The sequence below is a fragment of the Mesorhizobium sp. WSM3879 genome, assembly GCF_002294915.1.
Taxonomy (GTDB): Bacteria; Pseudomonadota; Alphaproteobacteria; order Rhizobiales; family Rhizobiaceae; genus Mesorhizobium.
Window position 1 is genome coordinate 497,053 of the sequence record NZ_NSFZ01000003.1, and the last position, 56,355, is coordinate 553,407.

At 64.3% G+C, this 56,355-nt stretch carries 53 protein-coding genes and 1 tRNA gene (1 of these 54 only partly in view); 27 read left to right on the plus strand and 27 right to left on the minus strand.

The features are described from left to right. Window positions 1–73 precede the first annotated feature (73 nt). Window positions 74–568: a hypothetical protein gene (locus tag CK218_RS09115; RefSeq protein WP_095827473.1), complete on the plus strand. Its 495-nt coding sequence runs from the start codon at window positions 74–76 to the stop codon at window positions 566–568. 54 nt (window positions 569–622) lie between these two features. Here CK218_RS09115 and CK218_RS09120 read toward each other — a convergent pair whose 3' ends face one another. Then, window positions 623–802: a hypothetical protein gene (locus CK218_RS09120; protein ID WP_095827474.1), complete on the minus strand. Its 180-nt coding sequence runs from the start codon at window positions 800–802 to the stop codon at window positions 623–625. Between the two features lie 275 nt (window positions 803–1,077). On the opposite strand from CK218_RS09120, the gene CK218_RS09125 reads away from it, so the two are divergent. Further along, on the plus strand, window positions 1,078–1,413 hold the full coding sequence (locus CK218_RS09125; RefSeq protein WP_143749611.1) for a hypothetical protein: 336 nt from the start codon (window positions 1,078–1,080) through the stop codon (window positions 1,411–1,413). Between the two features lie 37 nt (window positions 1,414–1,450). On the opposite strand, the gene CK218_RS09130 is transcribed toward CK218_RS09125, so the two are convergent. Further along, window positions 1,451–1,526 (minus strand) — tRNA-Ala (locus tag CK218_RS09130). 139 nt (window positions 1,527–1,665) lie between these two features. Between CK218_RS09130 and CK218_RS09135 the strand changes: the two genes are divergently transcribed. Next, on the plus strand, window positions 1,666–1,956 hold the full coding sequence (locus CK218_RS09135) for a YggT family protein (protein WP_067002157.1): 291 nt from the start codon (window positions 1,666–1,668) through the stop codon (window positions 1,954–1,956). A gap of 9 nt (window positions 1,957–1,965) precedes the next feature. Further along, on the plus strand, window positions 1,966–2,277 hold the full coding sequence (locus CK218_RS09140) for a DUF167 family protein (RefSeq protein WP_095827476.1): 312 nt from the start codon (window positions 1,966–1,968) through the stop codon (window positions 2,275–2,277). A 107-nt stretch (window positions 2,278–2,384) separates the two neighbouring features. On the opposite strand, the gene CK218_RS09145 is transcribed toward CK218_RS09140, so the two are convergent. From CK218_RS09145 to CK218_RS09155, 3 genes are read right to left on the minus strand one after another with little or no spacing between them, the layout of a single operon-like run. Further along, the gene (locus CK218_RS09145) at window positions 2,385–3,266 is read right to left on the minus strand and encodes a MurR/RpiR family transcriptional regulator (RefSeq protein WP_067001412.1); all 882 of its coding nucleotides are present in this window, start codon (window positions 3,264–3,266) and stop codon (window positions 2,385–2,387) included. A 9-nt stretch (window positions 3,267–3,275) separates the two neighbouring features. Further along, a complete protein-coding gene (gene ugpC / locus CK218_RS09150) occupies window positions 3,276–4,343 on the minus strand; it encodes a sn-glycerol-3-phosphate ABC transporter ATP-binding protein UgpC (protein ID WP_095782651.1) in 1,068 nt (355 codons plus the stop codon). Between the two features lie 2 nt (window positions 4,344–4,345). Continuing rightward, window positions 4,346–5,116, minus strand: coding sequence for an SDR family oxidoreductase (locus tag CK218_RS09155; protein ID WP_095827477.1), 771 nt, complete (start codon window positions 5,114–5,116; stop codon window positions 4,346–4,348). A 171-nt stretch (window positions 5,117–5,287) separates the two neighbouring features. On the opposite strand from CK218_RS09155, the gene CK218_RS09160 reads away from it, so the two are divergent. The 4 genes from CK218_RS09160 to CK218_RS09175 all read left to right on the plus strand — a co-directional run bounded on the left by CK218_RS09160 (window position 5,288) and on the right by CK218_RS09175 (window position 10,052). After that, complete coding sequence (locus CK218_RS09160) at window positions 5,288–6,517, plus strand: sugar ABC transporter substrate-binding protein (protein WP_095827478.1); 1,230 nt, start codon at window positions 5,288–5,290, stop codon at window positions 6,515–6,517. A gap of 286 nt (window positions 6,518–6,803) precedes the next feature. Continuing rightward, a complete protein-coding gene (locus CK218_RS09165; protein WP_095827572.1) occupies window positions 6,804–7,673 on the plus strand; it encodes a sugar ABC transporter permease in 870 nt (289 codons plus the stop codon). Further along, on the plus strand, window positions 7,670–8,497 hold the full coding sequence (locus CK218_RS09170; RefSeq protein WP_067001418.1) for a carbohydrate ABC transporter permease: 828 nt from the start codon (window positions 7,670–7,672) through the stop codon (window positions 8,495–8,497). Before CK218_RS09165 ends, CK218_RS09170 begins: the two co-directional genes overlap by 4 nt. Before the next feature lie 79 nt (window positions 8,498–8,576). Continuing rightward, window positions 8,577–10,052 (plus strand): M81 family metallopeptidase, encoded by a 1,476-nt coding sequence (locus tag CK218_RS09175; RefSeq protein ID WP_095827479.1) that lies wholly within the window; start codon window positions 8,577–8,579, stop codon window positions 10,050–10,052. 157 nt (window positions 10,053–10,209) lie between these two features. Here CK218_RS09175 and CK218_RS09185 read toward each other — a convergent pair whose 3' ends face one another. From CK218_RS09185 to CK218_RS09210, 6 genes are all read right to left on the minus strand, one after another. Then, window positions 10,210–12,264, minus strand: coding sequence for a M3 family metallopeptidase (locus CK218_RS09185; protein ID WP_095827573.1), 2,055 nt, complete (start codon window positions 12,262–12,264; stop codon window positions 10,210–10,212). 82 nt (window positions 12,265–12,346) lie between these two features. Then, window positions 12,347–12,763, minus strand: a complete 417-nt coding sequence (locus tag CK218_RS09190; RefSeq protein WP_067323116.1) for a hypothetical protein — start codon at window positions 12,761–12,763, stop codon at window positions 12,347–12,349. 10 nt (window positions 12,764–12,773) lie between these two features. Continuing rightward, the gene (locus CK218_RS09195) at window positions 12,774–13,415 is read right to left on the minus strand and encodes a carbonic anhydrase (RefSeq protein WP_067001427.1); all 642 of its coding nucleotides are present in this window, start codon (window positions 13,413–13,415) and stop codon (window positions 12,774–12,776) included. Window positions 13,416–13,544: 129 nt separating this feature from the next. After that, window positions 13,545–14,312 carry a DUF429 domain-containing protein gene (locus tag CK218_RS09200; RefSeq protein WP_095827481.1) on the minus strand — a complete coding sequence of 256 codons (768 nt, stop codon included), beginning with the start codon at window positions 14,310–14,312 and terminating at the stop codon, window positions 13,545–13,547. Continuing rightward, on the minus strand, window positions 14,309–15,193 hold the full coding sequence (gene pdxY, locus CK218_RS09205) for a pyridoxal kinase PdxY (protein ID WP_095827482.1): 885 nt from the start codon (window positions 15,191–15,193) through the stop codon (window positions 14,309–14,311). The genes CK218_RS09200 and pdxY overlap by 4 nt, the downstream gene beginning before the upstream one ends. A 12-nt stretch (window positions 15,194–15,205) precedes the next feature. Next, window positions 15,206–15,457, minus strand: a complete 252-nt coding sequence (locus CK218_RS09210) for a hypothetical protein (RefSeq protein ID WP_067001435.1) — start codon at window positions 15,455–15,457, stop codon at window positions 15,206–15,208. A 155-nt stretch (window positions 15,458–15,612) separates the two neighbouring features. Between CK218_RS09210 and CK218_RS09215 the strand changes: the two genes are divergently transcribed. The 5 genes from CK218_RS09215 to ppa all read left to right on the plus strand — a co-directional run bounded on the left by CK218_RS09215 (window position 15,613) and on the right by ppa (window position 19,335). Then, the gene (locus CK218_RS09215) at window positions 15,613–16,257 is read left to right on the plus strand and encodes a LemA family protein (RefSeq protein ID WP_095779831.1); all 645 of its coding nucleotides are present in this window, start codon (window positions 15,613–15,615) and stop codon (window positions 16,255–16,257) included. 155 nt (window positions 16,258–16,412) lie between these two features. After that, a complete protein-coding gene (locus CK218_RS09225; protein WP_095782803.1) occupies window positions 16,413–17,285 on the plus strand; it encodes a YgcG family protein in 873 nt (290 codons plus the stop codon). Window positions 17,286–17,291: 6 nt separating this feature from the next. Then, entirely contained in the window at window positions 17,292–17,930 is a 639-nt protein-coding gene (locus tag CK218_RS09230) for a TPM domain-containing protein (protein WP_095782645.1), read from the plus strand. Window positions 17,931–18,079: 149 nt separating this feature from the next. After that, window positions 18,080–18,586 (plus strand): GNAT family N-acetyltransferase, encoded by a 507-nt coding sequence (locus CK218_RS09235; protein ID WP_067324917.1) that lies wholly within the window; start codon window positions 18,080–18,082, stop codon window positions 18,584–18,586. 215 nt (window positions 18,587–18,801) lie between these two features. Continuing rightward, entirely contained in the window at window positions 18,802–19,335 is a 534-nt protein-coding gene (gene ppa, locus CK218_RS09240) for an inorganic diphosphatase (protein WP_067001447.1), read from the plus strand. A 282-nt stretch (window positions 19,336–19,617) separates the two neighbouring features. Here ppa and CK218_RS09245 read toward each other — a convergent pair whose 3' ends face one another. The 3 genes from CK218_RS09245 to CK218_RS09255 form a co-directional block, all read right to left on the minus strand. Further along, complete coding sequence (locus tag CK218_RS09245) at window positions 19,618–20,208, minus strand: hypothetical protein (protein WP_095827483.1); 591 nt, start codon at window positions 20,206–20,208, stop codon at window positions 19,618–19,620. A 27-nt stretch (window positions 20,209–20,235) separates the two neighbouring features. Further along, the gene (locus CK218_RS09250) at window positions 20,236–20,646 is read right to left on the minus strand and encodes a hypothetical protein (RefSeq protein ID WP_141245822.1); all 411 of its coding nucleotides are present in this window, start codon (window positions 20,644–20,646) and stop codon (window positions 20,236–20,238) included. 96 nt (window positions 20,647–20,742) lie between these two features. Continuing rightward, a complete protein-coding gene (locus CK218_RS09255) occupies window positions 20,743–21,360 on the minus strand; it encodes a TetR/AcrR family transcriptional regulator (RefSeq protein WP_095827484.1) in 618 nt (205 codons plus the stop codon). 78 nt (window positions 21,361–21,438) lie between these two features. Here CK218_RS09255 and CK218_RS09260 point away from each other — a divergent pair, with 78 nt between their 5' ends. Continuing rightward, window positions 21,439–22,722, plus strand: coding sequence for an MFS transporter (locus CK218_RS09260; RefSeq protein ID WP_095827485.1), 1,284 nt, complete (start codon window positions 21,439–21,441; stop codon window positions 22,720–22,722). A gap of 136 nt (window positions 22,723–22,858) precedes the next feature. Next, window positions 22,859–24,433, plus strand: coding sequence for an alkaline phosphatase (locus CK218_RS09265; protein WP_095827486.1), 1,575 nt, complete (start codon window positions 22,859–22,861; stop codon window positions 24,431–24,433). Window positions 24,434–24,530: 97 nt separating this feature from the next. On the opposite strand, the gene CK218_RS09270 is transcribed toward CK218_RS09265, so the two are convergent. Further along, complete coding sequence (locus CK218_RS09270; protein ID WP_245434953.1) at window positions 24,531–24,815, minus strand: hypothetical protein; 285 nt, start codon at window positions 24,813–24,815, stop codon at window positions 24,531–24,533. 194 nt (window positions 24,816–25,009) lie between these two features. Between CK218_RS09270 and typA the strand changes: the two genes are divergently transcribed. Further along, complete coding sequence (gene typA, locus CK218_RS09275; protein WP_067001463.1) at window positions 25,010–26,839, plus strand: translational GTPase TypA; 1,830 nt, start codon at window positions 25,010–25,012, stop codon at window positions 26,837–26,839. A gap of 55 nt (window positions 26,840–26,894) precedes the next feature. Here typA and CK218_RS09280 read toward each other — a convergent pair whose 3' ends face one another. From CK218_RS09280 to CK218_RS09290, 3 genes are all read right to left on the minus strand, one after another. After that, a complete protein-coding gene (locus CK218_RS09280) occupies window positions 26,895–27,521 on the minus strand; it encodes a DUF1062 domain-containing protein (protein WP_095827575.1) in 627 nt (208 codons plus the stop codon). Between the two features lie 358 nt (window positions 27,522–27,879). Then, complete coding sequence (locus CK218_RS09285; RefSeq protein WP_067324996.1) at window positions 27,880–28,203, minus strand: YciI family protein; 324 nt, start codon at window positions 28,201–28,203, stop codon at window positions 27,880–27,882. Window positions 28,204–28,420: 217 nt separating this feature from the next. Continuing rightward, the gene (locus tag CK218_RS09290) at window positions 28,421–28,984 is read right to left on the minus strand and encodes a peroxidase-related enzyme (RefSeq protein WP_067001468.1); all 564 of its coding nucleotides are present in this window, start codon (window positions 28,982–28,984) and stop codon (window positions 28,421–28,423) included. Window positions 28,985–29,109: 125 nt separating this feature from the next. Here CK218_RS09290 and CK218_RS09295 point away from each other — a divergent pair, with 125 nt between their 5' ends. Together CK218_RS09295 and CK218_RS09300 are read left to right on the plus strand one after the other, a co-directional pair. Further along, complete coding sequence (locus CK218_RS09295) at window positions 29,110–33,906, plus strand: NAD-glutamate dehydrogenase (RefSeq protein ID WP_095827487.1); 4,797 nt, start codon at window positions 29,110–29,112, stop codon at window positions 33,904–33,906. 251 nt (window positions 33,907–34,157) lie between these two features. Further along, complete coding sequence (locus CK218_RS09300) at window positions 34,158–35,534, plus strand: MFS transporter (protein WP_067001474.1); 1,377 nt, start codon at window positions 34,158–34,160, stop codon at window positions 35,532–35,534. Between the two features lie 130 nt (window positions 35,535–35,664). Here the strand turns inward: CK218_RS09300 and purH are convergent, their stop codons facing one another. From purH to htpX, 4 genes are all read right to left on the minus strand, one after another. Beyond that, entirely contained in the window at window positions 35,665–37,281 is a 1,617-nt protein-coding gene (gene purH, locus CK218_RS09305) for a bifunctional phosphoribosylaminoimidazolecarboxamide formyltransferase/IMP cyclohydrolase (protein ID WP_095827488.1), read from the minus strand. Window positions 37,282–37,377: 96 nt separating this feature from the next. Beyond that, the gene (locus CK218_RS09310; protein ID WP_095827489.1) at window positions 37,378–39,102 is read right to left on the minus strand and encodes a heparinase II/III family protein; all 1,725 of its coding nucleotides are present in this window, start codon (window positions 39,100–39,102) and stop codon (window positions 37,378–37,380) included. 148 nt (window positions 39,103–39,250) lie between these two features. Beyond that, complete coding sequence (locus CK218_RS09315; RefSeq protein WP_245434954.1) at window positions 39,251–40,636, minus strand: RsmB/NOP family class I SAM-dependent RNA methyltransferase; 1,386 nt, start codon at window positions 40,634–40,636, stop codon at window positions 39,251–39,253. Then, window positions 40,627–41,640: a zinc metalloprotease HtpX gene (gene htpX, locus CK218_RS09320; RefSeq protein ID WP_095827491.1), complete on the minus strand. Its 1,014-nt coding sequence runs from the start codon at window positions 41,638–41,640 to the stop codon at window positions 40,627–40,629. Before htpX ends, CK218_RS09315 begins: the two co-directional genes overlap by 10 nt. A gap of 105 nt (window positions 41,641–41,745) precedes the next feature. Between htpX and CK218_RS09325 the strand changes: the two genes are divergently transcribed. Beyond that, a complete protein-coding gene (locus tag CK218_RS09325) occupies window positions 41,746–41,964 on the plus strand; it encodes a DUF1674 domain-containing protein (protein WP_067001484.1) in 219 nt (72 codons plus the stop codon). A gap of 102 nt (window positions 41,965–42,066) precedes the next feature. Here the strand turns inward: CK218_RS09325 and CK218_RS09330 are convergent, their stop codons facing one another. After that, window positions 42,067–42,732, minus strand: coding sequence for an HAD family hydrolase (locus CK218_RS09330; RefSeq protein WP_095827492.1), 666 nt, complete (start codon window positions 42,730–42,732; stop codon window positions 42,067–42,069). A gap of 81 nt (window positions 42,733–42,813) precedes the next feature. Between CK218_RS09330 and CK218_RS31375 the strand changes: the two genes are divergently transcribed. From CK218_RS31375 to CK218_RS09345, 4 genes are all read left to right on the plus strand, one after another. Next, complete coding sequence (locus CK218_RS31375) at window positions 42,814–42,939, plus strand: hypothetical protein (RefSeq protein ID WP_278057108.1); 126 nt, start codon at window positions 42,814–42,816, stop codon at window positions 42,937–42,939. Next, a complete protein-coding gene (locus CK218_RS09335; protein WP_095827493.1) occupies window positions 42,939–43,808 on the plus strand; it encodes a transglutaminase family protein in 870 nt (289 codons plus the stop codon). Before CK218_RS31375 ends, CK218_RS09335 begins: the two co-directional genes overlap by 1 nt. Before the next feature lie 302 nt (window positions 43,809–44,110). After that, window positions 44,111–45,529, plus strand: a complete 1,419-nt coding sequence (locus CK218_RS09340) for a pilus assembly protein (RefSeq protein ID WP_095827494.1) — start codon at window positions 44,111–44,113, stop codon at window positions 45,527–45,529. 408 nt (window positions 45,530–45,937) lie between these two features. Continuing rightward, window positions 45,938–47,206, plus strand: coding sequence for a cyclopropane-fatty-acyl-phospholipid synthase family protein (locus tag CK218_RS09345; protein WP_067001498.1), 1,269 nt, complete (start codon window positions 45,938–45,940; stop codon window positions 47,204–47,206). Window positions 47,207–47,217: 11 nt separating this feature from the next. On the opposite strand, the gene CK218_RS09350 is transcribed toward CK218_RS09345, so the two are convergent. Then, entirely contained in the window at window positions 47,218–47,964 is a 747-nt protein-coding gene (locus tag CK218_RS09350) for an MOSC N-terminal beta barrel domain-containing protein (protein ID WP_067324949.1), read from the minus strand. Further along, entirely contained in the window at window positions 47,964–49,919 is a 1,956-nt protein-coding gene (gene acs / locus CK218_RS09355; RefSeq protein ID WP_095827495.1) for an acetate--CoA ligase, read from the minus strand. Before acs ends, CK218_RS09350 begins: the two co-directional genes overlap by 1 nt. 304 nt (window positions 49,920–50,223) lie before the next feature. Between acs and CK218_RS09360 the strand changes: the two genes are divergently transcribed. Continuing rightward, window positions 50,224–50,496, plus strand: coding sequence for an aspartate-semialdehyde dehydrogenase (locus tag CK218_RS09360; protein ID WP_067001506.1), 273 nt, complete (start codon window positions 50,224–50,226; stop codon window positions 50,494–50,496). Between the two features lie 164 nt (window positions 50,497–50,660). On the opposite strand, the gene CK218_RS09365 is transcribed toward CK218_RS09360, so the two are convergent. After that, the gene (locus CK218_RS09365) at window positions 50,661–51,323 is read right to left on the minus strand and encodes a YggS family pyridoxal phosphate-dependent enzyme (RefSeq protein WP_095827576.1); all 663 of its coding nucleotides are present in this window, start codon (window positions 51,321–51,323) and stop codon (window positions 50,661–50,663) included. A 147-nt stretch (window positions 51,324–51,470) separates the two neighbouring features. On the opposite strand from CK218_RS09365, the gene leuS reads away from it, so the two are divergent. Next, window positions 51,471–54,098, plus strand: a complete 2,628-nt coding sequence (gene leuS, locus CK218_RS09370) for a leucine--tRNA ligase (RefSeq protein ID WP_095827496.1) — start codon at window positions 51,471–51,473, stop codon at window positions 54,096–54,098. Continuing rightward, the gene (lptE, locus tag CK218_RS09375; protein ID WP_067001511.1) at window positions 54,085–54,666 is read left to right on the plus strand and encodes an LPS assembly lipoprotein LptE; all 582 of its coding nucleotides are present in this window, start codon (window positions 54,085–54,087) and stop codon (window positions 54,664–54,666) included. Before leuS ends, lptE begins: the two co-directional genes overlap by 14 nt. A gap of 92 nt (window positions 54,667–54,758) precedes the next feature. Here the strand turns inward: lptE and fsa are convergent, their stop codons facing one another. Then, window positions 54,759–55,415, minus strand: coding sequence for a fructose-6-phosphate aldolase (fsa, locus tag CK218_RS09380; RefSeq protein ID WP_095799713.1), 657 nt, complete (start codon window positions 55,413–55,415; stop codon window positions 54,759–54,761). 90 nt (window positions 55,416–55,505) lie between these two features. Between fsa and CK218_RS09385 the strand changes: the two genes are divergently transcribed. Then, window positions 55,506–56,355, plus strand: partial view of a primosomal protein N' gene (locus tag CK218_RS09385; RefSeq protein WP_095827497.1) — the 5' portion only. The gene runs 1,334 nt beyond the window's last position; only the first 850 of its 2,184 coding nucleotides appear in the window; the start codon lies at window positions 55,506–55,508; its stop codon lies off the right edge, out of view.

The window sequence follows — 56,355 nt, forward strand, 5'->3', positions numbered from 1 at the left end:
CGGGTTGACGCCCTTGCCCGCTTGCCTAGGTAGGCAAGAGGCGCTGGGGCGGCACGCAACTCCGACCGACGGCATGACATCTTTGCGCATTCGAAAACTTGCCCTTGTTGCGGCAGGCATCTCTATCCTGTCGTCCTGCGTCATCCCCGACGATACGTCGCGGGTCGCGAAAGAGGATGCCACCACGGCGGCCGCCCGCAGGGAAATGGTCGGCCTCAGCGAGGCCGATGTCCGCATGTGCGCCGGCTTTCCGACCGCGACCGCCGATGTGGGACCGTCCGGCCAGATCTGGACCTATCAGCGCAGCGTGCAGCGCGGCAATCTCAACATCGCGGTGCCGACCATGGCCCTGGGCGCTATCCCCACGGTTGGAGGGTCCGTCAACGTCGCGCCCGGCGGCTATTGCAACACGCAGATTCGCATGCTCGGCGGCCGTGTCGCGGAAGTGACCTATGCCGGCGACAACAATTTGCCCAACAGCATCGATGCGCTCTGCGTCAGCACGGTGGACGCCTGCGTGGCCTATGCGCGACAGCGCAATCGCAAAGCGACGGCGGTCTCCAGATGATCGGGCAATACCGGCCACGCGGAGCCTCCAATTCGCACTTGTCCTGGAAGTGCCTTAGCGTCCGCCGGGATGAATGGCGCCGGGCTCTTTTTCGGAGGCGCCGGGTGAAACTTGCCGGCCCATGTTTGTGCGGGTTTCGGGCGGCGAGGCGTCCATCAAGTTCCTGACCTTGGCGTTGTTGTGCGCATGGATGATGGCTCGGCCGAGATGGAGCAGGATTCCCACCACTGACATTGGTATTTCTCCCTTGAGATGGCGGATATGTCGGCGGCGGGACGCCCAACCCAATGCGCCCCGTCTGTTTCGTGGGAATGACGCGGAAGATGGCTTCTCGTTGCCAATTCGTGACCTGGAAACAGAGCAGGCCGGCGTCCAGGACGCAGGATGCAAGTGGAAACATGATCTGACGCCCATATGTGCGGCGGGAAAGAAAAGTGATGCTGGTCGCCGCAAATCGTCCCGAATCCGAAGGTCTTTCGGCCGCCCAATTCGAGACGATGGAGAGGTCGATGAAATTGTCCGTCCTTACTCTTGCCGGCACCATGCTGGCGCTGGCGCCCGCGGTTCAGGCGGCGCCGATGATCGGTATCCCGGCTGGAGACGGCCTCGTGCAGCAGGCGCATGTGACATGCGCGTACCTGACCGAAGACGGCTATTGCGTGCGCCCGCACAAGAAGCACAAGCATTGGAAGCGCGAGCGGCACTACCGGCCGATCTATCGCACCTACGAGCCGCAGCCGTCGGACGAGTATTACTGGCGCTACGAGCGCCAGCGGCCGATTGTCCGCGTCATCCCCGGCTATCCGCGGCAGGATGAAGACAATTGGGACGATTGGGATGACTGAGCGAATGGCGGGCCCAGAGCCCGCCCCTGCTTTCGGCTGGTGGAGCTGAGGGGGATCGAACCCCTGACCTCATCATTGCGAACGATGCGCTCTCCCAGCTGAGCTACAGCCCCGTTCCAGCGGATCGGCTTGTATCGGTCGCGGCGGTTTGATGTCAAGGCGAAACGGTGCCCGGCATCGAGCGCCGAAACGGCCGGGCCTTGCCGGTTCCGCGCGCAATGGCTACATGTCGGCGACAATTTGGAGACCGGCATGATCGCCCTTATTCAAACCATCGTCATGGCGCTTGATATCTACTGGTGGATCATCATCGCCTCGGCGATCTTTTCCTGGCTCTATGCCTTCAACGTCGTCAACTCGCGCAACCAGTTTGTCGGCACCGTCGGCAATATGCTTTACCGTCTGACCGAGCCGGCGCTGCGGCCGATCCGTCGCTACATGCCCGATCTTGGCGGCATCGACATCTCGCCGATCATTCTTCTTTTGATCATCTTCTTCATCCGCCAGTTTTTGATCACCACCGTCTTCTCCTGGGTCGCTTAAGGCCGATCCATGGACTCGCCGTTCCGTCCGCGCGACGACGGCATCGACCTTTTCGTGCGGCTGACGCCGAAGGCGGCGGTGGATCGGATCGAAGGCATTGAGACGGCCGCCGACGGGCGCAGCCATCTCAAGGCGCGTGTGCGCGCGGTGCCGGAGAACGGCGCCGCCAATACGGCGCTGGAGCGGATGGTGGCGAAGGCGCTTGGCGTGCCGGGATCGGCGGTTTCGGTGGTGGCCGGAGGCACGTCCCGGCTGAAGACGCTGCGGATCTGGGGTGATGCGGCTGAGCTGGCGAAGCGCGTCGAGGCGCTTTCCGGGTAATCCAAACTTGAGAGGCGAGGCGGGCCAGCGCCCGCCTCTGTCCTGCCGGACATTCCCCCCCGCTTGGGTTCCTACTCGGGGGAGATCGGCAGTTCAGCGCCGGCGCTTCAGTCTCCCAGCGGCAGCTTCGGATCGTCGACCTTCAGCGTGTTCACGCTCTGCTTGATGCGGCGCAGGTTCTCCAGCACCTTCGGCCCGCGCGATTCCGCCACCGTGGTGGCGATCATGTCGAGAATGGCAAGCAGCGCGTAGCGCGACGAGGTCGGCTTGTAGATATTGCCGTCCTCGAAAGACTGCAGCTGGATGACCGTGTCGGCGACCTTGGCCAAAGCCGAATCGGGCGCGGTGATGGCGACGGTGGCTGCGCCATATTGCTGCGCGACCTCGACCGCCTCGATGACCGAGCGGGCATAGCCCGAGACCGAGAAGGCGACCAGCGTCGTCTCCGGTGTCGCGACCGCCGCATACATGCGCTGTAACTGGCCGTCGACCTGGGCGAGCGCCGAGAGGCCCAGCCGGAACAGCCGATTTTGCATCTCCGTCGCCATCATCGAGGAGATGCCGCCGGAGCCGATGCACAGCACATTGCCGGAACCGGCGATGCGGGCGCCGACAGCCATCAGCGTCGTCATGTCGAGATTTTCGCTGGCGCGCTGGATGGCGGCGACCGCTGCCTCGGTAATGGCGGAAGCGATGCGCTGCTCGCGCGCGTCGCGGCTGAGCGGTTCCGGCGACAGGTACTGACCGCCGATGGCGATCGCCTGCGCCAAATAGAATTTGAAATCGCGCAGGCCCTCGCAGCCGAGATTGCGGCAGAAGCGGGTGACGGTCGGCTCGCTGACGCCGACACGCGCGGCAATCTCCGAAATCGCTGCCTTGGAGGCGAAATCGAGATCGGAAAGCACCAAGCCGGCCAGCCGGCGGTCCGATTTGGTGCCGTCCTGCGACATCAGTTGCAGGCGGGTGATAATGTCGGCCGGGGTCTTCATCCTTTCATCTCACAGCGGCAGGCCCGTCGCCTTGTCGAAGAGATGGATGTTGCGCGGGTCGACGCTCACCGGCAGCCGGTCACCCGGCTTCACCTGCAGCCGGTCGCGGAACACGGCGCGCACCGTGTCGTCGCCGATCGAGCCATAGACATGGGTCTCTGAGCCGGTCGGCTCGACCACGTCGACGTCGATGGCGATGGCATCGTCACGCGCGCCGATGATGAAATGCTCGGGGCGGATGCCCGCCTCGACCGTGTCGCCGCCGGACGCTGTTTTGCCGGCAAGCGCCAGCCGGCCGCCGCCTTTGGTCTCGAACCAGGACTTGGCGTCGGCGGTCTTCAGCGCGCCGGAAACAAAACTCATCGACGGCGAGCCGATGAAGCCGGCGACGAACTTGTTGGCCGGCCGGTCGTAGAGTTCGAGCGGCTGTCCGACCTGTTGGATGCGGCCACGATCCATCACGACGATGCGGTCGGCCATGGTCATGGCCTCGATCTGGTCGTGGGTGACGTAGACGATGGTCGATTTCAGCCGCTGGTGCAGCGCCTTGATCTCGGTGCGCATCTGCACGCGCAACTGCGCGTCGAGATTGGAGAGCGGCTCATCGAACAGAAAGACGGAGGGCTCACGCACGATGGCGCGGCCCATGGCGACGCGCTGACGCTGGCCGCCGGACAACTGCCTGGGATAGCGGTCGAGATAGGAGAAGAGGTTGAGCACGCCGGACGCTTTCTTCACCTTGTCGTCGATCGCGGCACGCGTCTCGCCGCGGATCTTCGGGCCGAAGCCGATATTGTCGGCGGCCCTCAGATGCGGGAACAGGGCATAGGACTGGAAGACCATGGCGATGTTGCGCTTCTGCGGCGGCAGGTCGTTGGCACGGGTGCCGCCGATCACGAGATCACCGGAGGAGATCGTCTCCAGCCCGGCCAGCATGCGCAGGAGCGTGGACTTACCGCAGCCGGACGGACCAACCAGCACGACGAACTCGCCGCTCTTGATCTCGAGGTTGATGTCCTCGAGGATTTTATGCTGGCCGAAGGATTTCGACAGGTTGCGAAACTGGACATCGGTCATGGTCACGCTCCCAAAATGTCATCGATGAAAGGCAGGTAGCCGGCTGTCAGTCCGGCGTCCACCGGCACCACGGCGCCCGTTATGCCGGATGCGCGGTCGGAAGCAAGGAAAGCCACGGCCTCGGCCACTTCCGACGCATTCACGATGCGGCCGAGCGGATAGAGCCGCTTCAGCCGGCCGAGGATCTCGGGATCCTTAGCCAGGCGATGATCCCAGGCGGCGGTGCGGATCGAGCCAGGGCAGACGACGTTGGCGCGCACGCCGCTGCGGCCAAGTTCGACGGCGATCGACTTGGCGTAAGCGTTGATGCCGGCTTTGGCGGCGGCATAGGCCGGATTGCCGAAATGCGCGATGGCGTTGACCGAGGAGATGAAGACGACGCTGCCCGAGCCGCGCACGGCCATCCCCTTGACCAGCGGATCGGCGAAACTCATCACGCCGGCGAGGTTGAGGTCGAGCTCCTGTTCTATTCTGTCCGGCGTCAACGCTTTCAGCGTCTCGGCGCGCGTCCAGCCGGCATTGTTGACAAGGATATCCGGCACGCCGTCTTTGTCGAGCAGGCTTGAGATCGCCGCTTCGATCGAGGTGCGGTCGAGCAGGTTGAAAACGTGGCACGAGGCGATGTACGGGCTGGTCAGCGCCTCGGCCGACTGGTCGCAGCCGACGATGCGGCCGCCGCGCTCGGCCATCAGCGCCACGATCGCCGAGCCAAGACCGCCGCCGGCGCCGGTGACGACAATTGTCTTGCCCTCGAAATCGCCCTGCGACACCACGATCAGTGCTCCTCGCCTCTTCAGACAGGGAGAGAACGCTACTCAAGGAAATGTAATTAAGCAACATGATAAACTGCTTGCTTCCCCGAAAACCATCGATAATGTAGGAAAGTAACATAAATCCTGTGCCCACCGGGCCAGGCGCGAATGCGCATCATGGGAGGAGATCAGATGAGCCTTGCGAAATGGACTGTCGGCCTGTTGGCCGGAATGAGCATGCTGGCGCTTGCCGCGCCGGCCGATGCGGGCGAGGTGCGCGTCACCGTCGCCGAATACAGCGCCAAGACCGGCCCCTATTTCGAAGAGGTGAAGAAGGAGTTCGAGGCGGCCAATCCCGGCATCACCATCAAATATGAAGTGGTGCCGTGGGACGTGCTCCTGCAGAAGCTGACCACCGACATCACTGCCGGCACCAATGCCGATCTGTCGATCATCGGCACGCGCTGGCTGATCGACTTCGTGCAGCAAGACGTCGCCGAGCCGCTCGACAGCTACATCAAGCCCGAGTTCAAGGACCGCTTCATAGATACCTTCCTGCAGCCCTCGATCATGAACGGCCATACCTATGGCCTGCCGATCGCCGCCTCGGCGCGTGCCATGTATTACAACAAGGAGCTGTTCGAGAAGGCCGGCATAGCCAAGCCGCCGGCAACCTGGACCGAGTTGCAGGAGGACGCGCGCAAGATCAAGGCGGTCGGCGCCTTCGGCTACGGCCTGCAAGGCAAGGAGATCGAGACGGACGTCTATTACTACTACGCGATGTGGTCATTCGGCACGGAGATCCTCAACAAGGACGGCACGTCGGGCCTGAGCACGCCGGGGGCGCTTGAGGCGGCCAAGCTTTACAAGTCGATGATCGACGAGGGCCTGACCGAGCCCGGCGTGACCTCCAACAACCGCGAGGACGTGCAGAACCTGTTCAAGCAGGGCAAGGTCGGCATGATGATCACCGCGCCATTCCTCTCCAACCAGATCAAGGAAGAGGCACCCAGCCTGAAATACGGCGTCGCCGCCATTCCGGCCGGGCCGACCGGCGCGCGCGGCACCTATGGCGTCACCGATTCCATAATCATGTTCAAGAACTCCAAGAACAAGGACGAGGCCTGGAAACTGCTCGACTTCCTGTTCACCAAGGAGCAGCGCGCCAAGTTCACGCAAGGCGAAGGCTTCCTGCCCGTGAACAAGGAAGAGGCGAAGATGGAGTATTACGTCAACAACGCCGACCTCGCCGCCTTCACCGCGCTGTTGCCCGACGCTCGCTTCGCGCCGGTCATCCCGGGCTGGGAAGAAATCGCCCAGATCACTTCCGACGCCATGCAGAAGATCTATCTCGGCAGCGCCGAGCCGGAGGCCGCTTTGAAGGAGGCGGCAGACAAGGCCAACGGCGTGCTGAAGAAATAGGGCGTATCTCCCTGCGCCCGTGGCGCGCCCCACCCGTCGGGGCGCGCCACATCTGTCCGGTGTGGCAATCCCAGGAGAACGGGCGCGGTTTAAGAACGACCGGGCAATCGGTTCAGACAAGGACAATCATCGATGTCGGCGCAAACGCCGGCGAGGAATGCAAATCCTGACGCAATTGCCCAGGAAGAACGACAGCCAAGCCGGCAGGCCAGCGAAATTCGAATGGGGACGTGCCTTGAGCACCAATGCCACTGCCATCTACCCGCAACGCGGTGCAAGCCAGCCGATGCAAAGCCGTATCGTGCCCTATCTGCTGACGCTTCCCAGCCTTTTGCTGGCGGCGGTGGTGATCTTCTGGCCCGTCTGGGATCTCGTGCAGATCTCGACGCATGACGTGAATCGCTTTGGCCAGCTGCGCGACTTCAGCGGCCTGGCCAATTTCCGGGCGCTTGCTGCCGATCCCGATTTTGTCGCCGCCCTGTGGCGCACCGGCCTATGGACCGTGCTGGTGGTCGGCGGGGCGCTGCTCTTGTCGATCCCGGTGGCGATCATCCTCAATACCGACTTCTACGGCCGTGGGCTGGCCCGCGTCATCATCATGCTGCCCTGGGCGGTGTCACTGACCATGACGGCGGTGGTATGGCGCTGGGCGCTCAACGGCGAAAGCGGCATGCTGAACTCGGGGCTGATGAAGCTCGGCCTGATCAGCCAGAACATCCAGTGGCTGGCGAGCGCCGAGACCGCCTTCCCGATGCAGGTGCTGATCGGCATACTGGTGACGGTGCCGTTCACTACCACGATCTTCCTCGGCGGCCTGTCGTCGATCCCCGACGATCTCTACGAAGCCGCGGCGCTGGAGGGCGCGACCCCCTTACAGCAGTTCCGCGAGATCACCTTTCCGCTCCTAAAACCGTTCGTCAACATCGCGATCGTGCTCAACACGATCTACGTCTTCAACTCCTTCCCGATCATCTGGGTGATGACTCAAGGGGGACCGGCGAACTCCACCGACATATTGGTCACCCATCTCTACAAGCTCGCCTTCCGCATCGGCAAGCTGGGCGAGGCTTCGGCGGTGTCGCTGGTGATGTTCGTCATCCTGCTCATCTTCACCATGATCTATGTGCGGCTCGCCATGCGGGAGCAACGCGCATGAGAAACGGCAAGCTGAAACGCTCGATCATCGCCTGGCTGCTGCTTGCGCCATTGATCGTGGTGACGATCTTCCCCTTCGCGGTGATGTTCCTCACCGCGGTCAAGCCGCGGACCGAAGTGCTGACGCCAACATGGTGGCCGAGCGAATTCCGCTGGTCGAATTTCGCCGATATGTGGGTGGCGACCGGCTTCGGCCAGGCGCTTCTCAACTCGCTCTATGTCTCGGCGCTGGCGACGATCGGCGCCATCCTGATCTCGGTGCCGGCGGCATATGCCATGTCGCGCTTCCGCTTTGCCGGTTATGGCGCCTTCCGCCAGTTCCTGCTGATCTCGCAGATGATCTCGCCGATCGTGCTGGTGCTTGGCCTGTTCAGGCTGATGGCCGCCTGGGGGCTGGTCGAGAGCACGACGGCACTCGGCTTCATCTACATGGCCTTCAACGTCGCCTTCACCGTCTGGATGCTGCAGAGCTATTTCGACACCATTCCGCGCGACCTCGAAGAGGCCGCCTGGATGGAAGGCGCCGGCCGCTGGCTGACGCTGCGCAAAGTGTTCCTGCCGCTTTGCCTGCCGGCAATCGCTGTGACGGCGATCTTCACCTTCATCAACGCCTGGAACGAGTTCGTCGTGGCGCTCACCATGCTGCGCAGCCAGGAAAGCTACACGCTGCCGATCCAGGTTTTCTCGCTGGTCGCCGGCCGCTACACGATCGAATGGCACCATGTCATGGCGGCCACGCTGCTGGCAACGCTGCCGGTGGCGATCCTCTTCATCTGGCTGCAGCGCTACCTGGTGCGCGGGCTGGCATTAGGAGCGGTGAAATAGCAATCCCGGCAATTCCAGGAAAACCGTGCAGCGGTTTTCCGTCCGGAATTGCCAAAAACAAATAGTCCACGGAGTTTTGATGCGCATCTTCACCGCCTCCCTGGCGACGGAAACCAACACCTTCTCGCCGGTGCCGACCGACCGGGCCTCGTTCGAGATGGCCTTCTATGCCGGCCCGGGAAAACATCCGGAGACGCCGACGCTGTGCTCCTCGCCGATCGTGGCGCTGCGCCGGCGTGCGGCCAGCGAAGGCCTGACCGTCATCGAAGGCACCGCCACCTGGGCGGAGCCCGGCGGGCTGGTGCAGCGGCAGACTTTTGAGGCGCTGCGCGACGAGATCCTCGACCAGCTCAATGCCGCCCTGCCGGTCGATGCGGTGATCCTCGGCCTGCACGGCGCGATGGTGGCGCAGGGTTATGACGACTGCGAGGGCGACCTGCTGGAGCGTGTGCGCGCAATCGTCGGGCCGAAGGTGGTGATCGCCTCGGAATTCGATCCGCACAGCCATCTGACGCCCAAGCGCGTCGCGGCCTCCGACATCATGGCCTATTTCCTCGAATTCCCGCACACCGATTTCTACGAGCGCGGCGAGCATGTGATCGAGCTCGGCCTTGCCGCGGCGCGGGGCGAAATCAAGCCGGTGATCTCGACCTTCGACTGCCGCATGATCCAGGTGCTGCCGACCAGCCGCGAGCCGATGCGCTCGTTCATCGACAAGATCAAAGCGCTGCACGGCAAGGACGGCGTGCTGTCGGTCTCGGTCATCCACGGTTTCATGGCCGCCGACGTGCCGGAGATGGGCACGCGCATCCTCGTAATCACCGACAACGACAAGGAAAAAGGCGACCAACTCGCCGAGGTGCTGGGACGCGAGCTCTATGCGCTGCGCGAAAAGACGGCGATGACGATGCTCTCCGCCTCCGCCGGCATCGAGCGGGCGCTTGCCGTGCGTGCGGCACAGAAGGACAAGCCGGTGGTGATCGCCGATATCTGGGACAATCCGGGCGGCGGCGTGCCGGGCGACGGCACCATCGTGCTTTCCGAATTGCTGGCGCGCGGGATCGACAGTGTCGGCGTCGCCACGATCTGGGATCCGATCGCGGTGACCTTCTGCCAGGCAGCCGGCGAGGGCGCCGTCATCGACCTGCGCTTCGGCGGTAAGGCCGGGCCTCAGGCCGGCGAGCCGATCGACGCGCGCGTCACGGTGCTCAAGGCCGTCAGCGAGAGCTGGCAAAGCTTCGGGCCGAGCCGGGTGACGCTTGGGCCGGCTGCGGTGGTTCGCATCGAGGGCACCGAGGTCGACGTCATCCTCAACACCAACCGCACGCAGACCTTCGAGCCGGACATCTTTTCCAATATCGGCGTCGATCCGATCTCGAAGGACATGCTGCTGATCAAGTCGACCAATCATTTCTACGCCGGCTTCGCGCCGATCGCCGCCGAGGTCATCTATGTCGCGGCGCCGAGTTCTTATCCCAGCAATCCGGCGGTGACGAATTACAGGAAGCTGAAGAGACCGATATGGCCGAGGGTGAAGGATCCGTGGCGCCGATGATCTCCCCCCTTGAGGGGGAGATGCCCGGCAGGGCAGAGGGGGGCGCCTCGCGTGAAGCGCCGACCTTTTTGCCTTCTGGAGGCGTCGCTGCGGTCGAGGTGACCCCGTCTGTCGCCTTCGGCGACATCTCCCCCTCAAGGGGGGAGATTTGCTGGCGCTACACCAACCCTCTTTTCACCATCATCGCCTCGGGCGAAGGCATTTTCCCACGGAAGGCCGTGTAAAGCTCTTCCGGGTCCTTGGAGCCGCCGGCGGCGTAGATGTTCTTCCTCAGCCGCTCGGCCAGTTCCGGGTTGAAGGGATCGCCTGTTTCCTCGAAGGCGGAAAAGGCGTCGGCGTCCAGCACCTCCGACCACATGTAGGAATAGTAGCCGGCTGAATAGCCCTCGCCGGCGAAGATATGACCGAAATGCGGGGTGCGATGACGCATGGCGATGGTGTCGGGCATATGCAGCTTTTCCAGCGTTTCAGCCTCGAACGGAAGCGGCTCGGCCGGCGCGTCCGGCCTTGCGTGATAAGCCATGTCGATCAGCGCCGAGGCGGTGAACTCGACCGTGGCGAAGCCGGCGCCGAAGGTGCGGGCGGCGAGCATCTTGTCGAGCAGGTCCTTCGGCATCGGCTTGCCGGTCTTGACGTGCAGCGCATGCTTTTCCAGCACCGCCGGCACCGTCAGCCAATGCTCATAGAGCTGCGAGGGCAGTTCGACGAAGTCGCGGCTGACCGAGGTGCCGGAGACCGACGGCCAGGTGACGTCGGTCAGCATGCCATGTAGCGCATGGCCGAATTCGTGAAACAGGGTCTTTGCTTCGTCGACGGAGAGAAGGGCCTGCTCGCCGGCGGGCGGCTTGGCGAAGTTCATGATGTTGTAGATGACGGGCTTCGCGCCTTTCCCAAGTTTGTAGCCGGATTTCAGCGCGCTCATCCAGGCGCCGGAGCGTTTCGAGGGTCGCGCGAAGTAATCCGCCAGAAACAGGCCGCGCTCGCTGCCGTCCGCGTTCTTGACCACGAAGACGCGCGCGTCGGGATGCCAGGCGGCAATGCCCTTCTTCTCTTCGAAGCTGATGCCGAACAGCTTGGTCGCGACGTCGAAGCAGGCGTCGATGACGCGCTCGAGCTGCAGGTAGGGCTTCAGCTCGGCCTCGTCGAAGGCGAATTTCTCGGCGCGCAGCTTCTCCTGGTAGAAGCGCCAGTCCCATGCCGCGAATTTTTCGTTGCTGCCGGCTTCGGTGGCCAGCCGCTCCAGCTGCTTCTGATCGGCGGCCGCCTTTTCCAGCGCCTTTTCCCAGACCGGATCGAGCAGGTTGTGCACCGCCTTCGGCGTCTTCGCCATCGTGTCGTCGAGCTTAAGCGCCGCGAAAGACTCATAGCCGAGCAGCCTCGCCTTCTCGGCGCGCAGCTTCAGCATGTCGCGCACCACATCGGTGTTGTCGCTGGCGCCGCCATTCTGGCCGCGCATGATGAAGGCGCGGAAGGCGATCTCGCGCAGGTCGCGGCGCTCCGAGAAGGTCGAGAACGGCTCGTAGATCGAGCGCGACAGCGTCACCGCATAGCGACCTTTCTGGCCACGCATCTCGGCCGCCTCGGCCATCGAGCTCTTCAAGAAATCCGGCAGGCCGACGAGATCAGCCTCGTCGAGGAACAGCGCCCAGTCGCGTTCGTCGGCCAGCACATTCTGGCCGAATTTGGTGCCGTGCGAGGAGAGTTCCTCGTTGATTGCCGCCAGCCGCTTCTTGCCGTCCGCATCGAGCTTCGCACCGGAGCGGACGAAGCCTTTCCAGGTCTTTTCCAGCACACGCAACGTCTCGGGATCGAGGCTCAGCCTGTCGCGGCGCTGGTAGAGGTCGTCGATGCGGGCAAACAGCTTCTCGTTCATCGAGATCGCGGAGAAGTGCCGCGACATCTTGGGCGAAATCTCGCGCTCCAGCTGCTGGATGGTGTCGTTGGTGTGGGCGCCGGCACGACACCAGAAGATCGACGAGACATGGTCGAGCGGCTCGCCGGCGAGCTCAAGTGCAGCCAGCGTGTTTTCGATCGTTGCCGCCTCGCTGTTGCCGGCGATCGCGTCGATCTCAGCCTGGTGCGCTGCCAGCGCCGCGTCGAAGACCGGCCCGAAATCATTGTCGCCGATGCGGGTGAAATCGGGCAGGCCGAGCGGGCCTTGCCAAAGCGTCAGCGGATGGGCGGCGAGGTCGACGGTCTTTGACATGGGCAAATCCATAGGCGCTTTTGGTGGGGCTGAATGCAGGCGGGTTATCCCGATGTAGGGCGGTGCTCGGCACCGCGCAACAACAGGATCAGTAGGCGCTGCAGTCCTGCGCGACCGCCGTCTGGGTGCTGGCGGTGATGCGGCCGCCGACGACGGTGAAGGTCTCGCGCATCAGCGTGTCGTTCTCGGGGAAATCGTAGCAGGCGAGCACCGTGGTCTCGCCCTTTTCGCTCTTCTCGATGCGATGGCGAATGGCGGCGCCGGCAACCGCGCCTTGCCATTCGTCGATCGACGCGAGGAATTCCTGCTTGTCCTGGACGACGCCGACATCGTCGAGCTTCATGTGCACCTCTTCAGAAAGCAATTCGGACAGTTCGGTGCGGTCGGCGACCAGGAGTGCCGAATACCAACGATCGATGACGGCGCTGTCATCGGCGCTGGCGCTGATCGTCGCGGACAGCAGCAGCGCTGCCGCAAGGAGAAACCTACACCAGATCCGCTCCATCAGCCCTCCATCAAAGCTCCGGCCGCTCGAAATCGCCGGTCTCCTTGTTCATCACCCAGAGCTCGCCGGTCGAGATGTCGAACCAGGCGCCGTGCAGGGTAAGCTTGCCCTTGCCCTCGAGGATCGAAACGCAAGGGAATGTCCTGAGATTGGCGATCGAATAGCGGATCGAGATGCGCTCCAGCGCCGTCTGCCGCTCGGTCGCCGTCATGAAGGTGCTGGACGAGACGGTCTCGGCAGCCGGCGCGATCAGGCTCATCCATTTGCCGATGAAATCGCCAGGCGACAGCGGCGCAAAATTGGTATCGAGCGCGGCGCGGATGCCGCCGCAGCGGCCATGGCCCATCACCACGATGTTCTTCACCTTCAGGCTCTGCACGGCGAACTCGAGCGCAGCAGAGGTCGAGTGGAACTCGCCGTCCGGCTCATAGGGCGGCACGAGATTGCCGACATTGCGCAGCACGAAGAGCTCGCCCGGCCCGGCATCGAAGATCGCTTCGGGGGCCGAGCGGGAATCGCAGCAGGCGACGATCATGGTCTCGGGCGCCTGGCCCTCGCGCGCCAGCGAGCGGTAGCGGTCGCTTTCGGCGGGATAGCGGCCGCTCATGAAGTTGCGATAGCCGGTCAGCAGATGTTCGGGGAGATGGGGCATGGGCGCCTTTCCGGGTTTGGGGCGGCAGCTCGTTGCGATCGAAAAAGCCTCTAGCGGCAAAAGCCGGTCGCGGGCAATGCCGAATTGCGGATGGCGGCGTCGCAAACGCATGCCGGCCGCTCCGACCGGTCATGCCCAGATGGCGACCTGAATGCCGAAGCGGTCGGTCAGCGGCGGATCGGGCGAGGGCCGCGCCTCGCCGCTGGCGATGCGGCCGGCGATCAACATCATGGCGGCCGCGTCGAGGAAGTCGTCGCTGGCGGCACCCTTCGGCGGCGCCTGGTCGAGGAAGGTCTTGTCGTAGCCTTGCCGGCAAAGCAGCGCCTTGCGCTCCTCCATGCCGGCCGGGTTGATAGTGCCCTTGATCTTCTTGGGCAGGATCATCGCGGTGCCGCCGTTCAGCCGGCAGAAGGCGACTTCCGGGTGCGATTCGAAGATGCGGCCGCGCAAATCCGGTCGCGCGATCAACAGCTGGTCGATCTCGCGAATCTTCGAAAAAATGCCGAAGGCCTGGATGGAAACGCCGCGCGGCGGATTGGAAGTCGTCATCGCCACCTCGCTCGCCCGCCGGTGCGCGGCATACCAGGCTTCGACCGTGGTGAAGTTGCCGGTATCGGCGTAGAGCGCTGCGCGCGATGGTATGGCAAAGACGCTCGACTGCCGTGCTCCGAGCAGCGGCCGCACCAGCGCCTCCGGCCCGCGACCGCCGCGGCTGGAAAAATCCGGCAGGCCGATCGGCATGTCGACGGCGATCGTGGCTTCGGGCAGGGCGTGTAGCAGAGCCTCGAAAGTCGCGAAGACCGACGCCGATGGCGGCGCGCCAGGCTCGCGATGGACGGCGATCCAGCCGGCCTTGCAGCCGTCGACGCCGGCCAGCACGCCGCCGCCTGGCGTCACGCCCGCTTGTCCCGCCCGGGGTGAAGGAGATGGCGAAGCTGCACCATCGCCATCGGATGCGACAGGCTCTGCGCGTCCGTCTCGAGCTGCAGCTCGTCGCCGCCGCGTTTCGCCGTGCGCGCCAGGATCTCGTAGACGGCGGCCGTGGTCGACTGCAGCGCCTTCGCCGCCGGCTGGCCGGAAAGGATGCGGGCGAGATAGACGGCGGCCGTCAGGTCGCCCAACCCGTTCGGCGGCTTCTCGATCAGGCGGTGCTCGGCAAGCAGCGCCTGTCGGTCGTCGAGGAGGAAGTTACCGGTGCCGCCCGCCATCATCGAGGGTGCCGAGGTGACCAGCATGGTGGAGGGACCGGCGTGCAGGGCGGCCGCCGTCACCGACTTGATGTCGGGCAGCGGCGCGCCGGCCATCCATTCGAGCTCGTAGCGGTTGGGCGTGGCGATGTCGGCTATCGGCATCAGCCTGTCGCGCAGCGCGACGGCCGTCGGCTCCGGCACATAAAGGCCGCCCGAATCGCCCATCACCGGGTCGCAGACATAAAGGGCATCCGGCGTCCTCGCCTTGACGGCCGCAACCAGCGAAGCGACGGCCTCCGCCTGGCCGGCCTCACCGAGATAGCCCGAGAGCACCGCGCTCACCTCGCCCAGCCACGGCGCGCGCTCGAGGTCGGCCATCAGCGCCTTGAACTGATCGAGCGGCGGCACGATGCGGGTGGCGCGGCTGTGGCCTGGGTGCCAGGGCAGGATCACGGTCGGCACCGCCCAAACCGGGAAACCCAGCGTCTCCAGCGCGAAGACCGCGGCGCGGTTGCCGACCGAGCCGCGGGCGACATGGCTGGAGATGACGATGACCGCGCGCGGCGCGTCGGTTTTATCAGCATTCATGAAATTCGGTTCCTAGCCACCCTGCGTGGCGGCATACACCAGCCAGACCAACAGCCCAATGGCGATGATGAGGCCGAGCGTTCGGCCAATGCGGGTGCCCCAAACTTCGATCGGATCGGAGCGGTCGGCATCGGCCGCGGTCACGTGGTCGCGTGCGTCCTTCGCGGTGCGGGCGACGAAGGAAGCGCCGCCCGGCGTCGTTTCGCGCGCCACGCGCTCGAGTATGCGGCGCGATTCATTCTCGTCGTCCCGGCGCTCGGCCATGGCAAATGTCCTTTCCGGCCCGGAGCTTAGCCTGTTCGGTCGCGTATTCACAGGGGCGAGCGGCCAAGATCAGAGCGCTGCCACGACCGGGTCATTTTCTTGCGCACGGATTGTGGTAATGCTTCGCATCACAACTTCTGTCGAGGGGACCAATCATGTTCGCCGAGCGCCTTCTTCTACCCTCCGCTTTCCGCAATTTGCCGGCCTTGCTGATGATGGCCTTCGTGCTGCCGCTGCTTGCCGGCTGCGGCTACAACACCATCCCGACGGCGGAGGAGAATGCCAGGGCAGCCTGGAGCGAGGTGCTCAATCAGTATCAGCGCCGCGCCGACCTGATCCCCAACCTGGTCGAGACGGTGAAGGGCTACGCCTCGCACGAGAAGGACACGCTCGACGCGGTGGTCCAGGCGCGCGCCAAGGCGACGCAGATCACGGTGACGCCGGAGACGCTGAAGGATCCGGAAGCCCTCAAAAGATTCCAGGATGCCCAGGCCGGGCTGACGGGCGCCCTGTCGCGGTTGATCGCGGTCTCGGAAAACTATCCCGACCTCAAGGCCAACCAGAATTTCCTCGCGCTGCAGGCGCAGCTCGAGGGCACCGAGAACCGCATCGCGGTGGCGCGTCGCGACTACATCCAGGCGGTCAGGGAGTACAATCTGACGCTGAGGACCTTCCCGTCGGTGCTGTGGGCGACATTCTGGTTCCGCGGCAATGAGCCGTTTGCGAACTTCACCGTCGAGGAAGACAAGATGCAGGTGCCGAAAGTGGATTTCGGCACGAGCACCAAGCAGGGCGGGTGAGCGGCGCGACTGAAATTTAATCGAGCTTGCAGGCCTTGCGTTCCTTCGCGCCCCCCTCTGTCCTGCCGGACATCTCCCCCGCAAGGGGGGAGATTGGCAGCTCGACCGCTGTGTCTCCGCTTCCAACGTTGGAGAGTGGCGAGGGTGGACGCGATATCCAATCTCCCCCCAAGTGGGGGAGATGTCCGGCAGGACAGAGGGGGGCGCGAAGGAACGCTTACCTCAGCTTCCTTGGCGTTCTTTTCTGCCTCCTCTTCCCCATCGCCGCCCTTGCCGCCGACCTGCCCCCGCTCACCGGCCGTGTGGTCGACAATGCCGGCATTATCGATGCCGGCACGCGCGCGGCGCTGACGCAGAAGCTGGCCGATTTCGAGACAAAAGGCTCCGACCAGATCGTCGTCGCGACAATCTCCAGTCTCGGCGGCGAGGAGATCGAGCCCTACGCCAACCGGCTGTTCCGCTTCTGGAAGCTTGGCCAGGCCAAAGAGAACAATGGTGTTCTTCTCCTGGTTGCGCCGAACGATCGCAAGATGCGCATCGAGGTCGGCTACGGGCTGGAAGGCACGCTGACCGACCTGCACACCAAGCTGATCATCGAAAACGACATGGTGCCGGCCTTCCGCGCCGGGGACTTCTCCGGCGGCATCAGCAAGGCCGTCGACGACATCATCATGGTGCTGGAGGGCAATCCGGAGGAGCTGGAGGCGCGCGGCAAGCGCAACGAGCAGGCGCCGTTCAACTCCGACGACCTGTTCTTCGCCATCTTCATCACCATATGGGCGCTGATCTTCTTCGGCGGCATCGCGCTGACGGTGCTGCCGCCGATCTTCGGCCAGAAGATCGGGCCCGGCCGCTACCGCTGGCTCGGCATGACCTTCAAGCCCAGCCGGCGATCCTCCGGCGGATGGTCGTCCGGTGGCGGAGGCTGGTCGTCGGGCGGTGGAGGCTGGTCCTCCGGTGGCGGCGGTGGCGGGTTTTCCGGCGGCGGCGGTTCGTCGGGCGGCGGCGGCTCCTCTGGAAGCTGGTGAGAAACCATGGCAACGCGACCGATCAGCCCCGAGGACCATGACCGCATCGCCGGTGCCATCCGTGCCGCGGAAGCAAGGACCGACGGCGAGATATACTGCGTCGTGGCGGGGTCCAGCGACGGCTATTTCTTCCCGGCCGCGTTCGCGGCGGCGCTCGCCACGATTGTCGTCAGCCTCGCAGTGGCCTACGGGCTGGAAGCCTTGTGGCTGACCATCCGTTTGCCGCATTTCGTGCTTGCTCAGCTTCTGGCGTTTGGCTGCATGCTCGCGCTCCTCTGGGCGCTGCCCGGCTTGCGCATTCACCTCGTGCCGAAACGGCTGCGCTACCAGGCGGCGCATGCCAATGCGATGAAGCAATTTCTCGCCCGCAACGTCCACCGCACCCAGGCGAGGACGGGCGTGCTGATCTTCGTCTCCATCGCCGAGCGCTATGCCGAGGTCGTTGCCGACAGCGGCATCGATGCTAAGGTCGGCCAGCATGTCTGGGATGGCGTGGTGCGGGACCTGACACAGCACGCGGGCGACGACCGACTCGCCGACGGTTTCGCCAAGGCGATCGAATCGGTCGGCGCGGTACTGGCCGAGCATTTCCCGGTTACCGCCGGCGACACCAATGAATTGGATGACCATCTCGTCGAGATCTGACGGAACTGGCTGAAAATCTGCTCTGCCGGGGCCAGGTGAGGGCTGGTTTTCGGCGCCTCCGATGCCGCCATGCTCGTTTGTGAGAAAGCGCGGGCGCGACAGCGCGGACTCTTTGCAGTCGGGCCAAGCGGGTTTATGATTAACAAATCATGAACACGCTGACGATCGACATCCGGAAAGCCGACCCTCGCGATGCAATGGCTATCGCGGACGTGCACCAGGAGGCATGGCGCGGCGCCTATTCCGGCATCATCCCGCATCGCACGCTGACGGCCATGATCAATCGCCGCGGCCCCGATTGGTGGGCGAACGCAATTCGCAAGGCAGCTACCGTGCTGGTGGTCGAGATCGGGGGCACGATCGCCGGCTATGCCACGATCGGCAGGAACCGCGCCCGCGAGCTCAGGCAGCAAGGCGAGATCTACGAGCTTTACCTGCGTCCGGAATATCAGGGCATCGGCCTCGGCAGCAGGCTGTTCAAGGCGGCGCGGACGCGCCTTGCCGACCACGGGCTCAGAGGCCTGGTGGTGTGGGCGCTGGAGGACAATTACAACGCGCTGGCCTTCTATGCCGGCAATGGCGGCCGCGACGTCGCCGAAGGCGTCGAGGTCTTCGAGCAGAAGGCGCTGAAGAAGGTTGCCTTCGTCTGGGAATGATGGCCGCCACTTAAAGCGCGTAGCGGTGACGTGCTTCAAGTCTTCGTTTGATGCATATCGTTCGCCCAAAACCGCTGCGCAGTCTTGGGCGGCATGCATTGGGTTACAATCCATCACAAACTGTGCGCTTCCATTAGCGTCCAGTGCTATTCGCCGCATTGCACCATGAAGCGCCGCCCGCTATCGATCTCACAAATCGAGAGAGGGATTTGAGCATGCGCATCGAAGCCGTACCAACGGGGAAGAACCCGCCCGAGGACATCAACGTCATCATAGAGGTGCCGATCGGCGGCGAGCCGATCAAGTACGAGATGGACAAGGAGGCCGGCACGCTGTTCGTCGACCGCTTCCTGCACACCTCGATGCGCTATCCCGGCAACTACGGCTTCGTGCCGCACACTTTGTCGGGAGACGGCGACCCGATCGACGTGCTCGTCTGCAACACGCGCGCGCTCGTGCCGGGCTGCGTCATCAATGTGCGGCCGATCGGCGTCTTGATCATGGAAGACAATGCCGGTCAGGACGAGAAGGTGATCGCTGTTCCCTCGCCGAAGCTGACGCTGCGCTACGAGAATGTCACCGAATACACGCACCTGCCGGAAATCACCCGCCAGCAGGTGCAGCACTTCTTCGAGCACTACAAGGATCTCGAGCCCGGCAAATGGGTCAAGATCGAGGGCTGGCACGATTCCAACTATGCCAAGAAGATGATCGTCGAGGCGATCGAACGGGCGAAGGCGGTCAAGTAGGTAAGCGGCAGCCAACGCCTGGGCAATGCGGCTTGGGCGAAGCCCTCAACGTCGTCATTCCAGGGCGAAGCAGGAGCGCAGCTCCGTCGCGGAGACCCTGGGATCCATGCCGTGAGGTCGCGCGAAGATCGTTACGGAACGGAATTACTGCACCGTGGCAACGCCTTGATGTAACGGCATGGATCCTTGGGTCTGCGCCGCGTCGCTTCGCTCCTTGCTCCGCCCAAGGATGACGAATGCGCAACCTTCGCCGTCTTGCACTCGTCGAACACCCTCTAATTTCTAGTTATCTACTCGCCCAAAGTCCGGCACGTTGCCGATCACCTCGCGCTTGTCCTTGCCGCAAGCAAAACCCTTCGCCTTTCCGTCGGCGAGCTTGCGGGCCTGGTCGTTGGCCTGAGGATTGCCGGTCGCGAGCACGAGGCCGATTGTGCAGCCCTCATGCTCCTCCGGCTGCGCGACCTTGGCGACGACCAGCACCTCGGTCGGCTTGTTTTCGTTTTCGGGATTGCTGATCTCGCGACGATGAATGGCGGCGAAGGGCACCGCCTTGTCGCCATTGGTTTCGATGCGCCACTCGACCTTACGGCCCGCGGTGTTGAGCCCGGAGAAACTCTCCCAGACGGCGGTCATGTCGTCGGAGGGAAAGCCGTAATAAACGGACTCGCGCGCGTCGTCGTAGCCGATCAGCACCGGATAGCCGCGATAGCCGGCGCAGGCGAGGCTCGCCCAGTCGCCGTCGCCTTCTTCCGATTGCGCGTAGGTCACGCAGTCCTTCTTCCAGTCGAGGTCGGTATAGGCGCTGGAAATGTCGCCCGCATGGGCCGCTTGGCTAAGACCGGCGAAAGCAAGCGGGACCAGAAGCGCACGCATCGCGATTACATTCCCGTGAGTATTTTGTTATCTGGCTCTAAGCCTCGCAAAAAAATACAAGGCGTACAACGTGGAAAACAAAGCGGATGCCAGGAACGCTTGATAGTCCATCCAGCAGATCGCGAGCAGTGACACCCAGACGGCAAGCAGGACAATGGGGACAAAAGCATCCAGATATAAAAACACCAAAGCGATCGTACATATTGACCCGGTCAGGATGCTTGCCGCTGAGCCGGCGCCGTGCGCCTTTTCGATACAGTAGTTCAGCGCTGACGAGATCAGCAGCAAGAAAAGCACTCTGCGCAGCACGGCTTCCTTGACCGTGTATTCGTTCAGGTTCAGGACCGTGACAATATCTTTCTTTTCTTGCTCGCCGATAAATCCTCGATTGCCCCGCCCCATATAGTGGATCAGGAACATCTTTTGCAGATCGTCCAAGAGCATACGACCAATGTTCAAATCTTAGCCGCCAGTTCGCAATAGCTTAAAGCTCAAGCAATACAGTATGATTGCTGCTGGGTCGGATCGCAAGGTCTATTTCTTCAAGCTCGCTTCAATCAGGAGATCGGCGTTACGGGCGACCGATGCCGCCGGTCCGCCGAGGCCGAACAATTGGCCGCTGATATAGGCGCCCTCTATCAGCAGCAGCAGCCCGTCGCCCAGCGTGTCGGAATCACTCGCACCCATCGCGGCCGCCATGGCGCGCAGGCGCCGGCGCAATTCCTGCTTGTTGTTCTCGCTCACCACCCGCGCAGGATGGCCGTGCTCGGGATATTCGACCGCCGCATTGGTCATGCCGCAGCCGCGATAGTCCGGCCTCTGCGTGCGTTTGCCGACGCGAGTGAGGAAAGCGATGATCTGCGCGCGCGCATTGCCAGGATGCGCGTCCACGGCCTCGTCGAACCGCTGCCAGAATTCGAGGTCGTACTTGCGCAGATAGGAAGCGGCGAGTTCGTCCTTGGACGGGAAGGTCCGGTACAGGCTGGGCTTGGTGACGCCGGCGCGCCTGACGATCTCATCGACGCCGATCGCCCTGATGCCTTCGCGATAGAACAGGTCGCGCGCCACGTCGAGGATCTTGTCGGCAGCCTTCGGCGCCGGCGCCGTGCCGGCTCCGCTGATCGACGCTTCAATTTTTTTGTCCGATGGCATTCAACAAACTCGCTTGACAATGTTACTGACCGGTACGTACGAGTGGCGCCGCTCCATTGCAACGTACCGGTCAGTAACATGATAGCTCATTCCCGTCCCTTTGGCCAGCGCTACGCCTTCGTCGTCGTCGCAGTCATCTTCTTCTGCCTGCTGATCGCCGCCGGACTCCGTTCCGCGCCGGCGGTCATGATGCTGCCGCTGGAAGAGAGCTTCGGCTGGCGGCGCGATGTCGTCTCGCTTGCCGCCGCGGTCGGCATCTTCCTCTATGGCCTCACCGGGCCATTTGCCGCGGCGTTGATGGAGCGGATCGGGCTACGCCGCACACTGCTTGCCGCGCTGCTGATCATGTCGGGCTCCACAGCGCTCAGCCTGCTGATGACCAAGCCGTGGCATCTGCTGATCACATGGGGGATATTTTCGGGCATCGGCTCGGGCGCGGTCGCGACCGTGCTCGGCGCCACCATCGTCAATCGCTGGTTCAAGACCAATCGCGGCCTGGTGATGGGGCTGATGTCCGCCTCCAGCGCGACCGGCCTGCTGGTGTTCCTGCCGCTGCTCGCCTCGCTGGCTCAGTCGGGAGGTTGGAAGCCGGTCGCCGTTGCCATCGCCATTGCCACGGCGGCTCTCGTGCCGCTGGTCTTTCTGCTGGTGCCGGAGCGCCCGGCTTCCATCGGCCAGGTGCGTTATGGCGCCGATGCCGACGACGTGCCGCCGGTGTCGCCGGCCGCGCAAGGCAATTTCCTGGCGCATACGCTGAACACGTTGCGCCGTGCCGCGGGAACCAGGGTGTTCTGGTACCTGTTCGCCACATTCTTTGTCTGCGGTTTCACCACAAACGGCCTCGTCGGCACGCACCTCATCGCCTTTTGCGGCGACATGGGCATCGGCGAGGTGCAGGCAGCCGGGCTATTGTCGATGATGGGCATCTTCGACCTGATCGGCACGACGCTGTCCGGCTGGCTCACCGATCGTTTCGATCCGCGCAAGCTGCTTGGCGTCTATTACGCCGTGCGCGGCCTGTCGCTCATCTATCTGCCCTATTCCGGCTTCTCGGCGGTCAGCCTGATCATCTTCGCCGTGCTCTATGGACTAGACTGGATCGCCACAGTGCCGCCGACGCTCAGGCTCGCCAACGAAGCTTTCGGCGACCGCAGCGGCCCGATCGTGTTCGGCTGGATCGTCGCCGGCCACCAGGTGGGCGCCGCGGCGGCGGCGGCCTTCGGCGGCACGATGCGCGAATTGCAGGGCAATTACGAGCTTGCCTTCCTGATCGCCGGCATGACCGGCATAGCCGCGGCCTGTATTTCGCTCTTGATCAACACGAGCAAGCCGGCTTTTGAGCCGGAACCGCAGGCGGCCTAAAGCGCGACTTCCCCTTCTCCCGCAAGGGGAGAAGGGAGAGCTGTGACCTGTTATCAAAATTTCATGGTTCCGATATGCGCCTGAAACATTGAGGCCGGAGGTTTGCGGTCCCGTTCAACGCCATCCGGAGACAGCCATGAACAAGCTCTCGTTAACCCGCCGCGCTTTCGTCACCTCGGCCAGCGCCTTTGGCCTAGTCGGCGCCTCCGGTCTCGCGTTGCCTTACTATTCGCGCGCCAATCAGCGCCCGGCCTTCACCCACGGCGTCCAGTCCGGCGATATCGACGCCACCTCCGGCGTGATCTGGACCCGCACCGACCGGCCGGCGCGCGTGATGTACGAAGTGTCGACCACCGAAAGCTTCGCCGACGCCGTCAGGCTGGCGCCGCTGGATACCTCGCCCGCCAGCGACTATACGGTGAAGCGACTGCTCACCGACCTCGCCGCCGACCAGGACATTTTCTACCGGATGACGGCCGCGGATCTTTCCGACATCAACGCCGTCTCCGAGCCGATCGTCGGCCGTTTCCGCACCGCGCCGGCGTCGAAGCGCGACGTGCGCTTCGCGTGGTCGGGCGACACCGCCGGCCAGGGCTGGGGCATCGACGAGACCGGCATGAAGACCTACTCCACCATCGCCAAGCATACGCCTGACTTCTTCCTCCATTCCGGCGACACGATCTATGCCGACGGCGCCATGAAGGACGAGGTCGACCTGCCCGTCGGCGGCAAGTGGAAGAACGTCGTCATGATCGACGGCAAGCGCAAGGTTGCCGAAACGCTGGACGAGTATCGCGACCAGTGGAAGTACAACATGATGGACAAGCACGTGCTCGCGCTTAGCGCCATCTGCCCGACCTTCTACCAGTGGGACGACCACGAGGTGGTGAACAACTGGTCGGATTCGAAGGACCTGACGACCGACAACCGCTACACGGAAAAATCCATCCATGTGCTGGCGGCCCGCGCGGCGCGCGCCTTCCACGAGATGACGACCATCCGCTACGAACCTTCGGAACCGGGACGCGTCTATCGCAAGATCGCCCACGGGCCGCTGCTCGACGTGTTCTTCCTCGACATGCGCTCCTATCGCGGCCCGAACGGCCCCGACATGGAGGACACGCTGACGCCGAAGTCGCGCATGCTCGGCGAGCAGCAGACGCAGTGGCTGAAGCGCGAGCTTGCGAATTCCAAGGCGACCTGGAAGATCATCGCCGCCGACATGCCGCTCGGCCTCGTCGTTTGGAACGACGCGGCCAAAAAGGCCGGCGCCGAGGCGGTCAGCAACGGCGACAATGGCGCGCCGAAGGGCCGCGAGCTCGAATTCGCCGACCTGCTGCGCTACATCAAGAACGCCGGCATCACCAACACGGTGTGGCTGACCGCCGACGTCCACTATACGGCGGCGCATTACTACAATCCGGACAAGGCGCAGTTCCAGGATTTCAACCCGTTCTGGGAATTCGTCTCCGGCCCGATCCACGCCGGCACCTTCGGTCCCAACGATCTCGACATGACCTTCGGGCCCGAGCTGAAGTTCATCAAGGCGCCGAGCGCCGAGCAGGGCCAGAACCTGCCGCCATCAGCGGGCCTGCAGTTCTTCGGCCTGGTCGACATTTCCGGCGCCACCGAGCAACTAACGGTGCGGCTGATGGATCGCGACGACAACGAGCTCTACAAGGTCACGCTCGATCCGGTGCGGTCGGCTTAGGGTCGGGACGAGGCACCCCCCTATTTCCTGCCGGACTGTCCGGCAGGGCACGGGGGCATGTGCCGGAGTGCTACCGTTGTCAGAAAGCCGTCCGCAATTAGTCCGGATAGCAGGTCGCGGGAATGTTCGGCCAGACGGCGGTGTCGCAGTTGGCTGCCTTCTGGCGCTGCTTGAAGGCGGCGCTGACCGGGCCGGTGACGATCGGGTCGACCCCGTCCGGGGCGTCGGCAAACATCTGCTGCGCGGTTTTGGCATCAGGGGGCGAGGGGTCGGCTTCTCTCAGGGCAGCCGCCGACTGCGCGGCGCCAGCCGCGACAAGCACGCCAAGCGCTGCCCACGCGAAAACCGGACGCAATCTGGACATCTGATCGGTCATGAACATGAAATTGCCCGGCCCCTCAAAGGTTCCGCGTTGGTTAACAGAATCATTTCACACCAAGACGTTTAAGAATCAGTGACCATTTATTTGGGGCGGGGCCTCCCCTTTCGCAATTGCGAAAAACCTTGTATGAGCCGCCCAACCGAAAAAGGCGGCGCTTTCGGGCCTGCTGCCTGCAACGCTCCCGAGACCAGACAATGAACCTCCGCAATATCGCGATCATCGCGCATGTCGACCATGGGAAAACCACGCTCGTCGACCAACTCCTGAAACAGTCCGGCGCCTTCCGCGAAAACCAGCGCGTCGCCGAGCGCGCCATGGACTCCAACGACCTCGAAAAAGAACGCGGCATCACCATCCTGGCCAAAGCGACCTCGGTCGACTGGAAGGGCACCCGCATCAACATCGTCGACACGCCCGGACACGCCGACTTCGGCGGCGAGGTCGAGCGCATCCTGTCGATGGTGGATTCGGCGATCGTGCTCGTCGACGCCGCCGAAGGGCCGATGCCGCAGACCAAGTTCGTCGTCGGCAAGGCGCTGAAGGTAGGTCTGCGGCCGATCGTCGTCATCAACAAGATCGACCGCCCGGACGCTCGTCACATCGAGGTGGTCAACGAGGTGTTCGACCTGTTCGCAGCGCTCGATGCGACCGACGAGCAGCTCGACTTCCCGATCCTCTACGGCTCGGGCCGCGACGGCTGGGTGTCGGAAAATCCGGAAGGCCCGAAGGACCAGGGCCTTGCGCCACTGTTCGATCTCGTCGTCAAGCATGTGCCGGCGCCGACGGTGCATCCCGGTCCGTTCCGCATGATCGGCACCATCCTCGAGGCCAATCCGTTCCTCGGCCGCATCATCACCGGCCGCATCGAGTCGGGCTCGCTGAAGCCAAACCAGGCGGTCAAGGTGCTGCACCATGACGGCACGCAGATCGAGACCGGACGAATCTCGAAAATCCTCGCCTTCCGTGGCCTCGAGCGCCAGCCGATCGAGGAAGCCCAGGCGGGCGACATCGTCGCCATCGCCGGCCTGTCGAAGGGCACCGTCGCCGACACCTTCTGCGATCCGAGCGTGAGCGAGCCGTTGCATGCGCAGCCTATCGACCCGCCGACGGTGACCATGTCCTTCCTCGTCAACGACAGTCCGCTTGCCGGCACCGAGGGCGACAAGGTGACCAGCCGCGTCATCCGCGACCGGCTGCTGCGCGAGGCCGAAGGCAATGTGGCGCTCAAGATCGAGGAATCGCCGGAGAAGGATTCCTTCTTCGTCTCCGGTCGCGGCGAGTTGCAGCTTGCCGTGCTGATCGAGACGATGCGCCGCGAAGGCTTCGAGATCGCCGTGTCGCGCCCGCGGGTCGTCATGCAGAAGGGCGATGACGGCCAGTTGCTGGAGCCGGTCGAGGAAGTCGTCATCGACGTCGACGAGGAGCACGCCGGCGTGGTCGTGCAGAAGATGTCGGAACGCAAGGCCGAGATGGTCGAGCTGCGCCCCTCCGGCGGCAACCGCCAGCGCCTTGTCTTCCACGCGCCGACCCGCGGCCTGATCGGCTATCAGTCGGAACTGTTGACCGACACGCGCGGCACCGCCGTGATGAACCGGCTGTTTCATGCCTACGAGCCGTACAAGGGCGAGCTGCCCGGCCGCACCAATGGCGTGCTGATCTCCAACGAACAGGGTGAGTCGGTCGCCTATGCGATGTGGAACCTGGAGGACCGCGGCCCGATGATCATCGATCCGGGCGTCAAGGTCTACCAGGGCATGATCATCGGCATCCATTCCCGCGACAACGACCTGGAAGTGAACGTGCTGAAGGGCAAGAAGCTCACCAACATCCGCGCCGCCGGCAAGGACGAGGCGGTGAAGCTGACGCCGCCGGTCCGCATGACGCTGGAACGCGCGCTGGCCTGGATCCAGGACGACGAGCTGGTCGAGGTGACGCCGAAGACCATTCGGCTCAGGAAGCTCTATCTCGACCCGAACGAGCGCAAGCGCTTCGAGAAGTCGGCCAAGGTGATGGGCGCGGCGTAGGGTTTTAGCCCAGGCAGTTACTCAAGGGAGGAGCAGCGCTCCCTCTCTTTTCACTTCATGCACATGCGGCCGAAACGACAGCGTCACGGCCGCTCTCGCCGGAGAGGTCGACGCGTACCACCATGCCGTCGCGCACCGGCCTGCGCAGGGCTTTGGCGCCGCACGGTTCGATGGCGAGCAACCGCCGCGCCTCCCAGGCCTGCAGCCTCGACCGGGAGATGCCGAGCTCGCCGGCGAGCAAGCGGTCAAGCCGCAAGGGCGTTGCGGCATCGAGCCGAAGCTCAAGCCAAAGCGCCGTCGCGCCTTCCGGCCTGCCATCCAGCGGCTCCTTTCGCACCGTGACTTCGGGAGATTCTTCGATCCGCCCGACCCGATTTCTGAGCGCCACGGCATCGAAGCCATAGTGTCGGACCAGCGTCGGATCGTTGCGCTCGAGTGCAGCCAGCAGCGCCGGTGCGATGTCGCGACGGTTGCATCGCTCAAAAATGGCGCGGTTCCAGGAATTGTCGCAGTCGGTGCAGCGATAGATCAGCCAGGCATCGATGCGCTTGCCGTTGGCGTTGACGCGGAACTTTCCGCTGCATTGGTGAGGTTTGACGCCGCCGCAGCGATTGCAGTTGATGAGAGGTCGAGGCGCGACTGCGGGCGAGATCGCCCAGCGAATGCGCAAAGTTCGAGACATGCCGATAGGCCCTTCCCGTCGGAAGTCCGTCAGCGCGGCAATGTCCGAGATGCCCATGCGGGCACGGTGTGGCGAAAGGCTGTAGCGGTTGAAAATCAGGCGCCCGCGCGATTGCGCGACGGCGGCTCAGCAATGCCAAACCGGTCTCGCGCCGCCGCCTGAAGAACACATGAAATGAATGCAGGTGCCGCCAAAGCGCGCCTGCGCTGCTTTCGGGAGTAGACGAGACCGGCGGTTACTGAGGCAAAGTGAAACTCGAAATCGGAAAAGGATCGGGTCTTCTAGCCGTGCGACGGCGGGCGGGCAAGAGTATGCCGCCCGCCGTGTTTCACTGTGACGACCTTCGGGCGCTTTGGCGCTACATCATCTCGATGATCGGCGCGACCTCGACGCTGAAGGCCGGGTTCATCAGGATCGGACAATCCCTGGCCTTGGCGACGGCATCGTCGATATCCTTCGCTTCGACGATCGTGTAGCCGGCGGTTGGATTGCTGCCGCCATTGTTCTCGACCGCGCCGCCGGGCAGCACCGTTCTCGACATGCCGACAGGATTGCCGCCGTCGATCACGGCCGAACCCAGCTTGTCGTACCAGCCGGTCCAGGCATCCATCGCAGCTTTGCGCTCGGCCTCCTCGGTCGGCATCTTGCCGGAGCCGTGATAGACATAGAGAAATTTCGCCATGTTCTCCTCCCTTTTCGGCAGCGTCGAGCCGGTATGCGGCAGCGCCGCCTGGCGGTATGCGGCTACCGCAATCCGATATGCGGCTACGCCGCAATCGTTGAAATGCGGGCTAGCCGCAATCATCGATATGCGGGCTAGCCGCAATCGTTGATCATCGACCCAAACGGCGGGGCGGGCAACGAGAAATTCGACGTTGCTAATGTGAGGCCGGTGAGCCTCACCTTGCCATGGCGTGGTATTCGGGGTTCGGTCGCATGTCGACCGCAGCGGCCACCCGGTTCGACATGTTGAAGAAGGCGGCAGTCGAGGCGATGTCCCAGATGTCGCGATCACTGAAGCCCACCTGTCGCAACGCGGCGCGGTCCCCCTCGACGATCTTGGCCGGCTCCTCCGTCAGCTTGACCGCGAATTCCAGCATCGCCGTCTCCCTTTCGGGCAAGCCGGCGGCGCGGAAATTCATCACCATCATCTCGCCAAGAGCGGGCTCACCGGAAAGCTGGCGCACCGCCGCGCCATGCGCGGTCAGGCAGTAGTAGCACTGGTTGATCGAGGAAACGGCGACCGCGATCATCTCGCGCTCCAGCTTCGACAGGCCGGACTCGCCCAGCATCAGCTCGTTGTACATGTCGGTGAAGGCGCGCAGCTTCTTCTCGTCGAAGGCGTAGGCCAGAAGCACGTTGGGCACGAGGCCGAGCTTTTCCTCGCATTTGGCGAAATAAGCCTTCGTCGCTTCGCTCAGCTCCGCCCGGGCCAGGTCGAGCGCCGTAATCCTGTCGGTCATATCCGTTCTCCTCGCAGGGTGAGCGTCGGTTCGATTTTCTTAAAGCGTCGTCAAACCTTTGTCGCCAAATAGCGCTCATCTGCTACCATAGACCCAAAAGCATGTGACGGGAGGGACTTCACATCATGGCCAGCCTGAAAACCGCAAGCCAGCCGAAAAAGACCAGCACGGCAAAAGGAGGCGCGGCAAGGGCAGGCGAAAAGCCCGGCAGGCTCGCCGACTATCTCCTCGCCCGCACGCCGGCCGAAGACATCGCCGCCTATGACGTCGCCGACCTCGAACGCGCCGCCGATCTCGCCGGCCGGGCGGTCGCCAGGCACAGAAAGGGCGATTGCATCATTGCCATAGACGTGGATTCCGGCGTGACGCGCCAGGGCCGGCCGATGACGGTCATCACCGTCGTCAACGACAACATGCCGTTCCTGTTCGATTCCATCCTCGGCGAGATCACCGAGAGCGCCGGCGAGCCGCTTTTGGTCACCCATCCCGTCATCGTCGTCCGGCACGGCAAGAGCGGCATCGAGGAGATCCTCGGTGACGGCGGCTCCGTCAAGGGCGAAACCAGCCATGACCGGCTGAGCGTCGTCCACGTCCATATCGGCCGCCTTTCGGCCGATCAGGCCGAAGCCCTGGCCGGCCGCCTGAAGAAGCTGCTGGACCAGGTGCGCGCCGCCGTCGCCGATTGGAAGCCGATGCTTGCCCGGCTCGATCAGGCCATCTCGGAATTCCGCTACGCGCCGGTGCCGCTCGACAAGGCGCATGTCACCGAGGCGATCGCCTTCCTCGAATGGCTGCGAGACGACAATTTCACCTTCCTTGGCATGCGCGAGTTCAACTACACCGGCGGCGAGAAGAGCGGCATGCTGGAGCGCGCCGACAAACCCGGCCTCGGCATCCTCGCGGATCCCGACGTCCTGGTTCTCAGGCGCGGCACCGAGGCGGTGTCGACAACGCCGGAAATCCGCGCCTTCCTGCATGGGCCGGAACCGCTGATCGTCACCAAGGCCAATGCCAAGTCCCTGGTGCACCGGCGCATCTATCTCGACTATATCGGGGTCAAAACCTACACCGCCAAGGGCGTGCTTTCAGGCGAGCTGCGCATCGTCGGCCTGTTCACCTCGACCGCCTACACGCGTTCGGTGATGAAGATCCCCTATCTGCGCTCGAAGGCCGAGACGGTCATCGCCAAGTCCGGCTTCAATCCACATGACCATTCCGGCAAGGCGCTGATCAACGTGCTGGAGAGCTATCCGCGCGACGAGCTGTTCCAGGTTCCGGTGCCGATCCTCAGGAAGCACGCCGAAGCCATCCTGGGGCTGATCGAACGGCCGCGCGTCAGGGCGCTGGTGCGGGTCGACCAGTTCGACCGGTTCGTCTCGATTCTCGTCTTCGTGCCGCGCGACCGCTACGACAGCGTCGTGCGCGAGAAGATCGGCACCTACCTGAAGACGGTATTCCAGGGCCGGCTGTCGGCATATTATCCGGCCTTCCCGGAAGGCGGGCTGGCGCGTGTGCATTTCATCATCGGCCGTTCCGGCGGCAAGACGCCAAAGGTCGAGCCAGCAACGATCGAGGCAGCGATCCGCGACATCGTGCGCACCTGGGACGATGCGCTGCGCGAAGCAGTGTCGGAATCGGGCGCCGATGCAACGCTCACGGCCATTGCCTCGCGCTTTTCGGAAAGCTATCGCGATTCGTTCTCGCCGGCCGTGGCGCTGGCCGACGCAGGTCGCATCGCCAGGATCGATGCGGCCAATCCGATCGCCATCGACTATTACCGCCATGCCGACCAGAAGCCGCACCAGGCGGCGCTGAAGATCTATCACCACGGCAGTCCGGTGGCGCTGTCGCGGCGCGTGCCGGTGCTGGAGAATATCGGCTTCCGCGTCATCAGCGAGCGCACCTTCGAGGTCGGCGACGAAGCCTCCGGCATGGTGTTCATCCACGACATGGAGCTGGAGAACAGCTACGGCAAGCCGATCGACCTCGGCGACGGCGCGCTGTTCGAGGATGCCTTCCTGTCGGTCTGGCGCGGCGACGTCGACAACGACGGCTATAACGGCCTTGCCCAGACCGCGGGTCTCTGGTCGGGCGAAATCACGATCCTGCGCGCCTACGGCCGCTATTTGCAGCAGGCCGGTATCCCGCAGAGCCAGGATTTCATCGCCGCCGCGCTCAACCGCTATCCGGAGATCGCGCGCGGCCTGCATCAGCTGTTCGTTGCCCGCCTTGGCCCGACGGCCGAGACCGAGGGCGTGGTCGCCGCCAAGCACCTCAAGGCCAAGATCAAGGACGCGCTGGAAGAGGTGCCCAACATCGACGACGACACCATCATCCGTCGTTACCTCAACCTGATCGAAGCCTCGCTGCGCACCAATCATTTCGTTACCGATACGAAAGACAAAGGACAGTCGCTGGCGATCAAGCTGGATTCGCAGGCGGTCGACGGATTGCCGGCGCCGCGGCCCTGGCGCGAGATCTTCGTCTACGGCTCGGAGGTCGAGGGCGTGCACCTGCGCTTCGGCCCGGTGGCGCGTGGCGGCCTGCGCTGGTCTGACCGCGCCCAGGACTACCGCACCGAGGTACTGGGTCTGGTCAAGGCGCAGCAGGTCAAGAACGCGGTCATCGTGCCGGTCGGCGCGAAGGGCGGCTTCTATCCGAAGAAACTGCCGATGAGCGCCGGCCGCGACGCCATCTTCGAGGCCGGCACTTTGGCCTACAAGAATTTCGTCTCCAGCCTGCTTTCGATCACCGACAATATCGGTGTCGACGGCATCATTCCGCCGGCCGGCGTGGTGCGGCGCGACCAGGACGATCCCTATTTCGTCGTTGCCGCCGACAAGGGCACGGCGACCTTCTCCGATACGGCCAACGCCATTTCCGAGACGCACAATTTCTGGCTGGACGACGCCTTCGCCAGCGGCGGCTCGGCCGGCTACGACCACAAGAAGATGGGCATCACCGCCAAGGGCGCCTGGGAAGCGGTGAAGCGGCATTTCCGCGAGATGAACCGCGACATCCAGACCGAGCCCTTCACGGTCGTCGGCGTCGGCGACATGTCGGGCGACGTGTTTGGCAACGGCATGCTCCTGTCACCGGCAACCAAGCTGATCGCCGCCTTCGACCACCGCGACATCTTCATCGACCCCGACCCGGACATGGCGGCCTCGCTGGCCGAGCGCCAGCGCATGTTCGCGCTGCCGCGCTCGTCGTGGCAGGACTATGACAAGTCAAAGCTGTCGGAGGGCGGCGTCATCGTCTCGCGCAGCCTGAAGTCGATAACGCTGCCGCAGGCGGCGGCCGCCGCGATCGGCCTCGCCAAGACCACGGCAACGCCGGTCGAGATCATGAACGCCATCCTCAAGGCGCCCGTCGATCTTTTGTGGTTCGGCGGCATCGGCACCTATGTCCGGGGCTCCGGCGAGACCAATGCCGATGTCGGCGACCGCGCCAACGACGCCATCCGCGTCACCGCGCTCGACGTGCGCGCCAAGGTCATCGGCGAGGGCGCCAATCTTGGCGTCACGCAGCGGGCGCGAATCGAGTTCGGAATGAAGGGCGGCCGCTGCAATTCCGACGCCATTGACAATTCGGGCGGCGTCAACTGCTCGGACGTCGAGGTCAACATCAAGATCGCGCTGGCGTCGGCCATGCGCAAAGGCTCGCTGGCGCGGCCGGTGCGCAACAAGCTGCTTGCCGAGATGACCGACGAGGTGAGCACGCTGGTGCTTTCCAACAACTACCAGCAGACGCTGGCGCTGTCGCTGGCGCGCAAGCGCGGACTGGCCGACATCGCGCACCAGGCGCGCTTCATGACGGCGCTCGAAGCGCGCGGCCTGCTCGACCGCGCCGTCGAGACGCTGCCTTCGCCGGCGGCGCTTGCCGAGCGCGAGGCTCGCGGCGAGCCGTTGACCAGGGCCGAGCTCGGCGTGCTGCTTGCCTATGCCAAGATCGTGCTCTTCTCCGACATCGTCGCCAGCGACGTGCCGGACGATCCGCATTTCGACCGCGATCTGATGGGCTATTTCCCGGAGCGGATGGCGAAGAAATTCGCCGGCGAGATCCGTGCCCACCGGCTGCGGCGCGAGATCATCGCGCGCGTCGTCGCCAACGATCTCGTCAACCGCGGTGGGCCGTCCTTCGTCAACCGGCTGCAGGAAGCGACGGGCCGCACCGCGGGCGCCGTCGTGCGCACTTTCGCCCTGGTGCGCGACGGTTTCGCGCTGCCTTGGCTCTACAAGGAGATCGATGCCCTCGACAACCAGATCGACGGCCAGACGCAGCTCGATCTCTACCAGGCAGTCAGCCGGCTCATCTTCATGACCAGCGGCTGGTACCTGAAGAACGACCTCTCCTCGGCGCCGCTCGGCCAGCGCATCGCCGACTTGCAGGAAGCGCGCAAGGCTTTGGAGCCAAAGCTCATCTCGCTGCTGCCGGCCTTCTCGCGCGAGCGGATCGAGGCGCGGCGGCACGACCTGACTGAGGGCGGCGCGCCCGACAAACTTGCCGAAAAGCTGGCGCTGGCCGAGGTGAGCGACCTGATCCCGGACATCGCGCTCACCGCACGCACGGCCAATGCCGATATCGTCAGCGCCGCCAGGGCCTTCTTCGCCGTCAGCGACGCTTTTCGCATTCCACGCGTCGAGGAGGCCGCGCGCTCGATCATGCCGCCGGACTATTACGACCAGCTGGCGCTGTCGCGCGCGACCGACACGATCGGCGCCGCAAGGCGCGGCATCGCGGTGGCGGCGCTTACCGGCCACGGCAAGGCGGCGGATCCGGTGGCGGCCTGGCTGGAAGCCGGCGGCGAGCAGGTCGGGCGAATCCGCGAGAGGCTGCAGGTGCTGACCGAAGGCGGCGACATCACCGTGTCTCGGCTGTCAGTGGCGTCCGGCCTGATGAGCGACCTGACGGGGATGTAGGTTTACCCGCCCCTTGCGGGGAGGGTCGCTGCGAAGCAGCGGGGCGGGAGGCAGCGCCGACCTCCATCCGGACCTGAGGCCCGATCTCCCCAGAAGGAAGAGGTCGCGGCCGGCGCTCTTGTTCCCGCTGACGCGGAGTGGAAACGCGCAAGCCACTGAGCGGCGGCGCCGTGCTTGTTCATTTGCATCGCCGCCCGAAAACATGCAGACATGCGCGGATCGCGGGGCGAGCGGACGATGCCGGAGGGGACATGGCCGAAGTAGCAGTGCAGCGGGCAACGGGGCGCGGCATCTGGGGCTGGATGTTCTTCGACTGGGCGGCGCAACCTTTCTTCACCGTCGTCACCACCTTCATCTTCGGGCCATACTTCGTCTCGCGCATGGCGAGCGACCCCACAACCGGGCAGGCGGCCTGGGGTTACGGCATCGCTGCCGCGGGTCTCGTCATCGCGGTGCTTTCGCCGGTGCTCGGCTCGATTGCCGACCAGACCGGGCCGCGCAAGCCATGGATCGCCTCCTTCGCGGCGGTCAAGATCGTCAGCCTTACGCTGCTTTGGTTCGCCGCGCCCGGCTCCAGCCTGTTCCTGATCGTGCTGCTCTTCTCGCTCGCCTCCGTGGCCGCGGAATTCTCCACCGTCTTCAACGATTCCATGATGCCGCGCCTGGTGCCCAAGGAGGATATCGGCAAGATCTCCAACATCGCCTGGGGGCTCGGCTATCTCGGCGGCATGGTGGCCTTGATCTTCGTGGTGCTGTTCCTGGCCGGCAATCTGGAAACGGGCAAGACGATCATCGGCCTCGACCCGCTGTTCGGGCTCGATCCTAAGCTCGGCGAGGACGCGCGCTTCACCGGGCCGATGTCGGCCGGATGGTACTTCCTGTTCATCCTGCCGATGTTCATCTTCACGCCGGACGCCATCAAAGGGCTTTCAATGGGCCCGGCGGTGCGAGAGGGCCTGTCGGAATTGAAGTCCACGCTCTTCGAGGTGCGCAAGCGCGTCGGCATCTTCCGCTTCCTCGTCGCCCGCATGATCTATCAGGACGGCGTCAACGCGCTCCTGGCGCTCGGCGGCACCTTTGCCGCCGGCATGTTCAACTGGTCGATCACCGAGATCGGCATGTTCGGCATCATCCTCAACGTCGTCGCGATCTTCGGCTGCTGGATCGCCGCGCGCCTCGACACTGCGCTCGGCTCGAAGGCCGTGGTGATGTTTGCGCTGATGCTGCTTTTGCTGGCTACGATCGGCGTCGTGTCGACCGGGCCAGGCTTCACGCTGCTCGGCCTAATACAACTGCCCACCACCGATTCCGGCGGCCTCTTCGGCACCGCGGCCGAAAAGGCCTACATCCTCTACGGCCTGCTGATCGGGCTCGCCTTCGGGCCGGTGCAGGCCTCCTCGCGCTCCTACATGGCGCGCAGCGTCACGGCCGCCGAGTCCGGCCGCTATTTCGGCATCTACGCGCTGGCCGGCAGGGCAACGAGCTTCCTGGCGCCGTTCCTGGTGTCGACGATCACCCTGGCCAGCGGCTCGGCACGGCTCGGCATGGCGGTGATTGCGCTGTTCCTCGGCCTCGGCATGGCAATCCTGGTCAGGACGCCATATCCGGCGGACAAGCCGGTGGAGTGATTTACCCTCCCCCTTGTGGGGAGGGTCGATCCGCGAAGCGGAGCGGGGTGGGGTCGGCGCCATCACCCCGCCCCGGTGCGCTCGCAGGCGAGCGCACCGACCCTCCCCATCGAGGGGAGGGTAGTGGCACTCAATGCCTGAAGTGCCGCACCCCGGTGAACACCATGGCGATGCCGTGCTCGTCGGCGGCGGCGATCACGTCCTCGTCGCGCATCGAGCCGCCGGGCTGGATCACTGCCGTGGCGCCGGCCTCGATGGCCGACAGCAGGCCGTCGGCGAAGGGGAAGAAGGCGTCGGAAGCGACGACCGAACCCCTGGTCAGCGGCTCGGCAAGGCCAGCCGCCTCGGCAGCGTCGAGCGCCTTGCGGGCGGCGATGCGCGAGGAATCGACGCGGCTCATCTGGCCGGCGCCGATGCCGACGGTCGAGCCGTCCTTGACGTAGACGATGGCATTCGACTTGACGTGCTTGGCGACGCGGAAGGCAAATTTAAGGTCGGCCATCTCGGCCGGAGTCGGCGCGCGTTTCGTCACCACCTTGAGCTCGAGGTCGTCGACCACCGCATTGTCCCGGCTTTGCACCAACAGCCCGCCGGCGACCGATTTGGCGACCGTGCCGGCGGCGCGCGGGTCGGGCAGGCCGCCGGTGACCAGAAGGCGCAAGTTCTTCTTCGCCGCTATGATCGCCGCGGCCTCGTCGGTGGCATCGGGCGCGATGATGACCTCGGTGAAGGTCTTCACGATCTCTTCCGCTGCCTCGACGTCGAGCATGCGGTTCATGGCGACGATGCCGCCAAAGGCCGAGACCGGATCGCAGGCCAGCGCCTTTGCGTAAGCCGCCTTCAGCGTCGCGCCCTCGGCCACACCACACGGGTTGGCGTGCTTGATGATGGCTATCGCCGCTGACCGGGTCGGATCGAATTCACCGACCAGCTCGAAGGCGGCGTCGGTATCGTTGATGTTGTTGTAGGAAAGCTGCTTGCCCTGCAGCTGCCTGGCGGTCGCGACGCCCGGGCGCTTGTCGCCGGAGAGATAGAAGCCGGCGCCCTGATGCGGGTTCTCGCCATAGCGCATCACCTGGTCGAGACCGCCGCCGAAGGCGCGCCAGGTCGGATGCTCGATTTCGAGCGTGTCGGCAAACCAGCCGGAGATCGCCGCATCGTAGGTCGCGGTGCGGGCAAAGGCCTTCGCCGCCAGCTTCTTGCGGAAATCGAGCGACAGCGAGCCGAGATTCATCTCGAGCGCGTTGAGCACCGATGCATAGTCGGCAGGGTCGGTGACGATGGCGACATAGGCGTGGTTCTTGGCCGAGGCGCGGATCATTGCCGGGCCGCCGATGTCGATGTTTTCCACGATCGAGGCGTAGCCGGCGCCGGAGCGGCGGACCTCCTCGAACGGGTAGAGGTTGGACACGACGAGGTCGATCGGCTGGATGTGGTGGTCGTGCATCGCTTTCGCGTGCTCGGGGTCGTCGCGCACGCCGAGCAGGGCGCCATGCACCGAGGGATGCAAGGTCTTGACGCGACCGTCCATGATCTCGGGAAAGCCGGTCAGCTCCGAAACATCGCGTACGGCCAGGCCGGCCCCGGCGATCTCCTTCGCGGTGCCGCCGGTGGAGACCAGCTCGACGCCGGCGGCGGCAAGGGCTTTGGCAAAGTCGATCAAACCGGTCTTGTCGAAAACGGAAAGCAGCGCGCGGCGAATCGGAACGAGGTCGGGCGCCGGAATGTTCTTGGCGGGGACGGCCATGGCTGGCGGCCTTTCAAGGCTGGTTGGGAACGTTCGCGGGCCGTAGCATATGAGGCTCGGAAATCAAGCGCGCAACTCGGGTTCCTTGGCCGCGAATCAGTTGTTCTCGGGATAGCCGGCGACGGCGACGCGCGTCAGCTGCCAGTGCACCTCGGCGATCTCCGAGGCCTTGAAGGCAAGCAAGATCTGCCGGCTGCGGCGCGGTCCGCCGAGCCCGGCGAAATAGATCGATTCCTCGATTTCCGGCGCCACTTCGGCACAAGTGAACACCCAGGTGTCGCCCTGGGAGGCCGCCAGGGTCAGGCGGCCCTGCTCGTCGTGCAGCAGGCCGATGTCGGGATGGATATGGAAGCGCACGGTGACGAAGTCGCGGCCATTGTTGCGGATCGCCGCACCTCCGGGGCGAAGGAAGCGGTCGCGGCCGGTCAGCACATTGCCGTTCTCCGCCAGCTTCAGCTCCCGCTCGTGCAGCAAGCCGAAGCGCGCGGCATAGCCGTCGTGGCGCGCGACAAAGCCCTGCACACCCTTCTGGTCGATGCGCTTGCAGGGCACGTGCTGGGGGCCGCCGATCAGCGGCGAGCCGAGCAGGTCGCTGACCCGCAACGAGTGACTGAAGCGCGCCGAGGACGTGTCGTTGACGGTGGCTGTCGAATGCGCGGCGGTGGCGCGGGCGAGCGGCCGGAATTCGGCGGCGCCATAGGTATCGATGCCTGCGTTGACGATGAAATGCTGGCGCCCGGAAGAAAGCTCGAAGGCGAGGCAGCCGGCATGCGCCGCGTTGGAGATGTCGACAGGCGGCGGCAGGCCGGTGTCGGCAATCACCGTGACGCCGCCAATCGACAGGCGCTCATAGCCGGAATGGGGCGCGTGCAGCAGCGGCGCGCCGACCGTGTCGTCATGACGCAGGATGGTGGCGATGCGATCGTGGATGGTGGCGCCCATGCCGTTGAAGCGGGCAAGGCTGCCGTCCTGGTGGCGGAAGAAGCGCAGCGCCGGCAGCATGCGGTCGATGGCGTTGATCAGCGCCGGCGGCGGCGCCTCGGCCTGGTTGGCATAGGTCTGGCGCAACGGCAGAAGGTCGGCCAGCAATTCCAGCACCGTCATCGGGTTGCGCGAGATGTGACCGCCGTCCGGCAGGATCTGGTGGTCGAGCTCCTCGGCCAGGTTGCGCGTGGCGGCGCGCAGCGCCGAGGCCGGCGCGGGTAGCGACAGGGTGGAGAAGGCGAGCGCGATGCGAGCGCGCAGCCTGTCCTTGCCGTCCGGCATCTCGCGCGCCATCGATCTGAGATAGCGGATCTGCATGGCGAGCGATTTGAGGAAGGCGCGGTAGAACGGGAATTCAGCGCCTTGCAGCACGACCGAGGAATGCTGGAGCCAGGCAATCACCCGCTTGGCTGTCGTGCCAGGCTCCCAGGCGACGCCCGATATCTGGTTGCCGTGCATGACGATCCAGTCCGAGACCAGGGCGCGAGCGTTGGCGGCGGCGAGTTCGGTGCCTGCGGCGCGCATATGGCGCAGCCAGCGGAAGCCGTGCAGCGACTTTTGCCAGCCGCGGTTGGGCACATTGATCTGGAAAGGCGATTTGCCGCCGGTCTCGACCATGTGGCCGGACAGCGGATAGCGGCCATAGTAGATTTCGAGCGCGATCTGCGGGTCGGCGAGCCTCAGATCCGGCGGCGCGATGAGGACGCGCTCGGGCGTGCGGCCGGAATAACGCCAGCGATAGATAGGACCGGCACGAAGGCGCCGGCGCGTTTTGCGCCAGAACTCCCTCGCGACAAGCGTCCAAAGACGCGTCGTGCTGCCGGCAGCAAGTGCCAAAACCCCTCCTGATAGTCGTCAGCCCCTAAGCACAAGCTTATATGATTCAAGAACTTATGCGAAGGCGGATTTCGCCGAAGTGAACCTCTTCACGCGGCCATGGCCTGGGCGTCGCTAAAAAAGTCGGCAAGATTTATGCAATAACGTCCTAAATCGTCCTTCTCATCCGGGCGGCAAAGAAGCCGTCGAGCCCCGAAACCCCCGGTGAATTCAGCACCAAATCGGCGGGGGTGGTGCGCAGCGTGCCATCGGGCGTGAGGAAGGGATCGAGGCCGGCGAATTCACCCGCTTGGATCGGATCGGCGATCACGCCGCGAGTTCCGGCAAGGAAGACGCGATAGAGCTCATCGCCCTCGATCGGGTCGAGCGAGCAATTGGAAAAGACGAGCCGTCCGCCCGGTTTGACGAGAGTGACGGCGTGAGCGAGCAGGCGCCGCTGCAGCGTGGCGAGCTTCTCGACATCGGCCATGGTTTTGGTCCACGGCACGTCGGGATGCCGGCGCACGGTGCCGGTCGAGGAGCAGGGCGCGTCGAGCAGCACGGCGTCGAACGGCTCTGCCGGCCGGTAGTCGAGCAGGTCGGTGTGCGCCAGTTCGGCCGAAAGGCCGAGGCGTTTTAGGTTCTCACCCAGCCTGGCCAGCCGGTTCTTTGAACTGTCGACGGCGGTGACGTTCGCGCCGGCGAGGATCAGCTGGGCCGTCTTGCCGCCGGGCGCGGCGCAAAGATCGGCGATGCGTTGCCCCTCGATGGCGCCGAAAAGGCGCGCGGGCAGGGCTGCCGCCGCATCCTGCACCCACCAGGCGCCCTCGGCGAAGCCGGGCAGATCGGTGACGCCGGTCTGCAGCTTCTCGACGCGCACGGTGCCGGTCGGCAGCACGATGCCGCCCAGCTTCTCCGCCCAGAGCGAAGGGTCGGTTTTAACGGTGAAATCGACCGGAGCCTCATGGCGATGTGCGGCAAGAATGGCCTCCGCCCTGGCGGCGCCATAGGCTGTGGCCAGTCGGTCTGCGAACCACTGGGGCGCCTCGGTCGTCGCGGCGAGCGTCGGCGCCAGCTCGGCGCCCTTGGCACGCGCCAGCGAGCGCAGCACGCCGTTGACGAGACCGGAGAAACGCAGCGTGCGTGGGTCGGACTTGGCGTGGTTGACCGCGAGGTCGACGGCGGCGCTGTCGGGGATGTCGAGAAACAGGATCTGCGCGGCGGCCACGTGCAGGATGTGCGAGAGCACGGTGGCGTTTGCCGGCAACGGCCTTTCCAGACGCCTTGCCAGCAGTCCGACAATGGTCATGCGGTGGCGCAGCGCCGTGACCAGAATGGCGCGCACCAATGCGCGGTCGCGTTGGTCGAGCGCCTTGTATTGCGGGTGGCCGTGCTCGTTGTCGGTCAGGCCGTCGAGCGGGGTATGGGCATCGATGACGGCGGCAAGCAGGCGGGCGGCCGCCTTGCGCGCCGCGAGGCCGGGGACCCTTTCGCTCGCACTTGCGTCACCTCTGCCTTGGGTTTGCGGTCGGCGCTTCGCTCCGCTCACGACCACGGACCTTTGGATCTTCCGCCGCGGGGGCCGGTCGGGTTGCGACCCCAGGGATTGGGCTTCGGCCGCTCCGGCTCGGCCGGCTGGCTCCATGGCCCTGCCTGCGGCTCGTCCGGCTGGCCTGGCGAAGGGGCTTCGCGCCGCGCGGCTTGGGCGGCACCGCTCATCTCGCGCGCCATCTGCTGCAGGGCGGCGATGCGGTTCTCTGTGCTCGGGTGGGTCGAGAACAGATTGTCCATGCGCTCACCGTGCAACGGATTGATGATGAACAGATGTGCCATCGCCGGATTGCGCTCGGCATCCGGATTGGGAATGCGCTCGGCGCCGCGCGCGATCTTGTCGAGCGCCGAGGCGAGCCACAACGGATTTCCGCAAATTTCGGCGCCGCGCCGGTCGGCCTCGTATTCGCGGGTGCGGCTCACCGCCATTTGCACGATCATGGCGGCAAAGGGCGCAACGAGCATGGCGACAAGCACGCCGACGAAGCCCAGCGGATTGTTGTTTTCGCGGCTGCCGCCGAAGAAGAAGGCGAAATTGCCGAGCATCGAGATCGCGCCGGCAAGCGTGGCGACAATCGTCATGGTGAGCGTGTCGCGATGCTGCACATGGGCGAGTTCATGCGCCATCACCGCCGCTACCTCTTCGTGGCTGAGCCGCTCCAGCAGGCCGGTCGATGCGGCCACAGCGGCGTTTTCGGGATTGCGGCCAGTGGCGAAGGCGTTCGGCTGCGGACTGTCGATCAGATAGGTCTTCGGCATCGGCAGGCCCGCCTGCTTGGCCAGCGCCTCAACGATCGCATAATATTCGGGAGCGTTCCTCTCGTCGACCTCGATGGCGCGGTTCATCGACAGCACCATCTTGTCGGCATTCCAGTAGCTGAACAGGTTCATGCCGGCGGCGAACAGCAAGGCGATCACCATGCCGCCGGTGCCGCCGATCAGAAAGCCGACGCCCATGAACAGCGCGGTCATCGCGGCAAGGAGCATGGCGGTGCGAAGCGTATTCATCGTCTCTTCCGTCTGGCGTGGTGGCGAATAGGGGTCGATCCTGCCATTGTCATGGCTATATGATGGGAAAGGCCGGTCCCCGTTTCAATCGGCAGGAAGCATCGCATGACCGAACAACCCAACAAAACCGAAGCCGCCGAAGGCGACAAGCCGCAAAGGACGCTGACGCTTGAGGCGCAGCGCGCATTGGCGGAAGCGGAAGCCCGGCGGAAGGCATACCGCGAGGCGGAAGCCCGCCTGCCGAAAGAGCTCGGCGGACGCGGCGGCAAGGAACCCGGGCGCTACGGCGACTGGGAGGTGAAGGGCCTGGCCACCGATTTCTAATGACACTCGATGCGCGTCGCGCTGAAGCGGATTCAGGCGACGCACTTTAAGTCATTGTTCGTGCTGCCGTCTTCGCAAAACCGCTGCACACCGCGACATACGTCAGGCCGCGTCGCGCTGCGGCTCGATGATCATCCAGCCATTGTCGTCCGTGGCGACGCCGAGGGCATCGTAGGTGGCGATGCTGGCGTGCTGCGTCACGACCGGATGGACATGCGTGGCGCTGATCACCATCACCGAGGCGCCGGAGGCTTCGCCCGCGGCGATGCCGGCCGGGGCATCCTCGAAGACGAGGCAATCGCGCGCCTCGACGCCGAGACGCTTTGCCGCCAAAAGAAAACAGTCGGGCGCCGGCTTGCCGCGGGTGACGTCCTCGGCCGAGACCATGATGGCCGGCACCGGAATGCCGGCCGCCGCCATACGCAGCAGCGCGAGTTCCCGCGGCGCCGAGGTGACGACCGCCCAGCGCTCCGGCGGCAGCGACTTGAGAAACGCCACAGCACCCGGAATCGGAACGATGCCCTCGAGGTCGGCCGCCTCGGCCTTGAGCAGCGCATCGGCTTCCACGACGGGATCGACGCCGGGAAGCTTCAGCGCGGCGATGGTCTCGATCGCGCGCTTGCCGTGGATCGTCGGCAGGAAGCTCGCGACGTCGAGGCCGTGACGGCGAGCCCACTTGGTCCACACGCGTTCCGCCGCGGCGATCGAATTGAGGACCGTGCCGTCCATGTCGAAAAGGAAAGCGGCGAACTTTCTGCCTGGGAACATCGGATATCCTGGGGGAATCGTTTTCGGGGAGCGCGAAACGCACCGCTATCCTAACCTCCGAAGCGGAGCCTGCAAAGGCGCATGCCGGCATTTCGACTCGCCGCCGGAACAACGCTCCTCATTGCGGCGTTCTCCAACCAGTCTTGCAAGACCACCAACAAGGGCAAGACCACCAACAAGGGCAAGACCACCAACAAGGGGAAGTGATGCTGATCAGGCTCGGCTACGAAATCGCCATCGAATGCGATGCCGCGACGCCGATCATCGCGCTTCTCGACATCCACCCGGATCGCCATGCCGACATCAAGCGGCAGACGCGCTTTCTCACCTCGCCTTCGGTGCCGACGACCACCTATCGCGACAGCCATGGCAATATCTGCCGCCGCTTCACGGCGCCGGCCGGCGGTTTTCGCATCCTCTTTGATGGGGTGGTCGAGGACAGCGGCGAGGCCGACGAGATCAACACGCTGGCGCGCGAAATGCCGGTGGCGGAGCTGCCGGACGAGGTGCTCGTCTACCTGCTCGGCAGCCGCTATTGCGAAACCGACCACCTCAGCAACCTCGCCTGGGAGCTGTTCGGCCACCTGCCGCCCGGCTGGGCGCGCGCGCAGGCGATCGTCGACTATGTCCATAGCCGGCTTTCGTTCGGCTACGGCTATGCCCGCGCCACCCGCACGGCGGCGCAGGCGCATGAGGAGCGCGTCGGCGTTTGCCGCGACTTCGCGCATCTTTCGATCGCGCTCTGCCGCGCGATGAACATTCCAGCGCGCTATGTGAACGGCTATCTCGGCGACATCGGCGTGCCGGCCGATCCGGCGCCGATGGATTTCTCAGCCTGGATGGAAGTGTTCCTCGACGGGAAATGGTACGCGTTCGATCCGCGCCACAATCGTCCAAGGATCGGCCGCGTCGTGATCGCGCGCGGCCGCGACGCCACCGACGTGCCGCTGCTGCACAGCTTCGGCCCGCATCGGCTTACCCTGTTCAAGGTGTGGACCTATGAGCAGGAAGGCAACCTGTTCAAGCCGCCGCATCACGGCATCGACAGGACCGCGAGCGCCCAGATGCTCGCCTAAGCCAGGCGGCTGTTTCACTGCGGCGCCAGCACCAGCGCTGACCCGCTTTGGCACAGGGCGCGCTGTGCCGAAGCGGGAAGGGCCGCAATCGCTCCGCCACTCATGGTAAGCGCTTTATGAACGGCATTTCCCTATTGCGTTTCCATTTACCCGCCATTCACCTTCCTGTCTGCCGTGTTCCAGCAAAAACAATGAGTTAACCTGTCGCTCCGCGCCTTCGAACAGAAGGGTGGCCGTGTCTGGCCGAAATCCTGCAGCGCGTCCGTCGAGCGGCACCGAAGCCGCAACAGGCGGGGGTGAGAATGCGGCAGTTGAAAGGTCTCGTTCGTGGGGTGGACGGCTTTGCGCGGGATCGCGGAGGCAATTTGGCGGTTCTGTTTGGGGCTGCCGCATCGGTACTGGCGCTGGGGGTGGGATTCGCAGTCAATATCGCGCAGGTCTACAATGCGAGATCGAGTCTGCAGAGCGTCGTCGATGCCGCTGTGACCTCGACGGCACGCGATCTCACCCTAGGCATCATCAAGGAAGCCGATGCCGACGCGTCGGTACAGGCATTTCTCGACGCGAACAGCGCGGCCGGCATCTTGCAGGCCGACCAGATCGTGCTCGACAAGCTCACCATCGACAGGACATCGAAGACCGTGCAGGTGAATGCGCATGCCGATCTCGGCCTCTATTTTCCGCTGTTCAGCGTTGGCGATATGCAGCGTGTCGGCGCCTCGACCACCGCGCTCTATTCCGACAAGAAGATCGAGGTGGCGATGATGCTCGACATCACCGGCTCCATGGCGGCCAACAAGCGCGCCAAGACCAATAAGATCGGCGACCTGCAGGCGGCCGCGTCGCAGACGGTCAAGGATCTCCTGGGACAGAACCGGGATCGCAGCGAGCCTCGGGTCCGGGTGGCGATCGTCCCCTATGCCGAGGCCGTCAACACTGGCGGCCTCGCCGACACCGTCTTCGTCGAGACGTCGGCCGGACCGAAGCTGCCGCCGCCGATCGATGCGCCCCTTGCCGTTTCCGTGACGACCGCGCCTGACAAATGCGCCACCGAGCGCAAGGACAAGGACGGCTATGCCGATTATTCGTCCGACGGCCCGTATACGCTGCGGCAGGACAACAATGGCAGGACCTATCAGGCCAAGGTCAACCGCGACTACCGCATGAAAGTGTGTCCATCCGCGGCGCTGGTTCCGCTGACGGCCGATCAGAACAAGCTGCTCACGGCCATCGGTCATTTCCAAGCTGCAGGCGTGACGGCAGGTGGCATTGCCGCGCAATGGGGCTATTACATGCTTTCGCCGTCCTGGCGTTCGGCCATCGCCGATGCCCGCCTGGGCGCCGGTCCGGCGAATTTCGATCCGAAGAAAGTCGCAAAGATCGCCATCCTGATGACGGACGGCCAGTTCAACACCGCCTTTGCCCGCGGGCGCGGCACGTCCGCGTCCGACGACGAGGGCCGGAGATCGCGCGCCAATGCCGAAGCCATTTGCGAGAATATGAAGCACGACGGCATAGAGGTTTTCACCATCGGCTTCGATCTCAACGATCCGTCGATGACGACGACGGAGAGGGATCAAGCGAGATCCGTATTGAAGGACTGTGCGACCGACGACACGTCGTCGCTGAAGCATTTTTACGAGGCCGCCACGGGCGCCGAACTGTCAGATGCCTTCGATCAGATCACCCGCAATATCGAGAAGCTCACCATCAATCGCTGACCCACAGGGCAGGCCGCGAGAAAAGGAAAAGGCCGCCGCTTCTTGACGAAGCAGGCGGCCTTCCGTGTTTCCGTCCATGACGCGGCTCCTGGCGGCGACCCCTTCGGGTCACCTGCCGCGCGTCTCGCGCCTTAACGGGAAGACTGCTTCCCGGAAGTGCAATCCGCTGAGCTCACGTTATGGAAAACGAAATCACTCGACATCGGATCACCTCCTTTCGGTTTGTTGAACACAGCCAAATGATGGGGTGCGTCGCGGCAAAACACAAGATGACGCTACGGAATGGCCGTGCATCGGGTGAGGATCATCCTCGCGCGATGCTTTTGCGCAACAGATCGGGATTGCGGTCGACGGGCCGGTGGACGACAGTGGCGCTCGAGGGCGGGGTTCGCCTATTGGGAGGTGGGAATGGACGCCGCCGACAGAGCCGCGCGGATCGTACGCAGGGTCGTCGAGACGTTGAAGCCGGGTTTTGCGGTCAGGCTTTGGACCGGCGAGCGGATCGGGCCCGCCGGCGGTCCGGTGCTTGCCATCAACGATCAGGACATCGTCTGGCAACTGGTGCGGCGTCCTGCCTTCTCGACGCTTGTCGAGATGTGGATTTCCAAGACCGTCGACATCGAAGAGGGCACGCTGTTCGACTTCTACGCCGTGCCCTCGCAGGGCAGGCTCAAGACGAAGCTCAGATCATTGCCCAAGCTGGAGATCCTGCGCGACCTGCCGGTGGTGCTGTTCTCGCGAAAACAGATGACGGCGCGCAGCGACCTCTCCGGCCGCAACCCCTATGTCAGCGGGTCGAACAAGGAAGCGATCCAGCATCACTACGACATCTCGAATGCCTTCTACCGGCTCTTCCTTGACGAGCGCATGGTCTATAGCTGTGGGTATTTCAAGGATTTCGCCAACGGCATCGACCAGGCGCAAGTCGACAAGCTGGACCATATCTGCCGCAAGCTCAGGCTGAAGCCCGGCGAAAGGCTGCTCGATATCGGCTGTGGCTGGGGCGCGATGCTGATCCACGCGGCGAAGCATTACGGCGTCGTCGGCCATGGCGTCTCGTTGTCGCGGGCCCAGACGCAGCTTGCCCGCGAGCGCATCCGCGCCGAGGGTCTCGAGGACCGCATCACCATCGAGATCAAATCCTACGCCGAGCTCTCCGGCGCGTTCGACAAGATATCGTCCATCGGCATGTTCGAGCATCTGGGTATCGCCAATCACGACGCCTACTTTTCGGCCGTCCATCGTCTGCTCAAGCCCGGCGGCGTCTATCTGCACCACGCCATCACCAGGCGCAGCAAGGGCGACATCCGCAAGACGTTGCGCAAGGGCCCGGAATACAAGGCGCTGATCAAATACATCTTCCCAGGCGGAGAGCTCGACACGATCGGCATGACGCTCGGCAATCTCGAGGCGCGTGGCTTCCTCGTCCATGATGTCGAGAACCTTCGCGAGCATTATCAGCGCACCTGCCGGCTGTGGGCCGAGCGTCTCCATGCGCGCTTCGACGAGGCGATCGCCGAGGTCGGCGAGGCGAAAGCTCGGCTATGGCTGCTCTATCTCACCGGCTGCTCGATCGCCTTCGAACGCGCCTCGGCGCAGATTTTCCAGACGGTCGCCACCAAGCGCGCGCGCGGACCAAGCGGCCTGCCGCCGACGCGTGAGGATTTGTACCGGTAGGGACAGGCAGGTCAGGCGAACCGCACTTCCGCGCCGATCTCGACGCGTGCCGGCCGGTCGACGGTGCAATAAACGCCGATATTGTGGGCGTTGTAGCGGACCAGGTTGCGCAGGATGCCGGGGTCGTTGTCGAAGCCGTCCTGGGCGATGATGGTGAAGCCGCAGCGGCGGCAGGGCTCGGAGATCGTGAGCAGCAGATCGCCGATCGCGAGCTTGCGGCCGAGCCATTCCGTCTCCGGGAAGGAGCCTTCCACCGGCTCCATGTCGACGACGATGTTGGGGCGAAAGCGGCGCGAATCTGGCACGCCTTGCGGATGCAGCGCCTTCAGCCGCGCCAGCGAGGCGGTGGTGAGCAGATGGATCGGCGTCCTGCTGTATCGCTCGGCCGTGAGCGGGCCGGCATAGCCCGGCGCGTGCTCGCGGAAGTAAGGCCGGATCGAGGCGTCGAAACCAAGAAATCCGGAAAGAACCCGGTCGCTTTCCGGGTCGGGCGCCGGCAGCCAGTCGCCGCCGGGCACGGCCACTTCGAGCCGGCGGTCTTCGGTCAGCCGGGTGCGGATCAGCGGCACCTTGTGCCATTTCGGTCCGCGGTCCGGCCTGGCGATCTCGCCATCCGACGCATCGACCAGGCCGAACAGCCGGTCGCCGTCGACAGTCGACGTGCCAACGGAGATGGCGTCCAGCCGCTCGCCGGCGAGCGAGCTCGCCGGATAGCGCCATAGCTGGCTGACGGTGCCGAGTGCGGCCTGCGCGTTCATCAGGCCCTTTTATTCTGCCGGTTGGCAACGAGATCGTCGACCACGGCGGGATCGGCGAGCGTCGAGGTGTCGCCGAGCGCGCCGTAATCGTCCTCGGCGATCTTGCGCAGGATGCGCCGCATGATCTTGCCCGAACGGGTCTTGGGCAGGCCCGGCGCGAACTGGATCTTGTCGGGCGTTGCGATGGCGCCGATCTCCTTGCGGACATGGGCGACAAGCTCCTTGCGCAGATCCTCGCTCGATGTCGTGCCGGACATCAGCGTGACGTAGCAGTAGATTCCCTGACCCTTGATATCGTGCGGATAGCCGACGACGGCGGCTTCCGAGACCTTGTCGTGGCTGACCAGCGCAGATTCAACTTCCGCCGTGCCCATGCGGTGGCCTGAAACGTTGATGACGTCGTCGACGCGGCCGGTGATCCAGTAGTAGCCGTCGGCGTCACGGCGGCAGCCGTCGCCGGTGAAGTATTTGCCCTTGTAGGCCGAGAAGTAGGTCTGCACGAAACGGTCGTGATCGCCATAGACGGTGCGCATCTGGCCGGGCCAGGAATCGGTGATGCAGAGATTGCCGTCGGCCGCGCCTTCCAGCACCTTGCCTTCGCCATCGACCAGCTGCGGCTTGACGCCGAAGAAGGGCCGTGTCGCCGAGCCGGCCTTAAGGTCGGTGGCGCCCGGCAGCGGCGTGATCAGGATGCCGCCGGTCTCGGTCTGCCACCATGTGTCGACGATCGGCACCTTGGCGTTGCCGACGACGTTGAAATACCACTCCCAGGCTTCCGGATTGATCGGCTCGCCGACCGTGCCCAGCACGCGCAGCGACTTGCGCGAGGTCTTCTTCACATGGGAATCGCCGGCGCCCATCAGGGCGCGCAGCGCCGTCGGCGCGGTGTAGAAGATGTTGACCTGGTGCTTGTCGACGACTTCCCAGAAGCGCGACTGCGACGGGTAGTTCGGCACGCCCTCGAACATCAGCGTCGTGGCGCCGTTGGCCAAAGGGCCATAGACGATGTAGCTGTGGCCGGTGACCCAGCCGACATCGGCGGTGCACCAGTAGATGTCGCCGTCATGGTAATCGAAGACATACTGGTGCGTCATCGAAACATAGACGAGATAGCCGGCGGTGGTGTGCAGCACGCCTTTCGGCTTGCCGGTCGAGCCCGATGTGTAGAGGATGAACAGCGGGTCCTCCGCCTTCATCTTCTCGGGTTTGCAGTCGGCCTTAACGGTCGCGGCCTCGTCGTGGTACCAGACGTCGCGGCCCGGCACCCAGCCGGTCTTGCCGCCGGTGCGTCGCACCACCACCACTTTTTCCACCTTGGTGCCGGCCTTGGCGGCGATGTCGATGGCCTTGTCGGTGTTGTCCTTCAGCGCAATCGGCTTGCCGCCGCGCAAGCCCTCGTCGGCGGTGATGACGATGGTCGACTTGCAGTCGTCGATGCGGCCGGCGAGTGCGTCCGGGGAGAAGCCGCCGAAGACGACCGAATGGATGGCCCCGATGCGCGTGCAGGCAAGCATCGCGTAAGCCGTTTCCGGGATCATCGGCATGTAGATGGTGACGCGGTCGCCCTTCTTGACGCCGTGCTTCTTCAGCACATTGGCGAAGCGGCAGACATGCGCATAGAGCTCGTTGTAGGTGATCTTCCTGTCATCGTAAGGGTTGTCGCCTTCCCAGATGATGGCGGTCTGGTTGCCGCGCTTCTTCAGATGCCGGTCGATGCAGTTGTAGGAAACGTTGGTCTGGCCGTCCTCGAACCACTTGATCGAGACCTTGCCGTCGAAGGAAGTGTTCTTGACCTTGGTGAAGGGCTTGAACCAGTCGATGCGCTTGCCGTGCTTGCCCCAAAACTTGTCCGGGTTCTTCACGCTGTCGGCATACCATTTGAGATAGGTGTCGTTGTCGATCAGCGCGTTTTTCTTCCACGCCGGCTGGACGCGGTGGACATGGACATCGGCCATTTTCTAGCTTTCCTCCGAAACCGTTCCGCCGGCTTGATGTGCCGACGGCATCACGGCGAAGCAGCCGTGAATTCGCGGCATTATTAACAGTTCCGCCGTGACGGCAATATTAGACGTTGGATTCGCGCGGCGGGATGACGCAGGGGCAAGTGCAAACGCCTGTCAGCACTCTCGCCCTAGGGCTGCTAACCGACTGTTTTTCCGATGGAAAACTTGGGTCTGATGTGCGAAAATCAATAGACGGTTAAGCAACGAGGCGCAGAGTTTCGCGTTGGGAGGAAAGGAGAATCAACTGAGGACGGCAATGCGCCATCATCTCGAAATGGACTTGATGCTCAGCGGCTATGGGCTGACCACGGCCAAGATCCTTTATCACTTCCCAGACCATCCACATCTGCTGCAAAGCTATATCTGGCAGGATTACGACATCGCGCCGGAGTTTCCGGTGCTGATCCGCTTCATCGAATTCTGGAAGACCAAGCTCGACGGCCCGCTGCATTCGGTGACGTACACGCACCAGAAGCTGATCGCGCCGAACGAGTGGCGGAAAGTGGACGGGGAGTTCGTGCTGCACTGAGCGGCGCAGAGGTTCTGTGGACGTCGAACGTTTGGCGGAAACGCCCATCACTCGTTATCCCCGGGCTTGGTAGGAACGGCCCGGTTCGTTTCAAGCGCCGGCGGAAGCGTTATCGTTCGATTGTCGGGGTCGGCAACAAGATCGCTACCAGCGTCTCGAGGCGCTTAGCGACTGCCGAAGATCGCCGAGCCCAGCCTGACGCTGGTCGCGCCGAAGGCGATCGCGGTCTCGTAATCGCCGGACATTCCCATCGAGAGCATTGCGACGCCGGCCTCGCCAGCGATCTTTTCCAAAAGCGCGAAATGCGGACCGGGATTCTCGTCCGCCGGCGGGATGCACATGAGGCCCTCAATGGCGAGGCCGTGCACCTCGCGGCAGCGTTTGACGAAAGCGACGGCGTCGCGCGGCTCGATGCCGGCCTTCTGCGGCTCGGAGCCGGTGTTGACCTGCACATAGAGTTTGGGCGCCAGGCCTTGCCTGGCGGTCTCCTTGGCAAGCTCGGCGGCGATCTTCTCGCGATCGACGGTCTCGATGACATCGAAAAGCGCCACCGCTTCCTTCGTCTTGTTGGATTGCAGCGGCCCGATCAGGTGCAGCTCGATGTCGGGAAACGCCGCTTTCAGCGCCGGCCATTTACCTTGAGCTTCCTGCACGCGGTTCTCGCCGAAAACACGCTGGCCCGCCTCGATGACCGGGCGGATATCTTCGGCCGCGAAGGTCTTCGAGACCGCGACCAGCATGACGGCGCCGGGCTCACGCTTTGCCTCGCGTTCGGCGCTTGCGATCTTCGCCTTGACCGCGCGAAGCTGTTCGACGGGGCTCGTAATGTCCATATCCTGCCCATAGTTTTAGCACCAACGCCGGATCGCCACAGTTGACGGGTCTGGCAATCCATGGTGAACACCGCGACGACATTGTCTCGGCTGCCGGCCTTGCCCAGCGCCGCGCACCCGCTTTTAAGTGAAAAACATCTGATGGCAACCGAACGATACAATCCGCGCACGTCAGAGCCCAAATGGCAGAAGGCCTGGGCCGAAAAGAAGCTGTTCGAGGCCAGGAACGAGGACCCGAAGCCGAAATACTACGTGCTCGAGATGTTCCCTTATCCCTCAGGGAAGATCCATATCGGCCACACCCGCAACTATACGATGGGCGACGTCGTCGCGCGCTACAAGCGGGCCAAGGGCTTCAACGTGCTGCACCCGATGGGTTGGGACGCCTTCGGCATGCCGGCCGAGAACGCAGCGATGCAGAACAAGGTCCATCCCAAGGACTGGACCTACGAAAACATCGCCGTCATGCGCGAGCAGCTCAAGATGATGGGCCTGTCGCTCGACTGGGCGCGGGAGTTCGCCACATGCGACGTCGACTACTATCACCGCCAGCAGATGCTGTTCCTCGACTTCGTCGAGAAGGGGCTGGTGACGCGCAAATCCTCCAAGGTCAACTGGGACCCGGCAGACATGACGGTGCTCGCCAACGAGCAGGTCATCGACGGCCGCGGCTGGCGCTCGGGCGCGCTGGTCGAGCAGCGCGAGTTGACGCAGTGGTTCTTCAAGATCACCGATTTCGCGCAGGACCTGCTGGATTCGCTCGGCCGTCTCGACGAATGGCCGGAGAAGGTCAAGCTGATGCAGCACAACTGGATCGGCCGCTCCGAAGGGCTGCTGATCCGCTGGCCGCTCGCAGGTCCTGTTGGCGACATGCACGAGCTGGAAGTCTACACGACCAGGCCGGACACCATCTTCGGCGCCTCCTTCATGGCGGTCGCGGCGGATCATCCGCTGGCCAAACAAGCCGCCGAGAACAATCCGGCGCTGGCCAAGTTCATCGACGAGGTCCGCCATATGGGCACCTCGGTGGCGGCGCTTGAGACGGCCGAAAAGAAGGGTTTCGATACCGGCATCCGCGTCGTCCATCCTTTCGACGACAGCTGGACGCTGCCTGTCTACGTCGCGAATTTCGTGCTGATGGAGTATGGCACGGGCGCCATCTTCGGCTGCCCGTCGGGCGATCAGCGCGACCTCGACTTCGCCAACAAATACGGCCTGCCGGTAGTCCCGGTAGTGATGCCGGAAGACGGCGACGCAAAAAGCTTCCAGATCATCGAGGAGGCCTATGTCGACGACGGCGTGATGATCAATTCGCGCTTCCTCGACGGCATGAAGCCGCAGCGCGCGTTCGACGAGGTGGCGAAGCTGCTCGAACAGAGGACGATCGGCGGCCGGCCGATGGCAGAGCGCAAGGTGAATTTCCGCCTGCGCGATTGGGGCATCTCGCGCCAGCGCTACTGGGGCTGCCCGATCCCGATGATCCACTGCGAGGCCTGCGGCGTGGTGCCGGTGCCGAAGGCCGATCTGCCGGTGAAACTGCCTGACGACATCGAGTTCGACCGTCCGGGCAATCCGCTCGATCGGCATCCGACATGGCGTCACGTGAAATGCCCGCAATGCGGGCGCGACGCGCGGCGCGAGACCGACACGATGGATACGTTCGTCGATTCGTCGTGGTATTTCGCGCGCTTCACCGCCCCCTGGGCGAACGAGCCGACCGAGCCGAAGGCGGCGGACGAGTGGCTGGCGGTGGACCAGTATATCGGCGGCATCGAGCACGCGATCCTGCATCTGCTCTATTCGCGCTTCTTCACGCGTGCCATGCGCGAGACCGGCCATTTGAACCTCGCCGAGCCGTTCAAGGGCCTGTTCACGCAAGGCATGGTGGTGCACGAGACCTACCGCGTCGGCGGTCCGTCGACAAATGGGCGCTGGCTGTCGCCGAGCGAGGTCAGGATCGAGGATGCCGGCGGCAAGCGCCGCGCCATCGAGATCGCGACCGGCGAGGAAGCGACGATCGGCGCGCTCGAGAAGATGTCGAAATCGAAGAAGAACACAGTGAGTCCGGAGGAGATCACCGACGGCTACGGAGCCGATACCGCACGCTGGTTCATGCTGTCGGATTCGCCGCCCGAGCGCGACGTCGAATGGACCGACGAAGGTGCCGCCGGCGCGCATCGCTTCGTGCAGCGCGTCTGGCGCCTGGTGCAGATCGCGGCCGAACAGCTTGCCGACGTGAAGCCGGCCGCGGCGAGCGAAGGCGAGGCAGGTGCCGTTTCCAAGGCCGCGCACAAGATCCTGAAGGCGATCGGCGAGGACATCGAGAAGCTCGGCTTCAACCGGGCTATCGCCCGCATCTACGAGCTTGCCAATGCGCTGGCCGTGCCGCTCAACGACGTCGCCGAAGGCAAGGCTGACGCGGCGCTGAAGGGCGCCTGCCGCGAGGCCGTCGAGATCCTGGTCCATGTGATCGCGCCGGTGATGCCGCATCTGGCCGAGGAATGCTGGGAGGCATTGGGCGGCACCGAGATGGTCGCCGAACGGCCGTGGCCTGCCTACGATCCGGCCCTGGTCGTCGACAACGAGATCATGCTGCCGGTGCAGGTCAACGGCAAGAAGCGCGGGGATTTGACAATTGCCCGCGACGCGGATCAAGGTGCCGTCGAAAAAGCGGTGCTGGCTCTCGACTTCGTGCAGAAAGCGCTCGATGGTAAAGCCCCGCGCAAGGTGATCATCGTCCCGCAGAGGATCGTCAATGTCGTTGCCTGATCCGGAAAAGTCACAGGCGGCGCGTTTGCTGCGCCGCGCTGCTCTCAGCGGCCTGGTCGCCTCGCTGGCACTGGTCTCCGCCTGCACGGTGCGGCCGCTCTATTCCAGCGCGCCGCTCACTGCCGGCTCGCAGGTCGGGGCCGCCGCCGAGTTGGCCTCGATCTCGATCAAGCCGGTCAGCACGCGCCCTGCACAGCAGGTGCGCAACAATCTGATCTTCGCTTTCGGCCAGGGCTCGGGCGAGCCGGCATCGCCTGCCTATACGCTCGACCTCGGCGTCACCGAGCTTGTCGAGTCGGCGGCCATCGTTCAGGTGCAGACCGAAGAGGACGAGCCGACGGCGGGCACCGTGACCCTCACCGCCAATTATGTGCTCAGAGACGCCGCGACCGGCACTGTGGTCGCGCTCGGCAAGCGCTCGATTCCTTCCTCCTTCGACCGGCCGCGCCAGGAGTTTGCGGCCTACCGGGCGCAGATCGATGCCGAGAACCGCGCCGCCCGCGAGCTCGCCGATCTGCTCAGGCTGGCGATCGCCCAGGACCTGGCCAAGAATGGCAAGAAGGCCTGAGCTGGTCTCTGGGCGCCGCCGCGCTATTCCCCTATTCGAGGCAATAAAAAAGGCCAGGTTACCCCCGGCCTTTTGTTGTCTGCTCTCCGGCCTCAGCCAATCTTCTGGCCGGTCTTGGCCCAGTCGGCGAGGAAGGCGGCGAGGCCCTTGTCGGTGAGCGGATGGTTGACCAGCGCCTTCAACGTCGCCGGCGGCGCGGTCACGATATCGGCGCCGATCAAAGCCGCCTGCTTGACGTGGTTCACCGTACGCACGGAAGCGGTCAGGATCTCGGTCTTGAAATCGTAATTGTCGTAGATGGTGCGGATTTCCGAGATCAGCTCCATGCCGTCCGAGCCGGTGTCGTCGATGCGGCCGACGAAGGGCGAGATGAAGGAGGCGCCGGCCTTGGCGGCAAGCAGCGCCTGGTTGGCCGAGAAGCAGAGCGTGACGTTGACCATGCGGTTCATCTCGGTGCGGATCGTCTTGCAGGCCTTCAGACCATCCAGCGTCAGCGGCACCTTGATGGCCACATTCGGTGCGATCTTGGCCAGCACCTCGGCCTCGGCCATCATCTCCTTGTACTCGGTCGCGACGACCTCGGCCGAGACCGGGCCTTCGACAATGTCGCAGATCTGCTTGGTGACCTCGGCGATCTTGCCGCCCGATTTCAGGATCAGCGACGGGTTGGTGGTGACGCCATCGAGCAGCCCCAGATCGTGCAGCTCCTTAATTTCCTTGATGTCAGCGGTATCGACAAAAAACTTCATGGCTGTCTCCTTGGGGATTGCCTGACGCCGGCCAGGCAGATGCGGGGGTCCCCTTTGATCTAGAGCAAAGTCGGGGCAAGGTCACGCCCGATGATCGAAGATTCGCCCTTTGTCGCGGCCGCGCCGGTGCTGGTGCCGATGCCGGCCGAACGGCCCTACACATATGCCGTGCCGCCAGGCATGCGCGTGGTGCCGGGCTCGATCGTGCGCGTGCCGCTGGGGCCGCGGCAGGTCGCCGGCATCGTCTGGGACGCCGTCGTCGAATCCGTCGATCCGAAAAAGCTGCGGCCGATCGAGGAGGTCTTCGACTGCCCGCCGATCGACAAGGCCATGCGCCGTTTCGTCGACTGGATCGCCCAATACACGCTGTCGGCGCCCGGCATGGTGGCGCGGATGTTGTTGAGGGCGCCGGAAGCTTTCGACCCGGAGCCGTGGATCGAAGGCCTGCAGCGCACGCTTGCCGAGCCCGACCGGTTGACCGATGCGCGACGCCGCGTTTTGGAAACGGCCGAAGGCGGGCTTGCCTGGACGCGCTCCGGTCTCGCCCATGCTGCGGGTGTCTCCTCGACCGTCATCGATGGCTTGAGGGCACAAGGCGTGTTCGAGACGGTGATGATCCCGCCAAGGCCGGTGGTCGCCGCACCCGATCCCGGCCATGCCGTGCCGGAATTGATGCCGGACCAGAAGGCGGCGGCCGAGAAGCTGCGCGCGGCGATCGCCGCCGACGCCTTCAACGTCACCCTGCTCGACGGCGTCACCGGATCGGGCAAGACGGAAGTCTATTTCGAGGCGGTGGCGGCGGCGCTCGACAAGGGCAAGCAGGTGCTGATCCTGCTGCCGGAGATCGCGCTGACGCACGCTTTCCTCGAACGCTTCCAGGACCGCTTCGGCGCCAAACCGGCGGAGTGGCATTCGGACCTGCCGCCCCGGATGCGCGAAC

Excerpts from the sequence above, each read along its gene's own strand:
- CK218_RS09115 (WP_095827473.1), top strand. The coding sequence starts at position 74 with ATGACATCTTTGCGCATTCGAAAACTTGCCCTTGTTGCGGCAGGCATC.
- CK218_RS09120 (WP_095827474.1), bottom strand. The coding sequence starts at position 802 with ATGTCAGTGGTGGGAATCCTGCTCCATCTCGGCCGAGCCATCATCCAT.
- CK218_RS09125 (WP_143749611.1), top strand. The coding sequence starts at position 1,078 with ATGAAATTGTCCGTCCTTACTCTTGCCGGCACCATGCTGGCGCTGGCG.
- CK218_RS09135 (WP_067002157.1), top strand. The coding sequence starts at position 1,666 with ATGATCGCCCTTATTCAAACCATCGTCATGGCGCTTGATATCTACTGG.
- CK218_RS09140 (WP_095827476.1), top strand. The coding sequence starts at position 1,966 with ATGGACTCGCCGTTCCGTCCGCGCGACGACGGCATCGACCTTTTCGTG.
- CK218_RS09145 (WP_067001412.1), bottom strand. The coding sequence starts at position 3,266 with ATGAAGACCCCGGCCGACATTATCACCCGCCTGCAACTGATGTCGCAG.
- ugpC (WP_095782651.1), bottom strand. The coding sequence starts at position 4,343 with ATGACCGATGTCCAGTTTCGCAACCTGTCGAAATCCTTCGGCCAGCAT.
- CK218_RS09160 (WP_095827478.1), top strand. The coding sequence starts at position 5,288 with ATGAGCCTTGCGAAATGGACTGTCGGCCTGTTGGCCGGAATGAGCATG.
- CK218_RS09165 (WP_095827572.1), top strand. The coding sequence starts at position 6,804 with ATGCAAAGCCGTATCGTGCCCTATCTGCTGACGCTTCCCAGCCTTTTG.
- CK218_RS09170 (WP_067001418.1), top strand. The coding sequence starts at position 7,670 with ATGAGAAACGGCAAGCTGAAACGCTCGATCATCGCCTGGCTGCTGCTT.
- CK218_RS09175 (WP_095827479.1), top strand. The coding sequence starts at position 8,577 with ATGCGCATCTTCACCGCCTCCCTGGCGACGGAAACCAACACCTTCTCG.
- CK218_RS09190 (WP_067323116.1), bottom strand. The coding sequence starts at position 12,763 with ATGGAGCGGATCTGGTGTAGGTTTCTCCTTGCGGCAGCGCTGCTGCTG.
- CK218_RS09195 (WP_067001427.1), bottom strand. The coding sequence starts at position 13,415 with ATGCCCCATCTCCCCGAACATCTGCTGACCGGCTATCGCAACTTCATG.
- pdxY (WP_095827482.1), bottom strand. The coding sequence starts at position 15,193 with ATGAATGCTGATAAAACCGACGCGCCGCGCGCGGTCATCGTCATCTCC.
- CK218_RS09210 (WP_067001435.1), bottom strand. The coding sequence starts at position 15,457 with ATGGCCGAGCGCCGGGACGACGAGAATGAATCGCGCCGCATACTCGAG.
- CK218_RS09215 (WP_095779831.1), top strand. The coding sequence starts at position 15,613 with ATGTTCGCCGAGCGCCTTCTTCTACCCTCCGCTTTCCGCAATTTGCCG.
- CK218_RS09230 (WP_095782645.1), top strand. The coding sequence starts at position 17,292 with ATGGCAACGCGACCGATCAGCCCCGAGGACCATGACCGCATCGCCGGT.
- CK218_RS09235 (WP_067324917.1), top strand. The coding sequence starts at position 18,080 with ATGAACACGCTGACGATCGACATCCGGAAAGCCGACCCTCGCGATGCA.
- ppa (WP_067001447.1), top strand. The coding sequence starts at position 18,802 with ATGCGCATCGAAGCCGTACCAACGGGGAAGAACCCGCCCGAGGACATC.
- CK218_RS09245 (WP_095827483.1), bottom strand. The coding sequence starts at position 20,208 with ATGCGTGCGCTTCTGGTCCCGCTTGCTTTCGCCGGTCTTAGCCAAGCG.
- CK218_RS09255 (WP_095827484.1), bottom strand. The coding sequence starts at position 21,360 with ATGCCATCGGACAAAAAAATTGAAGCGTCGATCAGCGGAGCCGGCACG.
- CK218_RS09260 (WP_095827485.1), top strand. The coding sequence starts at position 21,439 with ATGATAGCTCATTCCCGTCCCTTTGGCCAGCGCTACGCCTTCGTCGTC.
- CK218_RS09265 (WP_095827486.1), top strand. The coding sequence starts at position 22,859 with ATGAACAAGCTCTCGTTAACCCGCCGCGCTTTCGTCACCTCGGCCAGC.
- CK218_RS09270 (WP_245434953.1), bottom strand. The coding sequence starts at position 24,815 with ATGTTCATGACCGATCAGATGTCCAGATTGCGTCCGGTTTTCGCGTGG.
- typA (WP_067001463.1), top strand. The coding sequence starts at position 25,010 with ATGAACCTCCGCAATATCGCGATCATCGCGCATGTCGACCATGGGAAA.
- CK218_RS09280 (WP_095827575.1), bottom strand. The coding sequence starts at position 27,521 with ATGTCTCGAACTTTGCGCATTCGCTGGGCGATCTCGCCCGCAGTCGCG.
- CK218_RS09285 (WP_067324996.1), bottom strand. The coding sequence starts at position 28,203 with ATGGCGAAATTTCTCTATGTCTATCACGGCTCCGGCAAGATGCCGACC.
- CK218_RS09290 (WP_067001468.1), bottom strand. The coding sequence starts at position 28,984 with ATGACCGACAGGATTACGGCGCTCGACCTGGCCCGGGCGGAGCTGAGC.
- CK218_RS09295 (WP_095827487.1), top strand. The coding sequence starts at position 29,110 with ATGGCCAGCCTGAAAACCGCAAGCCAGCCGAAAAAGACCAGCACGGCA.
- CK218_RS09300 (WP_067001474.1), top strand. The coding sequence starts at position 34,158 with ATGGCCGAAGTAGCAGTGCAGCGGGCAACGGGGCGCGGCATCTGGGGC.
- purH (WP_095827488.1), bottom strand. The coding sequence starts at position 37,281 with ATGGCCGTCCCCGCCAAGAACATTCCGGCGCCCGACCTCGTTCCGATT.
- htpX (WP_095827491.1), bottom strand. The coding sequence starts at position 41,640 with ATGAATACGCTTCGCACCGCCATGCTCCTTGCCGCGATGACCGCGCTG.
- CK218_RS09325 (WP_067001484.1), top strand. The coding sequence starts at position 41,746 with ATGACCGAACAACCCAACAAAACCGAAGCCGCCGAAGGCGACAAGCCG.
- CK218_RS09330 (WP_095827492.1), bottom strand. The coding sequence starts at position 42,732 with ATGTTCCCAGGCAGAAAGTTCGCCGCTTTCCTTTTCGACATGGACGGC.
- CK218_RS31375 (WP_278057108.1), top strand. The coding sequence starts at position 42,814 with ATGCCGGCATTTCGACTCGCCGCCGGAACAACGCTCCTCATTGCGGCG.
- CK218_RS09335 (WP_095827493.1), top strand. The coding sequence starts at position 42,939 with ATGCTGATCAGGCTCGGCTACGAAATCGCCATCGAATGCGATGCCGCG.
- CK218_RS09340 (WP_095827494.1), top strand. The coding sequence starts at position 44,111 with ATGCGGCAGTTGAAAGGTCTCGTTCGTGGGGTGGACGGCTTTGCGCGG.
- CK218_RS09345 (WP_067001498.1), top strand. The coding sequence starts at position 45,938 with ATGGACGCCGCCGACAGAGCCGCGCGGATCGTACGCAGGGTCGTCGAG.
- CK218_RS09350 (WP_067324949.1), bottom strand. The coding sequence starts at position 47,964 with ATGAACGCGCAGGCCGCACTCGGCACCGTCAGCCAGCTATGGCGCTAT.
- acs (WP_095827495.1), bottom strand. The coding sequence starts at position 49,919 with ATGGCCGATGTCCATGTCCACCGCGTCCAGCCGGCGTGGAAGAAAAAC.
- CK218_RS09360 (WP_067001506.1), top strand. The coding sequence starts at position 50,224 with ATGCGCCATCATCTCGAAATGGACTTGATGCTCAGCGGCTATGGGCTG.
- leuS (WP_095827496.1), top strand. The coding sequence starts at position 51,471 with ATGGCAACCGAACGATACAATCCGCGCACGTCAGAGCCCAAATGGCAG.
- lptE (WP_067001511.1), top strand. The coding sequence starts at position 54,085 with ATGTCGTTGCCTGATCCGGAAAAGTCACAGGCGGCGCGTTTGCTGCGC.
- fsa (WP_095799713.1), bottom strand. The coding sequence starts at position 55,415 with ATGAAGTTTTTTGTCGATACCGCTGACATCAAGGAAATTAAGGAGCTG.